Source organism: Streptomyces sp. NPDC055254 (assembly GCF_053606025.1).
The window spans coordinates 1-43,030 of sequence record NZ_JBSGQV010000014.1 but is presented as its reverse complement, the minus strand read 5'-3'; the positions used below and the strand labels follow the sequence as shown (position 1 = coordinate 43,030).

Annotated in this window: 38 protein-coding genes, 1 rRNA gene and 1 pseudogene; 10 read left to right on the top strand and 30 right to left on the bottom strand. The window is 73.5% G+C overall.

All coding sequences use genetic code 11. From position 1 onward, the window contains the following. Nucleotides 1–456: 456 nt before the first annotated feature. Nucleotides 457–1,092: a transglycosylase family protein gene (locus ACWFQ8_RS16410; protein ID WP_453786903.1), complete on the bottom strand. Its 636-nt coding sequence runs from the start codon at nucleotides 1,090–1,092 to the stop codon at nucleotides 457–459. A gap of 295 nt (nucleotides 1,093–1,387) precedes the next feature. Between ACWFQ8_RS16410 and ACWFQ8_RS16405 the strand changes: the two genes are divergently transcribed. Both ACWFQ8_RS16405 and ACWFQ8_RS16400 read left to right on the top strand, forming a co-directional pair. Then, the gene (locus ACWFQ8_RS16405) at nucleotides 1,388–2,203 is read left to right on the top strand and encodes a hypothetical protein (RefSeq protein ID WP_453786902.1); all 816 of its coding nucleotides are present in this window, start codon (nucleotides 1,388–1,390) and stop codon (nucleotides 2,201–2,203) included. A gap of 258 nt (nucleotides 2,204–2,461) precedes the next feature. After that, nucleotides 2,462–2,815 carry a hypothetical protein gene (locus tag ACWFQ8_RS16400; protein ID WP_453786901.1) on the top strand — a complete coding sequence of 118 codons (354 nt, stop codon included), beginning with the start codon at nucleotides 2,462–2,464 and terminating at the stop codon, nucleotides 2,813–2,815. Between the two features lie 27 nt (nucleotides 2,816–2,842). Here ACWFQ8_RS16400 and der read toward each other — a convergent pair whose 3' ends face one another. The 4 genes from der to ACWFQ8_RS16380 form a co-directional block, all read right to left on the bottom strand. Next, nucleotides 2,843–4,303 carry a ribosome biogenesis GTPase Der gene (gene der / locus ACWFQ8_RS16395; protein ID WP_453786900.1) on the bottom strand — a complete coding sequence of 487 codons (1,461 nt, stop codon included), beginning with the start codon at nucleotides 4,301–4,303 and terminating at the stop codon, nucleotides 2,843–2,845. 75 nt (nucleotides 4,304–4,378) lie between these two features. Next, nucleotides 4,379–5,095 (bottom strand): lysophospholipid acyltransferase family protein, encoded by a 717-nt coding sequence (locus tag ACWFQ8_RS16390; protein WP_453786899.1) that lies wholly within the window; start codon nucleotides 5,093–5,095, stop codon nucleotides 4,379–4,381. Next, nucleotides 5,023–5,757, bottom strand: coding sequence for a (d)CMP kinase (gene cmk / locus ACWFQ8_RS16385; protein WP_453786898.1), 735 nt, complete (start codon nucleotides 5,755–5,757; stop codon nucleotides 5,023–5,025). Before cmk ends, ACWFQ8_RS16390 begins: the two co-directional genes overlap by 73 nt. Before the next feature lie 171 nt (nucleotides 5,758–5,928). Continuing rightward, nucleotides 5,929–7,017 carry a prephenate dehydrogenase gene (locus tag ACWFQ8_RS16380; protein WP_453786897.1) on the bottom strand — a complete coding sequence of 363 codons (1,089 nt, stop codon included), beginning with the start codon at nucleotides 7,015–7,017 and terminating at the stop codon, nucleotides 5,929–5,931. 221 nt (nucleotides 7,018–7,238) lie between these two features. Here ACWFQ8_RS16380 and ACWFQ8_RS16375 point away from each other — a divergent pair, with 221 nt between their 5' ends. The 3 genes from ACWFQ8_RS16375 to ACWFQ8_RS16365 all read left to right on the top strand — a co-directional run bounded on the left by ACWFQ8_RS16375 (nucleotide 7,239) and on the right by ACWFQ8_RS16365 (nucleotide 8,841). Continuing rightward, nucleotides 7,239–7,583, top strand: coding sequence for a DUF952 domain-containing protein (locus ACWFQ8_RS16375; RefSeq protein WP_453786896.1), 345 nt, complete (start codon nucleotides 7,239–7,241; stop codon nucleotides 7,581–7,583). Between the two features lie 84 nt (nucleotides 7,584–7,667). After that, on the top strand, nucleotides 7,668–8,132 hold the full coding sequence (locus ACWFQ8_RS16370; protein ID WP_453786895.1) for a QcrA and Rieske domain-containing protein: 465 nt from the start codon (nucleotides 7,668–7,670) through the stop codon (nucleotides 8,130–8,132). A 28-nt stretch (nucleotides 8,133–8,160) separates the two neighbouring features. Next, complete coding sequence (locus tag ACWFQ8_RS16365) at nucleotides 8,161–8,841, top strand: nucleotidyltransferase domain-containing protein (RefSeq protein WP_453786894.1); 681 nt, start codon at nucleotides 8,161–8,163, stop codon at nucleotides 8,839–8,841. A gap of 34 nt (nucleotides 8,842–8,875) precedes the next feature. On the opposite strand, the gene ACWFQ8_RS16360 is transcribed toward ACWFQ8_RS16365, so the two are convergent. The 13 genes from ACWFQ8_RS16360 to ACWFQ8_RS16300 all read right to left on the bottom strand — a co-directional run bounded on the left by ACWFQ8_RS16360 (nucleotide 8,876) and on the right by ACWFQ8_RS16300 (nucleotide 23,756). Continuing rightward, the gene (locus ACWFQ8_RS16360; protein WP_453786893.1) at nucleotides 8,876–9,919 is read right to left on the bottom strand and encodes an ADP-ribosylglycohydrolase family protein; all 1,044 of its coding nucleotides are present in this window, start codon (nucleotides 9,917–9,919) and stop codon (nucleotides 8,876–8,878) included. Continuing rightward, nucleotides 9,916–10,671 carry an NUDIX hydrolase gene (locus ACWFQ8_RS16355; protein ID WP_453786892.1) on the bottom strand — a complete coding sequence of 252 codons (756 nt, stop codon included), beginning with the start codon at nucleotides 10,669–10,671 and terminating at the stop codon, nucleotides 9,916–9,918. Before ACWFQ8_RS16355 ends, ACWFQ8_RS16360 begins: the two co-directional genes overlap by 4 nt. Further along, nucleotides 10,668–11,756: an AAA family ATPase gene (locus tag ACWFQ8_RS16350; RefSeq protein WP_453786891.1), complete on the bottom strand. Its 1,089-nt coding sequence runs from the start codon at nucleotides 11,754–11,756 to the stop codon at nucleotides 10,668–10,670. The genes ACWFQ8_RS16355 and ACWFQ8_RS16350 overlap by 4 nt, the downstream gene beginning before the upstream one ends. Next, complete coding sequence (gene pnuC, locus ACWFQ8_RS16345) at nucleotides 11,753–12,361, bottom strand: nicotinamide riboside transporter PnuC (protein WP_453786890.1); 609 nt, start codon at nucleotides 12,359–12,361, stop codon at nucleotides 11,753–11,755. The genes ACWFQ8_RS16350 and pnuC overlap by 4 nt, the downstream gene beginning before the upstream one ends. A 158-nt stretch (nucleotides 12,362–12,519) precedes the next feature. Beyond that, on the bottom strand, nucleotides 12,520–13,944 hold the full coding sequence (locus ACWFQ8_RS16340) for a pseudouridine synthase (protein WP_453786889.1): 1,425 nt from the start codon (nucleotides 13,942–13,944) through the stop codon (nucleotides 12,520–12,522). Further along, the gene (gene scpB / locus ACWFQ8_RS16335; RefSeq protein WP_453786888.1) at nucleotides 13,944–14,579 is read right to left on the bottom strand and encodes an SMC-Scp complex subunit ScpB; all 636 of its coding nucleotides are present in this window, start codon (nucleotides 14,577–14,579) and stop codon (nucleotides 13,944–13,946) included. The genes ACWFQ8_RS16340 and scpB overlap by 1 nt, the downstream gene beginning before the upstream one ends. Continuing rightward, nucleotides 14,576–15,673, bottom strand: a complete 1,098-nt coding sequence (locus ACWFQ8_RS16330) for a segregation/condensation protein A (RefSeq protein WP_453786887.1) — start codon at nucleotides 15,671–15,673, stop codon at nucleotides 14,576–14,578. The genes scpB and ACWFQ8_RS16330 overlap by 4 nt, the downstream gene beginning before the upstream one ends. A gap of 186 nt (nucleotides 15,674–15,859) precedes the next feature. Then, nucleotides 15,860–16,387, bottom strand: coding sequence for a hypothetical protein (locus tag ACWFQ8_RS16325; RefSeq protein WP_453786886.1), 528 nt, complete (start codon nucleotides 16,385–16,387; stop codon nucleotides 15,860–15,862). After that, nucleotides 16,372–17,409, bottom strand: coding sequence for a ParA family protein (locus ACWFQ8_RS16320; RefSeq protein WP_453786885.1), 1,038 nt, complete (start codon nucleotides 17,407–17,409; stop codon nucleotides 16,372–16,374). The genes ACWFQ8_RS16325 and ACWFQ8_RS16320 overlap by 16 nt, the downstream gene beginning before the upstream one ends. A gap of 449 nt (nucleotides 17,410–17,858) precedes the next feature. After that, complete coding sequence (ald, locus tag ACWFQ8_RS16315) at nucleotides 17,859–18,974, bottom strand: alanine dehydrogenase (RefSeq protein ID WP_453786884.1); 1,116 nt, start codon at nucleotides 18,972–18,974, stop codon at nucleotides 17,859–17,861. 152 nt (nucleotides 18,975–19,126) lie between these two features. After that, a complete protein-coding gene (locus tag ACWFQ8_RS16310; protein ID WP_453786883.1) occupies nucleotides 19,127–21,100 on the bottom strand; it encodes a tetratricopeptide repeat protein in 1,974 nt (657 codons plus the stop codon). 279 nt (nucleotides 21,101–21,379) lie between these two features. Beyond that, entirely contained in the window at nucleotides 21,380–22,021 is a 642-nt protein-coding gene (locus ACWFQ8_RS16305) for an NUDIX domain-containing protein (RefSeq protein ID WP_453786993.1), read from the bottom strand. Between the two features lie 82 nt (nucleotides 22,022–22,103). After that, a complete protein-coding gene (locus tag ACWFQ8_RS16300) occupies nucleotides 22,104–23,756 on the bottom strand; it encodes a CTP synthase (RefSeq protein ID WP_453786882.1) in 1,653 nt (550 codons plus the stop codon). A 455-nt stretch (nucleotides 23,757–24,211) separates the two neighbouring features. On the opposite strand from ACWFQ8_RS16300, the gene ACWFQ8_RS16295 reads away from it, so the two are divergent. The 3 genes from ACWFQ8_RS16295 (at nucleotide 24,212) to ACWFQ8_RS16285 (ending at nucleotide 29,328) form a co-directional block, all read left to right on the top strand. Next, nucleotides 24,212–26,023, top strand: coding sequence for a glycoside hydrolase family 15 protein (locus ACWFQ8_RS16295; RefSeq protein ID WP_453786992.1), 1,812 nt, complete (start codon nucleotides 24,212–24,214; stop codon nucleotides 26,021–26,023). Nucleotides 26,024–26,166: 143 nt separating this feature from the next. Continuing rightward, on the top strand, nucleotides 26,167–27,549 hold the full coding sequence (locus tag ACWFQ8_RS16290) for an FAD-binding oxidoreductase (protein WP_453786881.1): 1,383 nt from the start codon (nucleotides 26,167–26,169) through the stop codon (nucleotides 27,547–27,549). Between the two features lie 153 nt (nucleotides 27,550–27,702). Then, nucleotides 27,703–29,328 (top strand): PucR family transcriptional regulator, encoded by a 1,626-nt coding sequence (locus ACWFQ8_RS16285; RefSeq protein ID WP_453786880.1) that lies wholly within the window; start codon nucleotides 27,703–27,705, stop codon nucleotides 29,326–29,328. A 118-nt stretch (nucleotides 29,329–29,446) separates the two neighbouring features. On the opposite strand, the gene ACWFQ8_RS16280 is transcribed toward ACWFQ8_RS16285, so the two are convergent. The 5 genes from ACWFQ8_RS16280 to ACWFQ8_RS16260 all read right to left on the bottom strand — a co-directional run bounded on the left by ACWFQ8_RS16280 (nucleotide 29,447) and on the right by ACWFQ8_RS16260 (nucleotide 34,790). Next, nucleotides 29,447–30,574: a glycosyltransferase family 4 protein gene (locus ACWFQ8_RS16280; RefSeq protein WP_453786879.1), complete on the bottom strand. Its 1,128-nt coding sequence runs from the start codon at nucleotides 30,572–30,574 to the stop codon at nucleotides 29,447–29,449. 246 nt (nucleotides 30,575–30,820) lie between these two features. Further along, nucleotides 30,821–32,545 (bottom strand): DNA repair protein RecN, encoded by a 1,725-nt coding sequence (gene recN / locus ACWFQ8_RS16275; RefSeq protein ID WP_453786991.1) that lies wholly within the window; start codon nucleotides 32,543–32,545, stop codon nucleotides 30,821–30,823. Nucleotides 32,546–32,663: 118 nt separating this feature from the next. Continuing rightward, on the bottom strand, nucleotides 32,664–33,593 hold the full coding sequence (locus tag ACWFQ8_RS16270) for an NAD kinase (protein ID WP_453786878.1): 930 nt from the start codon (nucleotides 33,591–33,593) through the stop codon (nucleotides 32,664–32,666). Between the two features lie 56 nt (nucleotides 33,594–33,649). After that, nucleotides 33,650–34,465 (bottom strand): TlyA family RNA methyltransferase, encoded by an 816-nt coding sequence (locus tag ACWFQ8_RS16265; RefSeq protein WP_453786877.1) that lies wholly within the window; start codon nucleotides 34,463–34,465, stop codon nucleotides 33,650–33,652. 7 nt (nucleotides 34,466–34,472) lie between these two features. Further along, complete coding sequence (locus tag ACWFQ8_RS16260; protein WP_453786876.1) at nucleotides 34,473–34,790, bottom strand: hypothetical protein; 318 nt, start codon at nucleotides 34,788–34,790, stop codon at nucleotides 34,473–34,475. Nucleotides 34,791–34,854: 64 nt separating this feature from the next. Here ACWFQ8_RS16260 and ACWFQ8_RS16255 point away from each other — a divergent pair, with 64 nt between their 5' ends. Then, nucleotides 34,855–35,202 carry an SCP2 sterol-binding domain-containing protein gene (locus tag ACWFQ8_RS16255; RefSeq protein ID WP_453786990.1) on the top strand — a complete coding sequence of 116 codons (348 nt, stop codon included), beginning with the start codon at nucleotides 34,855–34,857 and terminating at the stop codon, nucleotides 35,200–35,202. Here the strand turns inward: ACWFQ8_RS16255 and ACWFQ8_RS16250 are convergent. From ACWFQ8_RS16250 to ACWFQ8_RS16235, 4 genes are read right to left on the bottom strand one after another with little or no spacing between them, the layout of a single operon-like run. Then, on the bottom strand, nucleotides 35,186–36,013 hold the full coding sequence (locus tag ACWFQ8_RS16250; RefSeq protein ID WP_453786875.1) for an ABC transporter ATP-binding protein: 828 nt from the start codon (nucleotides 36,011–36,013) through the stop codon (nucleotides 35,186–35,188). The two genes, ACWFQ8_RS16255 and ACWFQ8_RS16250, sit on opposite strands and share 17 nt — an antisense overlap. A gap of 47 nt (nucleotides 36,014–36,060) precedes the next feature. Continuing rightward, on the bottom strand, nucleotides 36,061–37,122 hold the full coding sequence (locus ACWFQ8_RS16245; RefSeq protein ID WP_453786874.1) for a FecCD family ABC transporter permease: 1,062 nt from the start codon (nucleotides 37,120–37,122) through the stop codon (nucleotides 36,061–36,063). Continuing rightward, nucleotides 37,119–38,177, bottom strand: a complete 1,059-nt coding sequence (locus ACWFQ8_RS16240; protein ID WP_453786873.1) for a FecCD family ABC transporter permease — start codon at nucleotides 38,175–38,177, stop codon at nucleotides 37,119–37,121. The genes ACWFQ8_RS16245 and ACWFQ8_RS16240 overlap by 4 nt, the downstream gene beginning before the upstream one ends. A gap of 49 nt (nucleotides 38,178–38,226) precedes the next feature. Beyond that, nucleotides 38,227–39,294, bottom strand: a complete 1,068-nt coding sequence (locus ACWFQ8_RS16235) for an HAD-IIA family hydrolase (RefSeq protein ID WP_453786872.1) — start codon at nucleotides 39,292–39,294, stop codon at nucleotides 38,227–38,229. Nucleotides 39,295–39,381: 87 nt separating this feature from the next. Between ACWFQ8_RS16235 and ACWFQ8_RS16230 the strand changes: the two genes are divergently transcribed. Next, on the top strand, nucleotides 39,382–40,656 hold the full coding sequence (locus tag ACWFQ8_RS16230) for a DUF1015 family protein (protein ID WP_453786871.1): 1,275 nt from the start codon (nucleotides 39,382–39,384) through the stop codon (nucleotides 40,654–40,656). An 87-nt stretch (nucleotides 40,657–40,743) separates the two neighbouring features. Here ACWFQ8_RS16230 and ACWFQ8_RS16225 read toward each other — a convergent pair whose 3' ends face one another. From ACWFQ8_RS16225 to rrf, 3 genes and pseudogenes are all read right to left on the bottom strand, one after another. After that, nucleotides 40,744–41,724 (bottom strand): tetratricopeptide repeat protein, encoded by a 981-nt coding sequence (locus tag ACWFQ8_RS16225; RefSeq protein ID WP_453786989.1) that lies wholly within the window; start codon nucleotides 41,722–41,724, stop codon nucleotides 40,744–40,746. A gap of 117 nt (nucleotides 41,725–41,841) precedes the next feature. Then, nucleotides 41,842–42,798: pseudogene (locus ACWFQ8_RS16220) on the bottom strand (hypothetical protein); the annotation flags it as partial. A 141-nt stretch (nucleotides 42,799–42,939) separates the two neighbouring features. Next, nucleotides 42,940–43,030, bottom strand: a 5S ribosomal RNA gene (gene rrf, locus ACWFQ8_RS16215); the annotation flags it as partial.

The window sequence follows — 43,030 nt, the reverse complement described above, 5'->3', positions numbered from 1 at the left end:
ATACCCCACACCGTACAGCGGGTGAGCTGTACGGCGGGGCGGAATGCCGCGGGGGGGGGGGGGGGCCCCCCCCCCCCCCCCCCCCCCCCGGGGGGGGGGGGGGGGGGCCCCCCCCCCCCCCCCGCCTCCGTCGTTCGTCAGCACCGCGCCCGGACGTTCGTCCGTCCCGGGTCACGCTTGTGTCACAGAATATCGACAACCGTGAATTGTTTTGCGGTACGCGACACGCCCACCGCAAAGACGGATTGCAATTCCGCCGAGAACCGCTGAATTGGCGCCGCCGATTGGCAGCGATCGGGCGGCCGGACCATCCGATTCCCCCTCCGGCCCCTCACATTTCCTTCACCGCGACGGACTCCACGGCCCGGCCCGGGAGATCCCGTGCCCGCCGGATCCGAACCGTCAGCTCCGGCGCTTCGACCACTTCGAACTCACACCCGGGCAGCATGAGGTGAATCACGAGAACGCGGGGGCAGTGGCGGGCGCCTCCGCGGAGGACTCCGCGGCCGGCAGGACCAGGAGCGTCCCCACCCGCAGCAGCTCCGGCCGCGGCCCGATCAGGGCGCGGTTCGCCTCGTACAGCGCGCGCCACCCGCCCCGGACCCGGTACGTGCCCGCGATCGAGACCAGCGTGTCCCCGGGCCGCACGGCGTGCATCCGCCCGGAGAGCCCGTACCGCTTCGAGCAGACCGGCCAGGCCTCCCAGCCCCGGGCGCCCAACACCCTCTCGGCCACCCGGATCTGCTGTTCGCGGCTCGCCAGGTCGGCCCGCGCCGCGAAGGCCGTCCCGCCGTACTCCTCCCACGTCGGCTGCCGGAACTGCAGCCCTCCGTAGAAGCCGTTGCCGGTGTCGACGGCCCACCGTCCGCCGCTCTCGCAGTCGGCCACGCAGTCCCACGGCCACTCCCCGCCCGGCCCGCAGTCCCCCGGCCCGTCCCCGACCACGCCCGGCGAGCCCGGGTGCGCGGCGCCGGCCGGTCCGGGCGCGGGCGGCGGCGGGGCGGCCGCCGTCGCCCCGGCGAGCGGGAGCAGGAGGATCAGCGCGGCGGCGGCAGCGGCAGCGCCGACGCGCGGAATCCCGGGGGTGGGCACCGCGCCACGCTATGCAGCCCCGTCCCGGCCGCCGGTCCGCCACGCGGCGGCCTCCCGCGGCCCACCCGGTCGGCCGACCGGACACGTCCTCCCCAAACGGCCATCGGCGGCCACCAACTGCGCACAAGCAGTAAAGAGTTGCCATGAAAGCGAAGCCGCGGTCGGGCGGTTCACTCCTCCGGGGGCACGGTTCGATTCCGTTCCCTCGAATGGCGTGACCCCGGCCGCCGCTCCCGCGTTGAGCCCGGCGAGCCGGGGGCCGCCCGGCCCCGCACCTATGCCGAGGAGCCACCCCGTGCCGCGCATGCTCGACGTCAGTGATGAGGTACGCAACGAGATCGGCGACGAGGAAGCCGACAGGCTGCTCGTCGGCGAGGACGCGCCGCGCAGTTACGACTGCACCTCCTGCCGCACCCCGGGAGACCCCGAGACCGACCGGACCAGCACGGTGCTGTTCGTCGGCGAGGAGACCGCAGTCCTCGCCTTCGCCCACGCCACCTGCATCCCCTCGCAGGTCGTCTCCGTCTCCGAGGAGCAGCTCCAGGGCGCGGTCCGCAGCATCACCGGCGACAGCCCGGCCCCAGCCGCCTCCGCCGCCGGCGCGAACGCCCCGCAGAACGTGCCCGGCGGCCAGGCCGTCCTCGGCATCACCAGCGGACTGGTCCTGATCGGCGGCGAGCTCCACCCCGCGCTGGTGGTCGAGCCGACCGCCCCGATCGCCCGCCCCGGCAGCGACGGCCCCGGCGACGACTTCCTTCCGCTCCTCATCGAGCAGGGCTTCATCCCGGTCACGGACACGGCCGAGCTCCCTTCCCCCCTGGCGGGCTGGTCGGTCCTGCTCGCGGGCGGACAGCTGCACGCCGTCCTCCAGCCGGGCACCGAGGGCGGTGCGCCCGTGGCCTGGTGGCAGGCGCACCAGGCGCTGTCGGTCACCGACGGCTGGCGCGCGGCCGTCAACAAGACCCAGCGCGTCCTCATCTACGCCGCCCCGGTCGGCTCCATCGGCCTCCAGCCTCGCGAGGACCTGCTCCGCGACGCCCTGGACAAGGCCGCCGCGGCGGGCAAGCTGGTGGCCGCGTCGATGCCCCTGGCCGGTACGCCGGGCGCCTGACGCCTGACGCCTGACGCCTGACGCCTGACGCCTGACGCCTGACGCCCCCGGAAGCATCCACCTCCACCGGACTGCCGCCAGCCCCTGCCGAGGGGCCGGGCGGCGTGCGCCGGGGGTGCGCGGCCCGTCCCGCACACCCCCGGCGATCTGCGTTTTCTCCCCGGTGGCCCGCATCCGCAAGGCGCTGGTTTCGTTGGCTGATACGTGCATCCATACGACTCCTCCTGCGCCCCGTCCCATCCGAGTGCCGTCCCCCCGATGCGCCCCTCCCGGGACCGGGACAGCGCTCCGGCCGTCTCACCCACTCCCATCTACGACACGCTGTACTCGGAGTACCTGCGCGCCTTCCGGACCCTGCCGGGCGACCGCACGGGCGAGGAGGACCTCGGCTTCACGGCCTTCTCGTACGGGGGCCCGTACGACGGCGGCAGCGGCAGCGGCTGGAACGCCCCCGCCTGGCAGACGGACGGCTGGCAGCCCTCGTACGTCCCGCAGCCGGTGCCGGTCTCCTCGTACGCGGGCGGCTCCCCGTACGCCGACGGGCGGCAGCACCAGACCGGGATGACGCACATCCCGGCGGCCCTGCCGCCCGCTCCGCGCCGGGGCTACTGACCCCGGCGCACCGGCTTCCCGGCGTCGCTACTTCTTCTTGTGCTGGGAACCGCGCTTCTCGCGCACCCGCACCGAGATGTGGATCGGGGTGCCCTCGAAGCCGAACTCCTCGCGCAGCCGGCGCTCGATGAAGCGCCGGTAGCCGTGCTCCAGGAAGCCGGAGGCGAAGAGTACGAACCGCGGCGGCTTGCTGCCCGCCTGGGTACCGAACAGGATGCGGGGCTGCTTGCCGCCGCGGATCGGGTGCGGGTGGGCGGCGACGACCTCACCGAGGAAGGCGTTGAGCCGGCCGGTGGGGACGCGCGTCTCCCAGCCCGCGAGGGCGGACTCGATCGCCGGGACCAGCTTCTCCATGTGGCGGCCGGTGAGCGCCGAGACGTTCACCCGGGGCGCCCAGGCGACCTGCTGCATCTCGGTCTCGATCTCGCGCTCGAGGTAGTAGCGGCGCTCCTCGTCGAGCTCGTCCCACTTGTTGTACGCGATCACGATCGCGCGGCCCGCCTCGACGGCCATCGTGATGATGCGCTGGTCCTGGACGCTGATCTTCTCGGTCGTGTCGATCAGGATGACCGCGACCTCCGCCTTCTCGACGGCTGCGGCCGTACGCAGCGAGGCGTAGTAGTCCGAACCCGTCTGGAGGTGGACCTTCTTGCGGATGCCTGCGGTGTCGACGAACTTCCATGTGACGCCGCCGAGCTCGATCAGCTCGTCGACCGGGTCGCGGGTGGTGCCGGCCAGCTCGTTGACGACGACCCGCTCCTCCTTCGCGACCTTGTTCAGCAGCGAGGACTTGCCGACGTTCGGGCGCCCGATGAGCGCGATCCGGCGCGGTCCGCCGGGGGCGGCGCCACCGAAGGTCTGCTCGGGGGCGTCCGGGAGGGCTTCCAGGACGGCGTCGAGCATGTCGCCCGTGCCGCGGCCGTGCAGCGAGGAGACCGGGTGCGGCATGCCGAGGCCGAGGGACCACAGGGCGGCGGCGTCGGACTCGCCGCTCTGGCCGTCGACCTTGTTCGCGCAGAGGACGACGGGCTTGCCCGCCCTGCGCAGCAGCTTGACGACGGCCTCGTCGGTGTCGGTGGCGCCGACCTTGGCGTCCACGACGAAGACGACCGCGTCGGCGGTCTCGATCGCGTACTCGGCCTGGGCGGCCACGGACGCGTCGAGGCCGAGGACGTCCTGCTCCCAGCCGCCGGTGTCGACGACCTTGAACCGGCGGCCGGCCCACTCCGCCTCGTAGGAGACGCGGTCGCGGGTGACGCCGGGCTTGTCCTCGACAACGGCCTCGCGGCGGCCGATGATGCGGTTCACCAGGGTCGACTTGCCGACATTGGGTCGGCCGACGACGGCGAGGACGGGAAGGGGGCCTCCCGAGGCCGCGTCGATCGCGCCTTCGACATCCTCGATGTCGAAGCCCTCTTCCGCGGCGAGCTCCATGAACTCCGCGTACTCGGCGTCGCCAAGTGCTCCGTGGTCGTGCTGGTCGTTCATGAAGTCCGTTCCTCGTCGTTCGTGGTGATCGGTGGCACCCGCGCAGCGCGGTTCCACTACTAGGTCAAGTCTCGCTCAGCGCCCGGTGAGGCGCTTGGCATCGGCCAGGTGGGTGGTCAGCCGGTCCTGGATGCGTACGGTGGCCTCGTCCAGCGCGCTGCGGGTACGGCGGCCGGTGCCGTCGCCCGCGTCGAAGGCCGAGCCGAAGACGACGTCGACCCGGCTCTTGAGGGCGGGCAGCCCCTTGAGCAGCCGTCCCGGGGTGTCGGTACTGCCCAGGACGGCGACGGGCACGACGGGCGCGCCGCTGCGGACCGCGAAGTACGCGAGGCCCGCGCGCAGGGAGGCGAAGTCTCCCTCGCCCCGGGTGCCCTCGGGAAAGATGCCCAGGGCCCCTCCATGGTCGAGCACGCCGAGGGCGCGGCCTATCGCGGTCCGGTCGGTGCCGCTCCGGTCCACCTTCACCTGCCCGATCCCTTCGAGGAAGGGGCCGAGCGGGCCGACGTACGCCTCCTTCTTGATCAGGAAGTGCAGCGGGCGCGGAGCGGTGCCCATGACCATGGGGCCGTCGATGTTGTGGGAGTGGTTCACGGCGAGGATGACGGGGCCCGAGGCGGGCACCTTCCAGGCACCCAGGACGCGCGGCTTCCAGAGCCCGTACATGAGCCCGATGCCGATGCGCCTGCCGACCGCCGCACCCTTGAGGGAGGGCGCTTCGCTCACTGGCCTCCCGCCCGCTTCCCGGTGTCCTGGGCGGCGCCGCGGCGCTCCTCGACGAGGGTCACGACGCATTCGATCACCTGGTCGAGGGTGAGCTCGGTGGTGTCGACCTCGACGGCGTCGGCGGCCTTGGCCAGCGGGGAGGTCTTGCGGCCGGAGTCGGCGGCGTCGCGCTTGATCAGCGCGTCCTTGGTGGCCGCGAGGTCCGCGGCCTCCTTGCCGCGGAGCTCGCCGCTGCGCCGGGCGGCGCGCGCCTCGGCCGATGCGGTGAGGAAGATCTTGAGGTCGGCATCGGGCAGGACGGTGGTGCCGATGTCCCGGCCCTCGACGACGATTCCGGCGGCCGTCCCGGCCGCCTCGGCGGCGATGTCCCGCTGCAGCTCGGTGATCAGGGTGCGCACCTCGGGCACGGCGCTGACGGCGCTGACCTTCGAGGTGACCTCCTGGGTACGGATCGGGCCGGCGGCGTCCAGGCCGTCCACGGTGATCGTGGGCGCGGCCGGGTCGGTGCCCGACACCAGGGCGGGCTTGCCCGCGGCGAGGGCGACGGCGTGCGGGTCGTCGGTGTCGACGCCGTTGGTGATCATCCACCAGGTGATGGCCCGGTACTGGGCACCGGTGTCCAGGTAGCGCAGCCCGAGCTTGGCGGCCACGGCCTTGGAGGTGCTGGACTTGCCCGTGCCGGAGGGACCGTCGATGGCGACGATCACGGCGGACGGAGCTGCGGTTTCCACGGTGCGGGCACCTTCCTGGTTGCGCGTACGTGTCCGGGCGCGCCAAAGCGCCCCTCTCCAAGGTTACCGGCCCCCGGAACCCCTCGGCCCCGCCCGCCCGGCCCGCCCCCGTCCGGCCCCCGCGCGGCGGGGGCACGGCCGCCGCGCACGCCCCCGCCGCGCAGGGGCTTCCTACTGCTGCCGCAGCGCCCAGCCGCGCTCGCGCAGCTCGGCCGTCAGCGCGGTCACCGCCCTGGGCTCGACCATGAGCTGTACGAGGCCGGCCTGCTGCCCCGTCGCGTGCTCGATCCGCACGTCCTCGATGTTGACCCCGGCCCGCCCCGCGTCGGCGAAGATCCGCGCCAGCTCGCCCGGCTGGTCGCTGATGAGCACGGCCACCGTCTCGTAGACCGTCGGCGCCGCGCCGTGCTTGCCCGGTACCCGGACCCGGCCGGCATTCCCGCGCCGCAGCACGTCCTCGATGCCCGCGGCGCCGCCGCGCCGCTTCTCCACGTCGGCCGACTGCAGGCCGCGCAGGGCCTCCACGGTCTCCTCCAGGTCGGCCGCGATGCCGGCCAGGACGTCGGCCACCGGGCCCGGGTTCGCGGAGAGGATCTCCACCCACATCCGGGGATCGGAGGCCGCGATCCGCGTGACGTCCCGGATGCCCTGCCCGCACAGCCGGACCGCCGTCTCGTCGGCCTCCTCCAGCCGCGCGGCGACCATGCTCGACACCAGCTGCGGGGTGTGCGAGACGAGTGCCACCGCCCGGTCGTGCGCGTCCGCGTCCATCACGACCGGGACGGCCCGGCACAGCGCCACCAGCTCCAGCGCGAGGTTCAGCACCTCGTGTTCGGTGTCCCGGGTCGGGGTCAGCACCCACGGGCGGCCCTCGAAGAGGTCCGCGGTGGCCGCCAGCGGGCCCGAGCGCTCCTTGCCGGCCATCGGGTGCGTGCCGATGTACGCGGTGACGTCGACGCCGAGGGCCGCCAGCTCCCGGCGCGGTCCGCCCTTGACGCTGGCCACGTCCACGTACGCCCGGGCCGCCCCGCGCCCGATGGCGTCGGCCAGCGTCGCGGCCACGTGGGCCGGCGGTACGGCGACGACCGCGAGGTCGACCCGGCCGTCCGCCGGCTCGTCCGTACCGGCGCCGAGGGCGGCCGCGGTACGGGCCTGGGCCGGGTCGTGGTCGACGAGGTGGACCGTGATCCCCCGGGCGGACAGGGCGAGGGCCGCGGAGGTGCCGATCAGTCCGGTTCCGATGACGACGGCGGTTCTCACGGGAGCGCTCCAGGGGTGCGTACGGCACGGCGACAGGTTTGTCCGGCCAGGGTAGTGGGCGCGCCGTACGGCCCGGGGGCCCGGGCTCTCGTCCGTCGGGGCACGGGTCCCGGCCCGGGGGGCGGAGGTACCCGGCTTCGAGACCGGGACAAACGCCCGAACTCGGGCATTGCGCCGGTCGGCGCACGCCGGCGCCCGGCCGCTGCGGTAGAACGATCGGCATGATCTTCCACCTCGTCCCGCTCGCCGACTGGACCGCGGACCCGGACGGCCCCTACGCCCCGCCCTCCCTCGCGACGGAGGGCTTCGTGCACTGCTCGGCGGACCGGGCGACCGTGCTGGCGATCGCCGACGCGCACTACCGCGACGTACGGGGGACTCTGCTGGCGGTGGAACTCGACGAGGCCGCCCTGCTCCCGGACGTCCGCCGGGAGGGTGACTCCGGGGACCGCTACCCCCATGTCTTCGGTCCGTTGAACCGGGACGCCGTGGTCCGCGTGTGGCAGGTGGTACGCGGGTCATCCGGCGGCCACGCAGCACTGGCCCTCTGGCAGCCGGTCCTCTGAACCGGCGCGGCAGGCTTCACCTGGAGCCCGCCGCGGGCCAGGATGCTGCACGTCCATCCGGCCACACAGCCAGAGGAGAAAGTCATGAACGACTCCATCCGCACCGCCCGGCGCACGGTACTCACGGCGGGCGCGGCCGCTCTCGCGGGCGGTGCGCTCACCGCCTGCGGCGGCGACGACGGCGCGAAGCCCGAGAGCGACACGGGCAGCGCCGCCTCCCCGTCCGCGCCGCCCTCCCCCGCGGCCGCCACCGCGCCGCCGGCGAAGGCCCTGGCCAAGGCGGCGGACGTGCCGGTGGGCGGCGGCAAGGTCCTCAAGGAGGAGAAGCTGGTGATCACCCAGCCGACGGCCGGGGACTACCGCTGCTTCTCGGCCGTCTGCACCCACACGGGCTGCCTCGTGAACAAGGTGGAGAACGGCAGCATCGACTGCCCCTGCCACGGCAGCAAGTTCAAGGACACGGACGGCGCGGTGGAGAAGGGCCCGGCCACGCGACCGCTGCCCGAGAAGAAGATCAAGGTCACGGACGGCACAATCTCGCTCGCCTGAGGACCGCCTCCGCGCCTACGCTCCCCGGATGGACGATCTGACGCTGGTGCGGGACCACACGGTCTACCGGTGCGTGATGGGCTCCCGGGCGTTCGGGCTGGCCACGGAGGCGAGCGACACCGACCTGCGCGGTGTCTACCTCGCCCCGACGCCGCTGTTCTGGCGCTTCGAGAAGCCCCCCACGCACGTGGAGGGGCCCTTGGAGGAGCAGTTCTCCTGGGAACTGGAGCGCTTCTGCGAGCTCGCGCTGCGGGGCAACCCGAACATCCTGGAGTGCCTGCACTCCCCCCTGGTCGAGGAGGCCACCCCGGTGGGCGAGGAACTGCTGGACCTGCGCGGGTCCTTCCTCTCCCGCCGGGCCCACGTCAGCTTCTCCCGGTACGCGGCCTCCCAACGCGGCAAGCTCCTCGCGGACGTCCGCGTCCACGGCGCCCCGCGCTGGAAGCACGCCATGCACCTGCTGCGACTGCTCCTGTCCTGCCGCGACCTGCTGCGGACGGGCCGGTTGACCATCGACGCGGGCCCGCACCGCGACCGCCTCCTGGCGGTCCGGCGCGGGGAGCTCGGCTGGGACGAGATGGACGCCTGGATGACCCGCCTCGTGGCGGAGACCGACGCGGCCCTCACGACCACCCCGCTCCCCGCCGAACCGGACCGCGCCCGCGTGGCGGACTTCCTCCTGCGCACCCGCCGGGCATCAGCGCACTAGCGGCCGTCGAACGCCGCCGCCTGCCCCGCACGGGTCACGCGTCCCAGAGGGTGCCGAAGGACAGCAGTTCGTCGCGGTACTCGACGCGGTCCTGCCAGTCGCGGGGCCAGGCGTCCGCGCCGAGGTGGGCGCCCGCGAAGGCGCCCGCGAGACAGGCGATCGAGTCGGAGTCGCCCGCCGTGCAGGCCGCGCGCCGCAGCGCGAGCAGGGGTTCCTGCGGGAAGAGGAGGAAGCACTGCAGGGCCGTGGCCAGGGCCTCCTCGGCGATCCAGCCGTCGCCCGTGGTCAGGCAGGGGTCGGTCTCGGGGGACGGGTCGCGCAGTGCGGCCGCCAGCCGGTCGAGGGCCGCCAGGCACTCGTCCCAGCCCCGTGCGATGAAGGACTCGGCCGAGGTGTCGGAGGCGGTCCGCGTCCAGAGGTCGCCGAGCCAGCGCTCGTGGTAGCGGGTCCGGTTCTCCAGCGCGTACGAGCGCAACCGCCCGACCAGGCCCGTCACCTCGGTGCCCGCCGCCAGCAGGTGCACCGCACGCGCCGTCAGGTCGGAGGCGGCGAGGGCCGTCGGGTGGCCGTGGGTCAGCGCCGACTGGAGCTGGGCGGCGCCCGCCCGCTCCTCATCGGTCCAGCCGGGGACCAGCCCGACCGGGACCACCCGCATGTTCGCGCCGCATCCCTTGGAGCCCAGTTGGGTGGCGTCGCGCCAGTCCCGCTCCGGGTGGTCCAGCAGCCGGCAGGCCGTCAGGCAGGTGCGGCCGGGGGCGCGGTTGTTCTCCGGGGAGTGGTACCAGTCGACGTACTCCTCCCGCACCGGCCGGGTCAGCCGCAGCGGCCCGATCCGGCCCCGGTCCGCGGCCGTCCGTATGCCGCGCGCCAGGGCCAGCGTCATCTGGGTGTCGTCCGTGACGATCGCCGGGCGCGGGAGCGCCATCTCGCGCCACGGCCCGGTCCTGGCCAGGATCGAGGGCACGTCGTCGAACTCCGTCGGGTAACCGAGGGCGTCGCCCAGGGCCAGCCCGATCATGGCCCCGGTCGCGGCCCGTTTCGGCTGCTTCGGATGCGCGGGCCGGTGCGTCGTCGTCATCGTGCGGAACCTTCCGTGGGGCGGAGCAGGGGCGGGTACAGGGCGGTGGCCGGTCCCGGCCGGTACAGCGCGGCCGGTTTGCCGCGGCCGCCGGTCAGCCGGGCGGCTCCGGGCACGGCCTCGACGAAACCGGGCGTGGCCAGGACCTTGCGGCGGAAGTTGGGGCGGTCCAGGGCGGTGCCCCAGACGGTCTCGTAGACGGAACGGAGCTCCCCGAGGGTGAATTCGGGCGGGCAGAAGGCGGTGGCCAGGCAGGTGTACTCCAACTTCGAGCCGACCCGCTCCCGGGCGTCCGCCAGGACGACCGCGTGGTCGAAGGCCAGGGCCGCCGCGGCTCCGGCCGCCTCGCCCACCGGGACCCAGCGGGCCTGCGCGGCGTCGCCGCCGCCCTCCGCCGCGGGTTCCGGCATGTCGGGGACCAGCGCCGTGAAGGCCACCGAGACGACCCTCATCCGGGGGTCCCGGTCCGGTTCGCTGTAGGTGCGCAGCTGTTCCAGGTGCAGCGCGGCGACCACCCGGGGGGCCAGCCCGGTCTCCTCGGCCAGCTCCCGGCGGGCGGCCGTCTCCGCCGACTCGCGCGGCAGGACGAAGCCGCCCGGCAGCGCCCAGGCACCGGCGTACGGCTCCTGGCCGCGCCGGATCAGCAGCACGTGCAGCTGCCCGTCCCGTACGGTGAACACCGCCAGGTCGACGGTGACCGCGAAGGGCTCGAAGGCGTACGGGTCGTAGCCCGCCGGCAGCGCCCCGCTCACCGGTTCTCCGGCAGGGGCGCGGCGAAGTGCCAGCCTTCGGCGAGGAGTTCGTCGACGGCCGCCACGGCCGCCGCCAACCGCGTCTCGCGGTCCCCCCGCACTTCGAGGAAACGCCTGCCGGTGCGCGTGAGTTCCTCCCTGAACCGCCCGGTCATCCAGGGTCTCAGGTGCGGCCCGTCGCGCAGTCCGTCGTCCTCGAAGGGCACGTCGGCGTGGTCGGTCAGCACGTACAGGTCCCGGTGCGTCAGTGCGGCGATCTTTTCGACCTCCGCGCTGCGTCCGCCCGTGTACCGCTCGTGCCAGATGCCGGTCGCGAAGGAGTCGGTGTCGCAGAAGAGCACCGGTGAACCCAGCCGGGCGGCTCGTTCCTCCGCCGCGTCCTGCCGCCGCGCGATCACCGGGAACTCCGGGGAGGTGAAGGACACGTCCTCCCAGGAGGCCGCGGGGTCCGCCGCCCGGGCGGCCGCCAGCTTCTCCTCGCTGTACTCGCGTCCGTACTCGGCGACCCACCCCGTCCGCGCCCACACCCCGCCGCGGCGCCGGTAGTGCGCCGCCAGGGCCCGGGAGAGCGTGGTCGTCCCGGTGGACTCGGCGCCGAGGACGACGACCCGCCGCGCCAGGGAGGCCCGCACGGCGGGCCCCAGGTAGTCCCAGCAGCCCGCCGGATCCGCCCGCACGGCCGTCCCGGAGACGGGGAACAGCGTCCGCGCGGGGTCCACGCACACCTCCTGCGCGCCGAACCGGCGGGCGAGTTCGCTGCCGTACTCCTCCGAGGTGAAGACGGCGTCCACCCGCCCGGGGACGGCGCCCCGGAAGATCTCCATGTGCGCCGCCCAGACCGCCGGGTCGCGCAGGTCGACCGGGATGTCGTCCACCGCGCCGACGACCTCGGTGTCCGGGTGGGCCTCGCGCATCCAGGCGACGCGGTCGGCGAGCGGCACCGACTCCACGGATGCCGCGCACACCAGGACGGTGAGCCGCTCGCACTGGTCCCGGGCGGTGCGCACCAGGTGGTGGTGGCCGGCGTGCGGCGGATAGAACTTGCCCAGGACCAGCCCGTGGCCGAAGCGCCCGCGGCCGCTCACGCCGCGGCCTCCAGGGTGGTACGGGCGCCCGGTGCCGGCAGCGTCCGCCGCCAGCCGGTCAGCCCGAGCACGCACAGCGCGAGGAAGCCGACGTACAGGACCGCGGTCAGGTACAGCCCCTTGTAGGCGTAGAGCGGGATGTAGACGAGGTCGGCGGCGATCCACAGCCACCAGGACTCGACGAGCTTGCGGCACTGGCCGTAGGTGGCCGCCAGCGAGAGCCCGGTGGTCAGCGCGTCCCAGAAGGGGACGTTCGAGTCGGTGGCCCGGTCCAGCAGCAGGGTGAGGGCGAGCACCGCCACCGCCCCCGCCGCGGCCAGCCAGAGCCATTCGGCGCGTGTGGTGCGGCGCACCGGCAGGCTCTCGGCGGTTCCTGGTCCACCCCCGTGGGTCCAGGACCACCAGCCGTACCCGGCGAGGGCGATGAAGACGATCTGCAGCCCGGCGTCGGCGTAGAGGCCGGCCTGGGCGAACAGCACGATGAAGAAGACGTTGTTGGCGATGCCGACGGGCCAGTTCGCGATGTGCTGCCGGGCGACCAGCCAGACGCACAGGGCGCCGGTGGCGAATCCGAGGACCTCGGTCCAGCTCAGGGTCCAGTTCATGCCGGGCCCCCCTCCCTTTAATAGTCAAGGTGACTATAAACAGGGAACGGGGTCCGGGACAAGCGAAAAGCCCGCGGTGCCGTGAGGCACCGCGGGCTTCGTGCCGCTGCGCGGCCGTGCGGGCCGGCGCCCGGTGGGGGCGGCGCGGCCGGGCGGTCCTACAGACCGACCTCGCGCATCAGCATGCCGACCTCGGTGTTGGTCAGGCGGCGCAGCCAGCCGGACTTCTGGTCACCGAGCTCGATCGGACCGAACGAGGTCCGCACGAGCTTCTCGACCGGGAAGCCGGCCTCCGCCATCATGCGGCGCACGATGTGCTTGCGGCCCTCGTGCAGGGTGACCTCGACCAGGTAGTTCTTGCCGACCTGGTCGACGACGCGGAAGTGGTCGGCGCGGGCGTAGCCGTCCTCCAGCTCGATGCCGTCCTTGAGGCGCTTGCCGATCTCACGCGGCAGCGGGCCGGTGATCGCGGCGACATAGGTCTTCTTCACGCCGTACTTCGGGTGCGTGAGGCGGTGGGCCAGCTCGCCGTGGTTGGTGAGCAGGATGATGCCCTCGGTCTCGGTGTCGAGCCGACCGACGTGGAAGAGGCGCGTCTCACGGTTGGTGACGTAGTCGCCCAGGCACTGGCGGCCGTCCGGGTCCTCCATGGTGGAGACGACGCCGGCAGGCTTGTTCAGCGCGAAGAACAGGTACGACTGGGTGGCGACGGTCAGACCGTCCACCTTGATCTCGTCCTTCGGCAGGACGCGCTTGCCCTGCTCCAGCACGATCTCGCCGTTGACCTCGACGCGGGCCTGCTCGATCAGCTCCTCGCAGGCGCGGCGCGAACCCATGCCGGCGCGGGCGAGCACCTTCTGCAGGCGCTCACCCTCCTCCTCGGCGCCCGGGAAGGTCTTGGGCGTCTTGATCACGGGCTTGTCGGCGTACCGGTCGCGCACCCGCTCCTCGATCCGCGCCTCCAGCTCGCGCGGGCGGGACTGGCCGCTGCGGCTGCCGGGGCCGCGGCGCGGGCCGCCGGCCCCGCCGATGCCCGGCGTACGCGGGGTACGGGGACCGCCCTTGGCGCCGCCGCGCGCCGCGTCGCCGCGGGCACCGCCGCGGTTGCCGTCGGCCGCGCCGCGGGCACCGCCGCCGCCCGCCTTGGCTCCGCCGCGGCCGTTGCGCTCGCCCTCGGGGCCGACGTCGTAGCGGCGCTCCTCGGGGCGGGGGTTGCGGGGACGCTGGGGTGCCTGGTCTCGGTCACGGTCGCGGTCGCGCGAGCCGCCGGCGGACCCGCCTGCGGGGCCGCCGCGGTAGCCACCGCCACCGCCCGTGCCGCTGCTGGACCCGCCGCGGTAGCCGCCGGAGCCACCGCTGGACCCACTGCTGGACCCGCCGCGGTAGCCGCCGGAGCCACCGCTGGACCCACTACTGGACCCGCCGCGGTAGCCGCCGCCACCGCTGCCGCTGCCACCGCCGGAGCCGCCGCCGCGGTAGCCACCGCCGCCGCCGGAGCCGCCGCCACGGGCGCTACCACGCCCGCCGCCGCCACCGCCGCCGCTGTTCCTGTTGCCACCGTTGCCGTTGCCGCTGCTTCGCATCAAAGTTCCGTCGTCTTGTCGTCGTCTTGCTCGGTGTCCGGTGCGTCCGGATCGAACGACGGCACACCTTCTTGCGTCTCGGCTTCGATCGCGTCCGCCTCGGGGAGGAAGGGCGCGAGCTCCGGGAGCTCGTCCAGGCCGCGCAGGCCCATCCGCTCCAGAAAGTAGTTCGTCGTCCTGTACAGGATCGCACCTGTTTCGGGTTCCGTCCCCGCCTCCTCCACCAGACCCCGCTGGAGGAGGGTCCGCATGACCCCGTCGCAGTTGACTCCGCGGACCGCCGAGACCCTGGACCGGCTCACCGGCTGGCGGTACGCGACGACCGCCATCGTCTCCAGGGCCGCCTGGGTGAGCCGGGCCTGCTGACCGTCCAGGACGAAGCCCTCGACGGCCGGCGCGTACCGCGCCCGGGAGTAGAACCGCCACCCGCCGGCGACCAACCGCAGCTCGAAGCCCCGGCCGGCGGCCTCGTACTCGTCGGCCAGTTCCCGCAGGGCGTCCGCCACCTGGCGCGGGGTGCGCTCCAGCACCTTGGCCAGGTGCGTCTCGGTCGCGGGCTCGTCCACGACCATGAGGACGGCCTCCAGGGCCGGTTTCAGGTCGAGCGCGGCCACCGCGCTAGCGTCGCTGCTCAATCCTTCGCCTCCACGATCCGGTCGAACTCGTCGGTCACCGACGGCATGCCGTCGCCGTCCCCGCCGCTCCAGCGCACGGTGAGCGTCCGCAGCGCCTCCTCCTGGTCGAGGACCACCGCCTTCTCCCGGTAGAGCTCCAGCAGGGCCAGGAAGCGCGCGACGACGGTGAGGGTGTCCTCGGCGTCCTCGGTGAGCTCCTGGAAGGTGGCCTCGCCGCGCGCCTTCAGCATCCGCACGACGAGCCCCGCCTGCTCGCGCACGCTGACGAGCGGCGCGTGGATGTGGTCCACGTAGACCTGCGGCTTCGCCCTGGGCTGCATGGCCTTGACGGCCAGGCGCGCGAACCCTTCGGCGCCGATGCCGATGACCACCTCGGGCAGCAGGTCGGCGAGGTGCGGCTCCAGCCCGACGGTACGGGGGTACCGGCTGCCCTCGGCCTCCGCCCGCTCCTCGAAGATCTCGGCGATCCGCTTGTACGCGCGGTACTGGAGCAGGCGCGCGAAGAGCAGGTCCCGTGCCTCCAGCAGGGCCAGGTCGGCCTCGTCCTCGACCTCGGCGGTCGGCAGCAGCCGGGCGGCCTTGAGGTCGAGGAGGGTGGCCGCGACGACGAGGAACTCGGTGGTCTGGTCGAGGTCCCAGTCCGGCCCCATGGCCCGGATGTGAGCCATGAACTCGTCCGTGACCTTCGACAGGGCGACCTCGGTGACGTCGAGCTTGTGCCGCGAGATCAGCTGGAGCAGCAGGTCGAAGGGGCCCTCGAAGTTGGCGAGCCGCAGCGTGAACCGCCCGTCGCCCGGCTCCCCGGCCCCGCCGCTCCGGACCGCCTCCGGGACCTCGGCGGGAGTACCGGCCCGGGCGGTGCCCGGCCCGGCGGCCGGCTCGTCCGCCGGGGCACGGGTACGGCCGGAGGCGCCCTCCAGGGCCTCAGCGGGCCCGCCTGCGGGTTCGGGCTCCGCCCCGGCCCCCTCGCCGCCCCCGGAGTGTCCCCGCCGCTCAGCGGGCGCTCCAGGGCCTTCGGGGGCGGCCGCCGGTGCGCCGGGGCCCCGTCCCAGGGGTCGCCGGGTCGGTCGGCCGGGTTCGGCGGGGAGGGGCATGGGGGTCCAAATGGTGCGCAGGGGCCTGGGCGGCGCGGTGGCGCGCGGCCACGGGCAGCCTAAGCGGTCCCCGGCGGATCGGGCCGGACCGGCGGGCCGCGTCGACCCGTCCCCGCCGTGCCCTGTCCGCGGCGTACGCCGACCGGGACGGCCGGCACCCGGCGGCCGGGGGCCCGGGCGGGGCGGTCAGCGGCCGCGCAGGCGCCGCACGAGGATGCTCGCGTCCCCGCGGGATTCCAGGTCGGCGAGGACGACCGCGACGGCCTCGCGGACGATGCGGCCGCGGTCGACCGCCAGGCCGTGCTCCCCGCGCAGGACCAGTCGCGCGTGTTCCAGGTCCATGAGCTCCTCGGCGGAGACGTAGACCGTGATCTTCTCGTCGTGCCGCTCGCGTCCGCTCGGGCGCCGGTTCGCGCCCCGGCCCTGGCCCTTGCCCCGCCGGGTCGCCCCGGCCGGGGCCGCTACCCCACCGACTTGACCGACCTGACCGACAGAACCTTCCTGCGGTCGGCGCGGGGCTCCCACCTGGGGGTCCGTACCGGCTTCGGCCTCCCGGCCTCGGCCCTCTCCCGCCGTGCTCCGCGCCGCAGCGGCCGAGTGTTCCGCGCCGGACGCCTCCTCGGCCCCACGCCGGGGCGAGGACGACTGGAGGGCCATCCCCCCGGTCGTGCGGAACAGTTCGTCGGCTCCGGGCAGACTCACTCGGCGTGACACCGGGCGAGCACCTCCCTGGCCAGCTGGCGGTAGGCGGCGGCGCCGACGGAGTTGGAGGCGTACGTCGTGATCGGCTCGCCGGCGACCGTGGTCTCCGGGAAGCGCACCGTACGGCCGATGACCGTGTGGTAGACGTGGTCGTCGAAGGCCTCGACGACGCGCGCCAGCACCTCGCGGCTGTGCACCGTGCGGGAGTCGTACATCGTGGCGAGGATGCCGTCGAGCTCCAGCTCGGGGTTGAGCCGCTCCTGCACCTTCTCGATGGTCTCGGTCAGCAGCGCCACGCCGCGCAGTGCGAAGAACTCGCACTCCAGCGGGACGATGACCTTGTGAGCCGCCGTCAGGGCGTTCACGGTCAGCAGACCGAGCGAGGGCTGACAGTCGATCACGATGTAGTCGTAGTCGGCCATCAGGGGCTTGAGGGCCCGCTGCAGGGTGGACTCGCGCGCGACCTCGCTGACCAGCTGCACTTCGGCGGCGGACAGGTCGATGTTGCTCGGCAGCAGGTCCATGTTGGGGACCGCGGTCTTGAGCAGCACCTCGTCGGCCGACATGCCCCGCTCCATGAGCAGGTTGTAGACCGTCAGGTCGAGTTCCATCGGGTTCACGCCGAGACCCACGGACAGCGCGCCCTGCGGGTCGAAGTCGACGAGCAGCACGCGGCGCCCGTACTCGGCGAGCGCGGCACCCAGGTTGATGGTCGACGTGGTCTTGCCCACGCCGCCCTTCTGGTTGCACATCGCGATGATCTTCGCCGGACCGTGATCGGTCAGCGGACCCGGGATCGGGAAGTACGGGAGCGGGCGTCCGGTCGGGCCGATCCGCTCACGGCGCTGACGGGCAGCGTCGGGGGCGAGGGTGGCCGCGTACTCGGGGTCCGGTTCGTACTCCGCGTCGGGGTCGTAGAAGTGCCCCTCGGGCACCTTGTCGTAGTCGGCGAAACCCACGGGCTTTTCGCCGCTCGGGTCGCCGGCCCTGGAGTTCACGTCTAGGCCGTCCATGCTCTTTCGGGGCGTCGTCATGTGCTGGTGGTTTGCGAAGGTGCGTACTGCGACGGAGCCGACGGCTTCGAGCCCGGCTGGGCCCTGGCCCGGCTCAGGCGTCCCTGCGCGACCACCTCCAGGAGCAAATGTCGACTCATTCACAAGTCGTCTTACCTCCTCGGACGTGACCAGGACACTTATCGATAGGTCAGCGTGGCACCATGCCGACGGTTGGCGACTCTATGGCGTGTCACCACTCAGCGGCAACACAATCCGCCGGACCCGGCACGATGTGTCGGCAACCGAACACGACTCTGTCAAGGGCGCACGAGGTGTCGCCGCGAAATTTCGCGGGTGCGCGAAAGGGTTAAAGGGTTACGTTCGAGGCGAGTTGAGCGGGGTCCCGAGGCGCCGGGCAAACACGTCCGGCCGGACCTTGCGGGCAAGGTCCGGCCGGTTACGTGAGATTGACGTCAGTCGTTGACGGTTCAGCCGAGGAGCGTGCTCAGCTCAAGCGTGTCGAGACCGTGGGCCTCGGCGACCGGACCGTAAACGACCTGGCCGTCATGGGTGTTGAGGCCCAGCGCGAGCGCGGGGTCACGACGCAGCGCCTCGGCCCAGCCGAGGTTCGCGAGCTGCACGATGTAGGGCAGCGTGGCGTTCGTCAGCGCGTAGGTGGAGGTGTTCGGGACCGCGCCGGGCATGTTCGCGACGCAGTAGAAGACCGAGTCGTGGACCTGGAAGGTCGGCTCGGCGTGAGTGGTCGGACGGGAGTCCTCGAAGCACCCGCCCTGGTCGATCGCGATGTCGACAAGGACACTTCCGGGCTTCATCCGGGAGACGAGCTCGTTGGTGACCAGCTTCGGCGCCTTCGCACCCGGGATCAGCACCGCGCCGATGACGAGGTCGGCCGCGAGGACGGCCTTCTCCAGCTCGTAGGCGTTGGAGACGATCGTCTGGATCTTCGTGCCGAAGATCTTGTCGGCCTCGCGCAGCTTGTTGATGTCGCGGTCGAGCAGGGTCACGTGGAAGCCCATGCCGATGGCGATCTGCGCGGCGTTCCAACCCGAGACGCCACCGCCGATGACCACGGCCTCGCCGGCCGAGGTGCCGGGGACGCCGCCCGGAAGCACGCCGCGGCCGCCGGCCGAGCGCATCAGGTGGTAGGCGCCGACCTGCGGGGCCAGCCGGCCCGCGACCTCGGACATCGGCGCGAGCAGCGGGAGCGCGCGGTTCGCGAGCTCGACCGTCTCGTACGCGATGGCGGTGGTGCCGGATTCCAGCAGGGCGTCCGTGCACTCGCGGGAGGCCGCCAGGTGCAGGTACGTGAAGAGGGTCTGGTCCTTGCGGAGGCGGTGGTACTCCTGCGCGATCGGCTCCTTGACCTTCAGCAGCAGGTCGGCGGTGGCCCAGACCTCGTCGGCGGTGCCGAGGATCTCGGCGCCGGCGGCCACGTACTCGGCGTCCGTGATCGAGGAGCCCACACCGGCGTTCCGCTCGATGAAGACCTGGTGGCCGTTGCGGACCAGCTCATGCACGCCGGCGGGCGTGATGGCGACCCGGAACTCGTTGTTCTTGACCTCGCGGGGGATGCCGACCTTCATCGTCGATCACGGTCCTTGGCTCAGGGGATTTTTCGGGTCACTTCCATACATACCCGCCCACAAGAACGCGCAACGGGATGCACCACGAGATGACGTGGTGAAGCCAGTCTAATGAAGGATGAGTCGCTGTCTAGCCTTGCAAACGAATAATCTCAGTCGGAAGTACTGCGGATTTCGCAGGCTGCGGGGTCGTCTCCCAGCAATCTGTCGGCAGCGGAGCGGTGCAGCCTGGCAGCCGCGGGGTCGCCCAGCCTGTCCAGCGTGTCGGCCAGCCGGACCTGCAGGGCGGCCTGAAGTCGCTGGTCCCCCGCCTTGCGCGCCAGCTCCACCGCCTCCCGGCAGGTGTGCAGCGATTCCTCCGGCCGCCCGGCGTACTCCTGGACCCGCGCCATCTCGCTCAACGCCTTTGCCTGCCCCGGGACATCGGCCAGCCTGCGGTAGCCGGCGGCCGCCGCGCGCCAGCTGCGCAGCGCGTCCCCGTACCGGCCCGCGTACGTGTGCACGTTGCCCAGCCGTCCGTACAGCCGCGCCTCGTCCGCGCGCTCCCCCCGGGCGAGGGCCTGCGACAGCGCCCGCCCGAACCAGTCCGAGGCCCGGTGCCAGTCCGTCAGCTCCTGGTAGGCACCTCCTACGGATTCCATCGCGCGGCCGGTCGCGTACGGGTCGTTCGCCGCCCGTCCCGCGTCCAACGCGGCCCGGTAGCGCTCCAGGGCCTCCTGGGTCCGGCCGGTCTCGGCGTCCAGGTCGGCCAGGTTCAGCAGCGCGGCGGCCTGCTCCCGGTGCAGGTTCCGGCGCTCCGCCACGTCCAGGACCAGCCGGTGCAGTCCGTAGAGCTCGGGCGCGGCCCCGGCGGTGCCCCGGTGCTCGGCGAGCGCCCGTACCAGGGCCGCGACCAGCCGGCGGGCCAGCGTGTCCAGCTCTCCGTCGGCCACCGCCAGGGAAGCTGCCGCGACGAGCGCGGACAGCCGGGTGTCCAGCCAGGTGGCGGCGGCGCGCCGGTCGGGGAAGCGCAGGGCGCGGGGCAGGCCGTCCAGCTTCTGCGGGCCGCCGACCGCACCGTCCTCGTCCGCCTCGGCCATGGCCCGGCAGGAGTGCAGCAGCCGTACCGTCCGCTCCAGCATCCGCGCCCGGGCCAGCTGGACCTCGGCGGGACGCTCCTTCGCCTCCAACAGGGCCCGGAGCATCGGCGCGAGGCAGCCGGGCAGCTCGAACAGCCCGTCGGGGGCGTGGTGCACGAGGCCCAGCCCGGCGAAGTCGTCCAACGTGGACTGGGCGGCGGCCACGGAGCACCCGGCGAGGGCGGAGGCGGTGTGCGAGTCGACGATGCCGACCGGGGCCAGCGGCAGCAGCCGCAGCGTCCGCTGGGCGGGCTGCGGGAGGGACTCGTAGACGAGCCGGAAGCAGCGGGCGAGGGGCCCGCCGATGCCGGCCGGCATGTCGTGGAGCTGCTTGGCCACGTCGGCGACGGAGGCCTTGGGGTGGGCGGCGAGCCAGCCGCCGACCAGGCCGAGGGCGGCGGGCTGTCCTCCGCACTCCTCGGCGAGGGTTTCGGCGGCGCGGGGGTCCGCGGTGACCCGGGTGTCGCCGATGCGCTGCGCGAGCAGCTCCACGGCGGAGGGGGTGTCCAGTCCGCCCAGGGTGCAGGGCCGGACGTCGGGGATCCCGGTGAGGGGCCCTTCCGCGGTGACCACGACCAGGCACTCGGGGGTGTCCGGCAGCAGGGCGTCGACCTGGTGCGGGTCGGCGGCGTCGTCGACCAGGATGACCAGGCGCCGCCCGGCGAGCTCGGCCCGCAGGGCGGAGCTCAGCTCGTCCTCGCCGGCTCCGGGCGGGGTGGTCCGGCCCAGCCCCTCCAGCAGACCCCGGACGGCCCGTTCGGTGGCCACGCTCCCGCCGCCGGGGGCGGTGAGCCGCGTACGGAGCACCCCGTCGGGGTAGTCCTCGGCGATCTCGCGCACGAATTCCTCGGCGAGAGCGGTGCGGCCTGAGCCCGGGCGGCCCGCGACGAGCAGCACCCGTGCCCGCGGCGCCTTGGCCTTCCGGCCCGAGAGGGTGTCGAGCCCGGTCCGCGCGATGTCCTCGCGCAGCTCCTTGAGCTCACGCCGCCGCCCGACGAAATCCGTCACGGATCCGCTCCTCTCCCTGCCTTCGGGTTGCGAGCGTAGTTCACGCAGAGCGACGAACCGGGTGGAGCGCGGCGGGCAAATCCCCCAATCGGATCAGCGGATGGTCGGCTTTTCGGACGCGTCGCTCGCGCGGCGAGGCCGTTGCCGCGGGGCTGGGTCCCCCACCCGCCCTGCCACCGTTCCCCGGGGCTCCGCCGCGGACCCCCTGCCGGGCTCCGCGCCCGGGCCCCGAACGCCGGCCCGTCCAGCCCCGCCGGCGATCGGGGCGCGCAACGGGGGCTACGCCTCGTACGGGCGGGCCGGCCAGGGGGAGAGGGCCGGTCGGAGGGACTCGACCCCGTCGGAGGCAAGGGCGGCGGAGAGGGCCAGGACGCCCGTCACCAGCCCCGGGTTGCCCAGCCGTCCCGCCAGCACGCCGCGGACCAGGTCGGCGAGGGGAACCCTGGCGATCTCCATGTCCGCCTCCTCCTCCGAGACGGCGTACCGCGCTCCCTCGGCCTCCGCCAGGTCCCGCGCCAGGAAGATCCGTACCGCTTCGTCGGAGCCTCCCGGCGAGCTGAAGAAGTCGGCCAGCACCCGCCAGTCCTCGGCCTTGACGTGCGCCTCCTCGTACAGCTCCCGCTGCGCCGCGTGCAGCGGGTTCTCCCCCGCCACGTCCAGCAGCCCGGCCGGCAGCTCCCACAGCCGGTGCCGCACCGGGTGGCGGAACTGCTTGAGGACCAGCACCCGCTGCTCCTCGTCGAGGGCGAGGACGCACACCGAACCCGGGTGCACCTGGTAGTCGCGGCGCACCACCGCGCTGTCGGGCATCCGGACCTGATCCGACTTCACGGATGTCTTCGCGCCCTCGAACGGGGTCCGCGAAGCGACGACCTCCCACGACTCCGGCGTGTCCTCGATGTCGTTGATGCCGTTGCCCATGGCCATGCCCGTACCTTTCCCAGAAACGCGACAGCCGGGGCACGATGCGTGCCCCGGCTGCCTACGTTATGCGCTCAGGCGCTCACTTCGCGGACTGCTGCCGCTCGACGGCCGCCTTGACCAGGCCCGCGAAGAGCGGGTGCGGGCGCGTCGGGCGCGAGCGCAGCTCCGGGTGGGCCTGGGTGGCCACCAGGTAGGGGTGCACCTCGCGCGGGTACTCGACGTACTCGACGAGCTTGTTGTCCGGGGAGGTGCCGGAGAACACGAGGCCCGCCTGCTTCTCCAGCTCGCCGCGGTAGGCGTTGTTGACCTCGTAGCGGTGCCGGTGGCGCTCGTCCACGTACGCCTGGTCGCCGTAGACCTCGCGCACGATGGACCCTTCGGCGAGCTTCGCCGGGTACATGCCCAGGCGCATGGTGCCGCCCAGATCGCCCGCGCCCTCGACGAAGGCCAGCTGCTCCTCCATGGTCGAGATGACCGGGTTCGGGGTCGAGGCGTCGAACTCGGTGGAGTTCGCGTCCTCGATGCCCGCCAGGTTCCGCGCGGCCTCGATGACCACGCACTGCAGGCCCAGGCAGAGGCCGAGCAGCGGGATCTTGTTCTCGCGGGCGTAGGTGATCGCGCCGACCTTGCCGTTGACGCCGCGGTCGCCGAAGCCGCCGGGCACGCAGACCGCGTCGACGTCGGCCAGCTGCGCCGCCGCGCCCGCCGGGGTCTTGCACTCGTCGGAGGTGACCCACTTGATCTGGACCCGGGCCTTGTTGGCGAAACCGCCGGCGCGCAGCGCCTCGGTCACCGACAGGTAGGCGTCGGGCAGGTCGATGTACTTGCCGACGAGGGCGACCTTGACCTCGTGGTCGGGGTTGTGGACCCGGTCGAGCAGGTCCTCCCACACCCTCCAGTCCACGTCGCGGAACGGCAGGTCGAGCTTGCGCACGACGTAGGCGTCGAGACCCTCGGTGTGCAGCACCTTCGGGATGTCGTAGATCGACTTGGCGTCGATCGCCGCGACCACGGCCGCCTCGTCGACGTCGCACATCAGCGAGATCTTGCGCTTGATGGACGTGGGCACGTCGCGGTCGGCGCGCAGCACGATCGCGTCGGGCTGGATGCCGATGTTGCGCAGGGCCGCGACCGAGTGCTGGGTCGGCTTGGTCTTGAGCTCACCGGAGGGACCGATGTACGGAAGCAGCGAGATGTGCACGACGAAGACGTTGTCGCGGCCGACCTCGTGGCGGACCTGGCGGACGGTCTCCAGGAACGGCAGCGACTCGATGTCGCCGACGGTGCCGCCGACCTCGGTGATGACGACGTCTACGTCCTCGGTCGCCATCCGCCGGATGCGGTGCTTGATCTCGTTGGTGATGTGCGGGATGACCTGCACGGTGTCGCCGAGGTACTCGCCGCGCCGCTCCTTGGCGATGACCGTCGAGTAGACCTGGCCGGTGGTGACGTTGGCCGAGCCGTCGAGGTCGACGTCGAGGAAGCGCTCGTAGTGCCCGATGTCCAGGTCGGTCTCGGCGCCGTCGTTGGTGACGAACACCTCGCCGTGCTGGAACGGGTTCATGGTGCCGGGGTCGACGTTCAGGTACGGGTCGAGCTTCTGCATCGTGACCCGAAGTCCGCGTGCCTTCAGCAGCGCACCCAGGCTGGAGGCCGTCAGGCCCTTGCCGAGGGAGGAAGCGACACCCCCGGTGACGAAGATGTGCTTGGTCGTCATGGATTTGGGCGGCATCGCCAAGAGGGGGCTCCCGTGGTCGCGAGGTGAGGTGCGTCCGGCGCCGGTCACCGTCGATCCGGAAGGGTCTCAGGGGGCGCCGAAGCTGCGGTTTCGGGGCTCCTGGTTCGCACAGGCAGACCACCGGTCCACGGGGTACCAGCCTATCAGCGCCCGAGCCGGTCCGCCTCCGGCCACGCGCCGCGCGGGCCTCCCGCGCGGTGTCCGCGGGGACGTACCGCCAGCTCACCCGTTTGGCCTAGTCTCATTCTTCACAGGCTCACCGGGATCACTAGGGTGCCGTCATATCCTGCTCGGATATTGCACACATCGCCGCCGAGCAGTCCGCCGGACGGCCTCACCGAGCCGATATGCGGAATCATGGGCTCAACGCGGAGATCCCCACCCACGGGAGACCGCGCATCCGCGCAATGCAAGCGCCCTCAGGGGCGGACGAGGCCGTTCGACTGGAGATGCACGTGTCCGGGCGCATCGAGGATTACGCACTGATCGGGGACATGCAGACCGCCGCACTGGTCTGCCGCGACGGGGCGGTGGACTGGCTGTGTCTGCCCCGTTTCGATTCCCACGCCGTCTTCGCGAGCATTCTCGGCACCGAGGATCACGGGTTCTGGCGGATCGGGCCGGCCTTCCCGGCCGGCTCCGAGGCCCCGCGCGCCACCCGCCGCCGCTACCGCGGCGACTCGCTGGTGCTGGAGTCCGAATGGGAGACCCCGCGCGGCACCGTCCGCGTGATCGACTTCATGCCGCCCCGCGAGGACCACGCGCCGCAGCTGATCCGCATCGTGGAGGGCGTCAGCGGGCGCGTCCCGATGCGTTCCGCGCTGCGCATGCGGTTCAGCTACGGGCGGGTCGTGCCCTGGGTGCACAAGGTCGACGGCCGCACGGTCGCCGTCGCCGGGCCCGACTCGGTCTGGCTGGACACCGACGCGCAGACCTACGGCAAGGACCTCACCACGTACTCCGACTTCACCGTCGGCCCGGGTGACCGGATGGCCTTCAGCATCAGCTGGCAGCCCTCCCACAAGGGCGCTCCGGAGGCCCCCGACCCCGAGGCGGCCCTGGACTCCACCACCGAGTTCTGGCGCGACTGGGTCGAGCAGTGCACGTACCACGGGCCCTACCGCGAGGCCGTGGTCCGCTCCCTGATCACCCTCAAGGCCCTCACCTACGGCCCCACGGGCGGGATCGTCGCCGCGCCGACCACCTCGCTCCCGGAGGAGATCGGCGGGGTCCGCAACTGGGACTACCGCTACACCTGGCTGCGGGACGCCGCCATCACCCTTTCCTCGCTGCTGCGCACCGGCTACCGCGAGGAGGCCCGCGCCTGGCGCGAGTGGCTGCTGCGCGCGGTGGCCGGCGACCCGGAGAACCTCCAGATCATGTACGGGATCGCGGGCGAGCGGGAGCTCGGCGAGACCGAGTTGGACTGGCTTCCGGGCTACGAGAACTCGCGCCCGGTCCGGGTCGGCAACGGCGCGGCGGGCCAGCTCCAGCTGGACGTGTACGGCGAGGTCACCGAGGCCTTGCACCTGGGCCACATGACCGGCCTGGCCCGCAGCGACTACGCCTCGCTGCTCCAGCTCAAGCTGATCCGCTACCTGGAGACCCACTGGGACCAGCCGGACGAGGGCATCTGGGAGGTGCGCGGCCCGCGCCGCCACTTCGTCCACTCGAAGGTGATGGCCTGGGTCGCCGTGGACCGCACGATCAAACTGATCGAGAGCGGGGACGCGGACGGTCCGCTGGAGCGCTGGCGGGAGCTGCGCGACGAGATCCACCAGGACGTCTGCGAGAAGGGCTACGACAAGGAGCGCAACACCTTCACCCAGTCGTACGGGTCGACGGAGCTGGACGCCTCCCTGCTGCTGATCCCGCAGATGGGCTTCCTGCCGCCGGACGACAAGCGCGTCATCGGGACCATCGAGGCGATCCAGCGCGAGCTGTCCACGCCCGACGGTTTCATCCTGCGCTACCCGACGGCGGGCGACGAGGCCGGCGTGGACGGCCTGGAGGGCGACGAGGGGGCCTTCCTGGCGTGCTCGTTCTGGATGGCGGACGACCTGGCCATGATCGGGCGGGTGGACGAGGCGCGGCGGCTCTTCGAGCGGCTCCTGGCGCTCCGCAACGACCTCGGCCTGCTGGCCGAGGAGTGGGACCCGCGGCTCCAGCGGCAGGTGGGCAACTTCCCGCAGGCCTTCAGCCACGTTCCACTGATCGACACGGCGCTGCGGCTGACGGCGAGCGGGGCGTACGGAGGCTAGGCCGGGGGCCTGGGCGGGGCCGCTCATGGGCGGGGCGCTCCGGCCGCGGCGCGCCCGGGCCCGGGACGATCCGCCGCGCCCCGCTGATCGCTCCCGCCTACGCTGGAAGGGTCCTAGGCCCTCCCCGGCGGAAGGCGGCAGCCATGGATCCCTTCTCGAAGGCGGGCGCGGCCCTCACGGCGCTCCGCGAGGACCTGGCGGGTGACGTGTTCACCCCGGACGATCCGGGGTACGACGGGGCGAGGTCGGTCTTCAACGCGATGATCGACCGCCGGCCCGCGGTGATCGCCCAGTGCGCGGGCACGGAGGACGTGGTGACCGCGGTGCGGTTCGCCCGGGACTTGGACCTGAAGATCGCGGTGCGCGGCGGCGGGCACAGTGTGGCGGGGATGTCCCTGAACGACGGCGGCCTGGTCGTGGACCTGCGCCGGATGCACGAGGTGACGGTCCACCCGGCGGCCGGGGCGGCGCACGTCGGGGGCGGGGCCACGATGAGCCACCTGGACCGGGCCTGCCAGCCGTACGGGCTGGCCACCACCGGCGGCCGGGCCTCCACCACCGGAGTCGGCGGCTTCGTCCTGGGCGGCGGTTCCGGCTGGCTGGACCGGAAGTTCGGGCTGGCCGTGGACAACCTGCTGGGCGTGGAGCTGGTCACCGCCGAGGGCGAGCTGGTGCACGCCTCGGCGCGGGACCACCCCGAGCTGTTCTGGGGCCTGCACGGGGGCGGCGGGAACTTCGGCGTCGCCACCTCCCTGACGCTGCGGCTGCACGAGCTGCCCGCCATGTCGATCGCGTTCGTGCTGTACCTGCCCGAGCGCGGGCCCGAGGTGGTCCGTACGTACCGGGACGTCATCGAGGCCGGGCCGCCCGAGGCGAGCGGGGCCGCGCTGTACCTGACGGGGCCGCCCGAGGAGTTCGTCCCGCCGCACCTGGTCGGCCGCCTGCTGTGCGGCGTACTGCTGACGTACGCGGGCCCGGAGGAGGAGATGCGCCGGCTGGCCGCGCCGCTGCTGGCGATCCCGCACGAGTCCGAGATCGTCACGGCCATCCCCTACGCCGACCTCCAGTGCATGATCGACGACCCGCCGGGCCAGCGGAACTACTGGTCCGCCGAGTACCTCACCGGGTGCCCCGACGCGTTCGTGGACGTCTTCTGCGCCCGCGCCGACTCGATGCCGGTGCCGACCGGCACCCAGCACCTGGCCTGGCCGCAGGGCGGTGCGATCGCCTCTGCCCCGGGCGACTACCCGGTGCCGTACCGCGACGCCGCCTGGGCGGTGCACCCGTTCGCGATCTGGGAGGACGAGGCCGACGACGAACGCTGCCGCCAGTGGGTCAAGGACGTCCGCGCCGACGTCCAGCCGTGGGCCACCGGCGCGGTCTACCTCAACTTCACCGGGGACGAGGGCACGGACCGGGTGGTCGCGGGCCTCGGCGACGAGAACATGCGGCGCCTCGGCGAGCTCAAACGGCGCTACGACCCGGACAACGTCTTCCGCTACAACCACAACATCCTGCCCCTGTGACGGCGCGGTCCGCGTGACGCACACCACACTCGGCGTACGCTCCGGCAATCCGCCCGCCGCGACGCGGAGTTGCCGCCCGGGACCAGGACACATCGGACGTCCCGGCCACCGGGTGATGTGCGCGCGACGGGCCTGCCGGTAGCGTCCCGCCCTATGGACGACCAGGGCGGAATCACGGTTCAGCGGGCACTGGAACTGCCGGGGCTGCGCAGCGGGCTGCCGGAGGTGGTGGCTTGCGCCGACCGGCTGGGCCGCACCGTCCGCTGGGTGCACGCGGGTGAGGTGCCGAACATCGCCTCGCTGCTCAAGGGCGGCGAACTGCTGCTGACCACGGGACTCGGCCTGGGCACCCGGCCCGCCGAGCAGCGGGCCTTCGTACGCCGCCTCGCGGACCGGGGGATCGCCGCGCTCGTGGTCGAGCTCGGCCCCCGCTTCACGCGGCTGCCCGCGACCCTCGTGGAGACCGCCCGCACGGCGGGCCTGCCGCTGGTGCAGCTCCACCGGGAGGTCCCCTTCGTCGCCGTCACGGAGGAGGTCCACACCGAGATCGTCAACGGCCACTACGCCCTGCTCCAGCGCGCCGAGGAGGTCCACCGGCGCTGTACGCAGGCCCTGTTGGGCGGGGGCGGCATCCCGCAGGTGCTGCGCATCCTGGCCGACTTCACGGCGAACCCGGTCTTCCTGGAGACCCCCGACGGGCAGCTGCTGTACGCGGCCAACAGCTCGGCGGGCGACGCGGGCGCGGACCCGCTCCAGGTCTGGGAGGGCCTGCGGGGCCAGCGCGAGGCCGAACCGTCGGCGAACACGGTGGTGGTCGACGTACCGGGCGGGGGCCACGGCACCGGCTCGGTCCGGGCCCGCGTGGTGCTGGTCGGGGTCTCGGCCCCGCTGCTCACCGTGCACCGGATGGCTGCGGAACGCACGGCGGGGGTGCTCGCGGTGGTGCTGATGCAGGCCCGGCAGGAGGACGAGTTGGCCGCGCGCGGCCGGGGCGACTTCCTGACGGACCTCGCCGAGGGGCGCATCTGCGCCGAGGACGCCCCGGCGCAGGCCCGCGTCCTGGGCTTCAAGCCCGGCGCGGGACCGCTGCTGCCGGTGGTCATGCGACTCGCCGCGGACCTCGGGCCGTCCGGGAACTGGGCCGTCCTGGCCCGGGCGGTGCTGGAGGAACTGGCGTCCGTCGGGGTGCCCGTGCTGCTGGGCGTCCGCCCCGTAGAAGGGCGGGTGCCGCTCCTGGTGTCCCTGCGCGCGGAGTCGGAGCGTACGGCGGTGGCGGACCGGGTCGCGGCCGCGCTGCGGGCCGGCGTGGAGCGGGCGGGGCTGGACCGGGCCGCCGCACCGCCGGCCGTGGTCGTCGGCGTCGCGGGCGGCTGGGCCGCCGCCTCGGCCGGGCTCCGGCACGCGGCGGAGACCGCCACCGCGGCCCACGGCCTGCCGGCCCGGCCCTGGTACGACGCGCGGCGCCTGGACATCGACCTGCTGCTGTGGCGCCTGCGCGAACACCCGGACCTGGCGGCCTTCGTGGACCGCGCGATCGGTCCGCTGCGCGCGCACGACGTGACCTCGCGGCCGCCGCTGCTGCCCACCCTGGAGACCTACCTGGCCCACGCGGGCCGCAAGGCGGAGACGGCGCGGGAGCTCCACCTCAACCGGCAGACGCTGTACAACCGGCTGGCGCGCATCTCGGAACTCCTGGGCACGGACCTCGACGACCCCGAGACGGTCCTCTCCCTCAGCCTGGCGCTCCGCGCCCGCCGCCACACGTACACCCCGACCTGACGCGCCCGCCCTTCCACCGTTCCCCGGGCCCCCACCCCGGCCCCCTCACGGCGGCCCATCCAGCCCGCCGGCCCGCCCCGGCCATCCGGCGCCCCCGGGGATCGGGACGCGGGCACCGCTAGCGGCGGCGGGGCGCGGCGCGCTCCATCAGCTCGTCGTAGACGGACAGCACCTGGGCCACCGTGTCGTCCTCCGACGGCCACGTCGCCGCACGGGCCCGGCCCGCCTCGGCGAGAGCCAGCCGCCGGGCGGGGTCCCCCAGCAGCCCGGTGACGGCCGCGGCCAGCGCCCCCGCGTCGCCGTACGGGACCAGCACCGCGCCCTCACCCACCAGCTCCGGCACCCCGCCCACCGCCGTGGCCACCAGCGGGACCCCCATCCGCAGGGCCTCCTGCGCCAGCAGGGCCCGTTCCTCCCACCGGCTCGGCAGCACCGCCAGGTCCGCCGCCGCCAGCAGCTGCGCCGCGTCCCGGCGGCGCCCCAGCAGCCGTACGGGCAGCGCCTCGACCTCGATCCGCCGGGCCAGCTCGGCGCGCAGCGGCCCCTCCCCCGCGACCACCAGCAGCGGCACGGGGTCCAGCGTCCGCCACTCCCGCGCCGCGTCGAGCAGGACGGAGTACCCCCGGTGCGGCACCAGGCTGCCCACCGCGATGAGCAACGGCCTTTCCACCGCGCCCAGTTCCGCCCGCGTCTTGTCCGGGTCCGCCGGCTCGTCCGGGCCCGCCACCGGTACGGCCACCGGTGCCAGCCGCGCGTCCCGGGCGCCCCGGAGCCGCGCGAGGTCGACCTGGTCCGAGGAGGCGCCCAGCACGACCGCCGCCGCCCGGGCCACCCTGCGTTCCAGCAGCCGGCTCAGCCGCCCGAGCGCCCCGGCCGCCGTCGGTCCGTCACCGTGCCAGCTCACCACCAGCGGCACCCGGCGCCCGCTCAGGGCCAGTGCGGCCCGCATCCCGGCCCGTACGCCGTGCGCGTGCACCACGTCGGCGCCCGCGCACTCGGCGCGCAGCGCGCTCGCCGCGTCGGGGGTGAACCGCGCGCCGGCGCCGGTGAAGTCGTACGCCCCTTCCGCTTGCACGGGCGCGCAGACCGTCACCCGGATCCCGCGGGCGGCGAGCCCGGTGGCCAGCGACCGCACGTGCGCGATGCTGTCCGCGCCCGCACCGCCACCGAGTACGTGGACGGTGCGTAGCGGCGGGCCCCCGTAGGGCTGGGCCGGGACGGACGGGGAGACCGGGGAGCTGCTCACGGGCCGAAGCTCCAGGGTGAGGGGGTCAGGACGTCGCCCAGGATGCCAGTCCGCACGTGCGTTCCGGCACCATACGGGTGCGGATCTCGTACGAGATACCGCCGGACGCCCCTCAGCCTCACCCACATGGGCTAAAGGGGTGTCCCGGGGCGACGGCGACGGCCGCCCCGGGGCGCCTCACGCATGGGCTAAAGGGGTGTCCCGGGGCGACGGCGACGGCCGCCCCGGGGCGCCTCACGCGGCGCCTCACGCGTCGGCGCGCGCCGCCGCGAGCAGCTCCTCGGCGTGCGCCCGGGCCGAGACCGAGTCCTCGTGGCCCGCCAGCATGCGAGACAGTTCGCGGATCCGGGCCTCGCCCTCCAGGACGGTGACACCGGAACGCGTCACGGACCCGTCGTTGGTCTTCTCGACCAGCAGCTGCCGGTCCGCGAAGGCCGCCACCTGCGGCAGGTGCGTGACGACCACGACCTGCGCCGTTCTGGCCAGCTTCGCGAGCCGCCGGCCCACCTCGACCGCCGCCTTGCCGCCGACGCCCGCGTCGACCTCGTCGAAGAGGTACGTGGGTACGGGGTCGGAGCCCGCGAAGACGACCTCGACGGCCAGCATCACGCGCGACAGCTCACCGCCCGAGGCGCCCTTGGCGATCGGCCGCGGCTGGGCTCCGGGGTGCGGGGCCAGCAGCAGCTCGACCTCGTCGGTGCCCGAGGGGCCGTAGGCGACGGGACGGCCGTCCACGTCCACCCCGTCGGGGTCCTCGGTCTGCCGGATGTCGATCGTCACCCGGGCGTGCGGCATGGCCAGCGACGCCAGCTCCTGCGTGACCGCCGACGCGAAGCGGGTCGCGGCCTCCGTCCGGGCGTCCGTCAGGGCTTGCGCCAGCAGGGACAGCTCGGACCGCAGCCCGTCCCGCTCGGCGGTCAGCTCGGTGATCCGCTCGTCGTCGCCGTCCAGCTCCAGCAGCCGCGCGGAACCCTGCTCGGCCCACTCCAGCACGGCGTCCACGGTGCCCTCGGAGCCGTACTTGCGCGTCAGCTGCGTCAGGGCCGCCCGCCGCTCCTCCACCGCGGCGAGCCGCAGCGGATCGGCGTCCAGGTCGTCGGCGTAGCCCGCCAGCTCCCCGGCCACGTCGGCCAGCAGGATTCCCAGCTCGCCGATCCGCTCGGCGAGCGCGCCGAGCGCCGGGTCGTGGGACCGTACGGACTCCAGGGCGCGGTGGGCGCCGGCGACGAGCGTGTTGGCGTCGATGCCCTCGGGGTCCTCGGGGTTGCCGGCGAGCGCGGCGTGCGCGACCTGCGCGGCCGAGGCCAGCGATTCGGCGTGGCCGAGCCGTTCCGCCTCCGCCGCGAGCTCGGTGTCCTCGCCGGCCACGGGCTCCACGGCGGCGATCTCGTCCAGGCCGAAGCGCAGCAGGTCGGCCTCCTGGGCCCGTTCCCGGGCCCGGGTGGTGATGGTGTCCAGCTCGACGGTGACCGCCCGCAGCCGCCGGTAGGCGGACGCGTACTTCTCCAGCGGGACCGCGACGGCGTCCCCGGCGTAGCGGTCGAGGGCCTGCCGCTGCCGGGCGGGGCGCAGCAGCCCCTGCTGGTCGGTCTGCCCGTGCACGGCGACCAGGTCGTCCGCGAGTTCGCCCAGCAGGCCGACGGGCACGGAGCGGCCTCCGACGTGGGCGCGGGAGCGCCCCTCGGCGGACACGGTCCGGCTGATCAGCAGGGCGCCGTCGTCCAGTTCGGCCCCGGCCTCCTCGGCCCGTAGGGCGGCGGGCGCGTCCGGGCGCAGGACGATGCGGCCCTCGACGACCGCGGCCTTGGCCCCGACCCGTACCAGGGCCGCGTCGGCGCGGCCGCCGAGCAGCAGGCCGAGGCTGGTGACGACCATGGTCTTGCCCGCGCCGGTCTCGCCGGTCACCGCGGTGAAACCGGGCGACAGCTCGACCACCGCGTCGTCGATGACACCGAGCGACCGTATCCGCATCTCCTCAAGCACGGGACGACCATACCGAGGTTTCCGAGGTGCCATGTGACGTCACCCGCCCAGAGTTCTCCGAACGCACGTGCTATTAAGGGGGCCGGGCGGGCATCCCGGGACACCGCTAGTGCGGCGCCCCGCGCCATCCCGACACCGGCAGCGCGAACTTGGCGACCAGCCGGTCCGTGAAGGACGCGTGGTGCAGGCGGGCGAGCCGGACGGGGACCGCTCCCCGCCGCACCTCCACCCGGGCACCGGCCGGCAGCTCCAGCATCCGCCGGCCGTCGCACCACAGCACCCCGTGCGGCGTGCCGGTCTGCACCTCCACCGCCAGCACCGAGGTCGGCGAGGTCACCAGCGGCTTCGCGAACAGCGCGTGCGCGCTGATGGGCACCATCAGCAGGGCCTCCACCTCGGGCCAGACCACCGGCCCGCCCGCGGAGAAGGCGTACGCCGTCGAGCCCGTCGGGGTCGCGCAGACGATCCCGTCGCATCCGAACCCGGACACCGGGCGGCCGTCGATCTCCAGGACCACCTCCAGCATCCGCTCCGGGGACACCTTCTGGACCGCGGCCTCGTTCAGCGCCCAGTCCTGGTGGACCACGTCGCCGTTCGTGCGCACGATCACGTCGAGGGTCATCCGCTCCTCGACCTCGTACTCGCGCGTCACCACCCGGTCGACGACCTTGTCCAGGTCGTCCCGCTCGGCCTCGGCGAGGAAGCCCACCCGCCCCAGGTTGACGCCGAGCATCGGCACCCCCGAACCGCGGGCGAACTCCGCGCCGCGCAGCAGGGTCCCGTCCCCGCCCAGCACGATCAGCAGCTCGCAGCCCTCCAGCACCGCCGGGGTGCACTCGGCCACCAGCTCCACCTCGGGCGGCAGCGGCAGGTCCACCGCCTCGTCCTGCAGGACCCGTACGCCCAGCCCGCAGCGCAGCAGGCCCTGTACGACCAGCTCGGCACTGCGGATGGCCGCCGGCCGCCCGGTGTGCGCGAGCAGGAAGACGGTGCGCCCCGCTCCCGCCGCCGAAGGCGCGGACGCGGGTGCGGGCACCGGTACCGGTGCGGTGGGATACGCGGACGGAATTGAAGACGAAGCTGATGAATCGGTCACTGGGGCCCCTCCGCCACTGCACGGTCGACATCCGCCGGGTCGAGTGCCGGTGCCCCCGCCCGCAGCCACAGAAAGTACTCGACGTTGCCCGAGGGCCCCGGCAGCGGACTCGCCGTCACACCGAGCACGCCCAGACCGAGCTTCGCCGCCTGCGCCGCCACCTCGCGCACCGCCTCCGCCCGCAACTCCGGGCTGCGCACCACGCCACCGCTGCCCAGCCGGTCCTTGCCCACCTCGAACTGCGGCTTGACCATCAGCACCAGGTCCGCGTCCGGCGCCGTGCAGCGCACCAGCGCCGGCAGCACCAGGCCGATCGAGATGAAGGACAGGTCGCCGACGACCAGGTCGGCCGGCACGCCGTCGATCTGCTCGACCGTCAGCTCGCGCACGTTCGTACGGTCCTTGACGGTGACCCGGTCGTCGCTCTGCAACGACCAGGCGAGCTGCCCGTAGCCGACGTCGACGGCCACGACACGGGCCACGCCCGCGCGCAGCAGCACGTCGGTGAAACCGCCGGTGGAGGCGCCGGCGTCCAGTGCCAGCCGGCCCTCGACGCGCAGCCCCTGCGGCCGGAAGGCGGCCAGCGCGCCCGCGAGCTTGTGCCCGCCGCGCGAGACGTAGTCGGGGTCGCTGTCGTCCTTGAGGACGACGAGGGCGGCGCTGGTCTCGACCTGGGTGGCGGCCTTGGTCGCGGTGCTGCCACCCACGGTCACCCGGCCCGCGGCGATCAACTGCGCGGCGTGCTCGCGCGAGCGGGCCATGCTGCGGCGTACCAGTTCGGCGTCCAGGCGGCGGCGTGCCACTCCTGCCACGTTCGGTTCAGCTCCTGTTTTCGTACGGACCGGGGACGGGCGGTGCGTCGAGCGCGGTCAGCGCCTCCCGCAACCCCCTGTGCACATCCTCGTACACCGCGACGTGTCCGTCCGCCGTGAGGTGGTCGGCGTCGGCCAGCCGCGCCAGGTGCGCGTCCACCCCGGCGTGGCCGGAGGGGGTACGTACGACACCGAGCGGCGCGGGGGCGGCGGGCGCCGCCGGGGCGGCGGGGGCGCCCGGGTCGCCGCCCGGGTCGCCGGCGCCGGCCGGGTCCTCGGACCCGGCGCGGGGTCCGGCCCCGGTCGCGGCAGCTTCGTCGGTCATGCCCCGACGCTACCCCGTAGCACCCGTCGACCACGCACGGCTCTGCGGTACGGTCGTGATCACGATGGCTACGATCGAGGAGTGCCGCGCAGCACTCGACCGACTCTCCGGCAACCTGGCCCGGGCCGGCGGCGACGTGCACGGTGCCGCCGCGCTCGACCGCTCCCTGAGCTGCCACATCACGGACCTGGACCGGACCTTCACCGGCCGCCTCGACGGCGGCCGGATCCGGGTGGACGCGGTGGCCCCGGGGCCGCCCGCCCACAAAGCGGACATCCGGCTCGCGATGACCGGCGACGACCTGGTCGCCCTGGTCGCGGGCGAGCTCCGGTTCGCCAAGGCCTGGGCTTCCGGCCGGGTCGGGCTGGAGGCCGGCTTCCGCGACCTGCTGCGGCTCAAGAGGCTGCTCTAGCCCGCTCCGGCGTCGAGGTCTTCGTACGGGCCTTGCGCGCCGCCGGGATCACCAGCGGCGTCCCCGTCTCCGGGTCGTCGATGACCTGGCAGCGGAGCCCGAACACCTGCTCCACCAGCTCCGCGGTCACCACCTCGGCCGGCGGCCCCTCGGCGACGACCTTCCCGCCCCGCATCGCGATCAAGTGCGTGGCGTAGCGGGCCGCGTGGTTGAGGTCGTGGAGCACCGCGACGAGCGTCCGCCCCTGGTTCTCGTGCAGTTCCGCGCACAGGTCCAGGACGTCGATCTGGTGCTGGATGTCCAGGTAGGTCGTCGGCTCGTCGAGCAGCAGCAGCGGGGTCTGCTGCGCCAGGGCCATCGCGATCCACACGCGCTGCCGCTGCCCGCCCGACAGTTCGTCCACGGCCCGGTCGGCGAGTTCGGCGACCCCGGTCGAGGCCATCGACTCGTTCACGATCCGCTCGTCCTGCGGCGACCACTGCCGCAGCAGTCCCTGGTGCGGGTACCGCCCGCGCGCGACCAGGTCGGCCACCGTGATGCCGTCCGGGGCGATCGAGGACTGCGGCAGCAGGCCCAGGGTCCTGGCGACCTGCTTCGCCGGCAGCGACCCGATGGCCTGCCCGTCCAGCAGCACCCGCCCGGCGGAGGGCTTCAGCATCCGCGACAGGGCACGCAGCAGCGTGGACTTGCCGCAGGCGTTGGGGCCGACGATCACCGTGAAGGAGTGGTCGGGTATCTCCACCGTCAGGTCCTCGGCGATGACCCGCTGGTCGTAGCCGAGGGTCACGTTCTGCGCGGTCAGCCGCTGCACTTGGGCACTCCTCAGTTCTGGTACGGGCGCAGCCTGATGCGTCGCCGTCATATACGTCCCGCCTTGCGCTCGGTGACCAGCAGCCACAGCAGGTAGACACCGCCGACGAGTCCGGTCACCACGCCCACCGGCAGCTGGTCGGCGCCGAAGGCGTGCTGCGAGGCCCAGTCGGACACCAGCAGCAGCACGGCGCCCATCAGCGCCCCGGTCAGCAGGTTCCCGCCGGGCGAGCGGGTCAGCCGGCGGGCCAGCTGGGGTGCGGCCAGCGCGACGAAGCTGATCGGTCCGGCAGCCGCGCTCGCCGCGGTGGTGAGCAGGATCGCCGCCAGCATCAGCAGCAGCCGGGTGCGCTCCACCGGGACGCCGAGCGCGTAGGCCGCGTCGTCGCCCATCTCCATCATCCGCAGGGCCCGGCCGTGTCCCAGGACCAGCGGGAAGAGCACCGCGCAGGCCACCAGCAGCGGCCACACCTGCGCCCAGTCCCGGCCGGCCAGCGACCCGGTCAGCCAGACCATCGCGCGGGTGGCCTCGGTCATCTGGGCCTTCGTGATCAGGTACTGGATCACGGCGATGAGGACGGCCGAGGCGCCGATGCCGACCAGCACCAACCGGTAGCCCTGGATGCCCCGCTTGTACGCCAGCAGGTACACGGCGACACCGGCCAACAGCCCGCCGAGCAGCGCGCCGACGGCCACCTCGGTCGCGCCGCCCTTGAACAGGATGATGACGACGAGCGCGCCGACCGCCGAGCCGTAGCCGAAGCCGAGCAAGTCCGGGGAGCCCAGCGGGTTGCGGGAGACGGACTGGAAGACGGCTCCCGCCATCCCGAGGGCCGCTCCGACGAGCAGGGCGACCAGGACCCTCGGCAGCCGCAGGTCGTTGACGATGAAGTCGTTGGCCGGGGTGCCGTTGCCCAGCAGGGTCTGCACGACGTCCCACGGCCCGATCGGGAAGTCTCCGGTGCCGATCAGCAGGACGGCCGCCACCAGGGCCGCCACGGCGAGCAGCACGCCGACGACCAGGGCGCGCCGCTCGACGCGCAGCGAGATCCCGCCGGCCAGGTGCGGCGGGCGGGGCCCGGACCGGGCGCCGCGAAGGTTGACGGTCACAGCTGGGCCATCCTCTTGCGCCGGACGAGGTAGATGAAGACGGGGCCGCCGATGAGCGCCGTGACGATGCCGACCTGGAGTTCGGCGGGCCGGGTCACGACGCGGCCGACGACGTCGGCGCCGAGGAGCAGCACGGGCGACAGGACGGCCGAGTACGCGAGCACCCAGCGCATGTCCGGCCCGGTGAACGCGCGCACCAGGTGCGGGATCATCAGCCCGATGAAGACGATGGGCCCGCACGCGGCGGTGGCGGCGCCGCACAGCAGGGTGATGGCGACGACGGCGCCGATCCGGGTCCGCGTCAGATGGGCGCCCAGCGCCCGCGCGGTGTCGTCGCCCAGGGACATCGCGTTGAGCGGCCGCCCCAGCGACAGCGCGAGGACCGCGCCCACCAGCAGGAAGGGGGCGACCTGCCGGACCGTGTCCATGTTCGCCGAGGCCAGCGAGCCGACCGTCCAGAAGCGCAGCTTGTCCAGCGCCTTGCTGTCCATCAGCTGTACGGCGTTGATGTAGCCGACGAGCGCCGCGCTGGCCGCCGTACCCGCGAGGGCGAGGCGCACCGGAGTGGCACTGCGGCTGCCGCCGAGCACGTAGACGAGGACCGAGACCGCTGCGGCGCCCAGGAAGGCCCACCAGACGAACTCGTTCAGGGAACTGGCCCCGAAGAAGCTGATCGCGGAGACCACGGCCGCCGCGGCGCCCGCGTTCACGCCGAGGATGCCCGGCTCGGCCAGCGGGTTGCGGGTCAGCGCCTGCATCACCGCGCCGGACAGGCCGAGCCCGAGGCCGACCATCAGTCCGAGCAGGGTGCGCGGGACCCGCAGGTCCCGCACCACCACGTCGGAGGGAGTGCCCGCGTAGGAGAACAGGCCGTGCCAGACCTCGCTGACAGGCATCTGCTTGGCGCCCACGGCGATGCTCACGACCGCGACCAGTGCCAGCAGGACGAGGGCGGCGAGCAGACCGGCGGCGCGCACGGCATGGCGCGGGCGGGCTGCGGCGGCCCGCTCGGGCGCCGCGCTCGGTTCGGATTGAGGAGGACTGTCGACCAACACGCTGGTTAGGTTAGCCTAGCCTGCGCCGTGGGCGGGTCACCCGGACGGCTCAAAACCCCAGCGTGGCCAGCGCCTTCTCCGCGTCCTGGGTGCACGCGCCGTCCCCGGCCGCCGACCAGGCCGCCGCGCACAGCGCCCGCAGCCCGTCGAGGGGGTCGGCGTCCGCCACCACCGGCTCGCCCGACGGCACGGTGACGGTCCGGGACACGTCCAGCGTCTGCCCCAGCGCGACCGCGGACCAGCCGCCGCACCGCCAGGCGCCGTTGTCCTCCCGCACCTGCGGATGCCCCGTCAGCAGCCCGCGCAGGTCCCGGTCCACATAGGTCGGCCGGTGCCGCGGCTCGGCCCGCAGCAGCTGCGCCGCGTCCGTCACGCCGGTCAGTACCAGCAGCGAGTCCACGTCCCCGTTGAAGGCGCCCTCGATGTCCGTGTCCAACCGGTCCCCGACCACCAGCGGCCGCTTCGCACCCGTCCGCAGCACCGTCTCCCGGTGCATCGGGGGCAGCGGCTTGCCCGCCACCTGCGGGTCCGCTCCCGTCGCGATCCGTACGACCTCCACCGCGGCCCCGTTGCCCGGCGCGATACCGCGCGCCCCCGGGATCGTCAGGTCCGTGTTCGAAGCGAACCACGGCACCCCCCGGTTGATCGCGTACGAGGCCTCCGCGAACCGCCCCCACGCCAGGTCCGGGCCCCCGTACCCCTGGACCACCGCCGCGAGCCCCTCCTCCTCCGCCGACTCCACGGGCACCAGTCCGCGCTCGCGCAACGCGACCCGCAGCCCCTCGCCGCCGATCACCAGCACCTTCGCCCCGGGCTCCACCTGGTCCGCGATCAGCCGGGCCACCGCCTGCGCCGAGGTGATCACCTCGCCCGCCTCGGTGGGGATGCCCAGCTCGCTCAGGTGCTCCGCGACGGCGTCGGGCGTCCGCAGCGCGTTGTTCGTCACGTACGCCAGGTGCATCCCGTCCGCCCGGGCCGACGCGAGGGACTCCACCGCGTGCGCGATGGCCTCCCCGCCGGCGTACACCACTCCGTCCAGGTCGAGCAGAGCCGTGTCGTACGCCTGGTGCAGATTCCGCTCACTCGCCGCGGGACTGGTCCTGCTCTGCCGGGTCATCCTGGCCGCTCCTCATACGATCGATCCTGTCCGATTCCGTACTCCCCCGATCATCCCGCATGGCGAGACGGGTCTTACCATGCACCAATGACCACACCTGCTGGCACCGCGGACCACGGGCTGCGCCTCATCCCGTTCCAAGGCCTGCGCTACGTCCCGGAGCGCGTCGGCAGCCTGGCCGCCGTCACCTCGCCGCCGTACGACGTGGTCGTGCGCCCCGACGGAGTCGACCACCTCGAATCCGCCGATCCGCACAACATCGTGCGCCTGATCCTCCCGCAGGCCGGCACACCGACGGAGCGCAACGAACAGGCCGCGCGCACTCTGCGCCACTGGCTCGCCGAGGGCGTGCTCAGCGCCGACGCCGAGCCCGCCCTGTACGTCTACGAGCAGCGCCGGGCCGGCCTGCTCCAGCGCGGTGTGATCGGCGCCCTCGCCTTGTCGACGGCGGACGCGGGGATCGTCCTGCCGCACGAGGACGTCATGCCGGACGTGGTCACCGACCGGGCCGGCCTGATGCGGGCCGCCTCCGCCAATCTGGAACCGCTGCTCCTCACCTACCGCGGCGACGACCCCGGCACGGGAGCGACCGCGGTCGTCGAGCGGACGGCCCGCCGGACCCCCCTGCTGTCGACCACCACCGAGGACGGCTTCCAGCACCGGCTCTGGGCCATCACGGACCCCGCCGAGCTCGCCGCCGTGACCGCGGACCTCAGCCACCGCCAGGCCCTCATCGCCGACGGCCACCACCGCTGGGCCACGTACCTGCGCCTCCAGGAGGAGCACGGCTCCCCCAGCGCATGGGACTTCGGCCTGGTCCTCCTCGTGGACACCGCCCGCTACCCGCTCCAGGTCCGCGCCATCCACCGGATGCTGCGCCGGCTCCCGGTCGCGGACGCCCTCGCCGGGCTCGACGGTCACTTCCGGATCCGTCCGGTCGACGGCCCGCTCCCGCTGGCCGTCGAGGTCCTCGCGGACGCGGCGGAACGCGGCAACGCCTTCCTGCTGGCCGGCGACGGCTCCTTCCACCTGGTCACCGACCCCGACCCGGCCCTCCTGGACCGCACGGTCCGCCGCGACCGCCCCGAGGCCTGGCGGCGGCTCGACGCCACCGTGCTGCACGCGACGCTGCTGGACGCCCTGTGGCGGATCCCGGACGCCCCCGAGCAGATCAGCTACATCCACGACGCGGCGGCCACCGTCGCCATGGCGGAGCGCCACGGCGGCACGGCGGTCCTCCTGCATCCCGTACGGGAGGAAGTCGTCCGGGACCTGGCCCGCCAGGGCGTGACGATGCCCCGGAAGTCCACCTCCTTCGGACCGAAGCCTGCCACCGGCCTGGTCCTGCGCGGCCTGGACTGACCGCCGTCCCCCGGACATGAGGAAGGGCGGTACCCCGGTCGGGGTACCGCCCTTCCTCATGTCACGCGACCGGCTGCTTCACCGATTTCAGGCCTTGTCGCGGCCCGCGTCCCGCTCGTCCTCGTCAACGAGGTCCTCGTCAACGACGACCTCGTCGGCGACGTCGAAGTCGTCCTCGGCGTCGACGTCGTCCTCGACGTCGACGTCGTCCTCGACGTCGACGTCGTCCTCGACGTCGACGTCGTCCTCGGCGTCGTCGTCCCGGTCGTCTTCGACATCGGCATCGTCCTCGACATCGGACGCGGAGCGCTCCAGCGGCTCGTACTCGTCGTCGTCCTCGTCGTAGTACTCGGCGACGTCGCCGGCGCGCTCGGCCGCGGCGACCTCGGCCGCGTCCTGCTCGTCGTCCTCGTCGTCCTCGTCGTCGACGATGTCGCCGGCGGCGTCGACGAACTCGACACCGTCGAGCTCGGCGAGGCGGTCGGAGGCGTCGGTGGCCCCGTCCTTGTCCGCTTCGAGGGTCTTGCCGAACCACTCGCGCGCCTCGTCCTCACGACCGGCCGCCAGCAGGGCGTCGGCGTAGGCGTACCGCAGGCGCGCGGTCCAGGGCTGGACGGAGCTGGAGGCCAGCTCCGGGCTCTGCAGGGTGACGATGGCGGCGTCGAGCTGACCCTGGTCCCGCCGGGCACCGGCCGCGACCAGACGCATCTCGACCTGGCCGGCCTTGTCCAGCTTCTGCACCTCGGGCTCGCCGGCCATGGCCAGCGCCCGCTCCGGACGGCCGAGGCCGCGCTCGCAGTCGGCCATCACGGGCCACAGCTCGACCGAGCCGGTCATGCGCTTGGCGGCACGGAACTCCGCGAGGGCCTCGCTGTACTTCTGCGTGGCGTACGCGGCGAAGCCGGCGGCCTCGCGCACGGCGGCGACGCGGGAAGCCAGACGCAGGGCGATGCGCGAGTACGCGTACGCCTGCTCGGGCTCGTCATCGATCAGACGGGCGACCATGACCAGGTTGCGGGAGACCTCCTCGGCCAGCCCCTTGGGCAGGCTCAGCAGCTCCTGACGCACGTCGGCGTCGATCTCCAGGCCGGTGACGTCGTCGTCGATCGGGAGCCGCTTGACCGGGTCCCGGTCGGCGCGGAAGTCGCGGTCGCCGCCGCGGTCGTCGCGACGCGGGAAGCTCGGACGGTCGCCACCACGGTCGTCGCGACGCGGGAAGCTCGGACGGTCGCCACCACGGTCGTCGCGGGCGCCACGGAACCCACCGCGGTCGTCGTCACGGCGCGGGTAGGACGGACGTCCACCCCGGTCGTCATCGCGACGCGGGTACGAGGGGCGGTCGCCGCCGCGCTCGTCACGACGGAATCCGCCGCCGCCACCACCGCTGGAAGGACGGCCACCACGGTCGTCATCACGACGCGGGTACGAGGGACGGTCGCCACCACGGTCGTCACGGCCGCCACGGAACCCACCACGGTCGTCATCGCGACGCGGGGAGCTCGGACGGTCGCCACCACGGTCGTCACGACGCGGGAAGCTCGGACGGTCGCCACCACGGTCGTCACGACGCGGGTAGGACGGACGTCCACCCCGGTCGTCGTCACGACGCGGGTACGAGGGGCGGTCGCCGCCGCGCTCGTCACGACGGAAACCGCCGCCACCACCGCTGGAGGGACGGCCACCGCGGTCGTCATCACGACGCGGGTACGAGGGACGGTCACCGCCACGGTCGTCGCGACCGCCACGGAACCCACCACGGTCGTCATCGCGACGCGGGAAGGACGGGCGGTCGCCACCACGGTCGTCACGACGGAAACCGCCGCCACCACCGCTGGAAGGACGGCCACCACGGTCGTCATCACGACGCGGGTACGAGGGACGGTCACCGCCCCGGTCGTCACGACGCGGGAAGCTCGGACGGTCGCCACCGCCACCGCCACCGGCGGCGGGCCGGCCGCCGCGGTCGTCACGACGGAAGCCGCCGCCACCGCCGGCACCGGCCGGGCGACCACCACGGTCGTCACGACGGAACGGGGGACGGTCGCCGCCACGGTCGTCACGGCCCCCGCGGTAGCCGCCCCTGTCACCGCCGTCGTTGCGCCGAGGCTCGCGCTCCGGACGATCGTCGGGAGAGTTGGACATGGGTGTGACTCCTGTCTTCGGGGTACCGCTAGTCATTCTCGCGCAACCAACCCATGGCCGCGCTTCGGCGTAAAGAGGTGAAAAACAAAAAAGGACCCTTGGTCCAGCGTTGAACGCTGGACCAAGGGTCCTTGAAAGATTGTTCGGCGGCGTCCTACTCTCCCACAGGGTCCCCCCTGCAGTACCATCGGCGCTGAAAGGCTTAGCTTCCGGGTTCGGAATGTAACCGGGC

What these genes read in the sequence shown, in the direction of transcription:
- ACWFQ8_RS16305 (WP_453786993.1), bottom strand. Translation starts at nt 22,021, where the DNA reads ATGGGCAACGGCATCAACGACATCGAGGACACGCCGGAGTCGTGGGAG.
- ACWFQ8_RS16295 (WP_453786992.1), top strand. Translation starts at nt 24,212, where the DNA reads ATGCACGTGTCCGGGCGCATCGAGGATTACGCACTGATCGGGGACATG.
- ACWFQ8_RS16370 (WP_453786895.1), top strand. Translation starts at nt 7,668, where the DNA reads ATGAACGACTCCATCCGCACCGCCCGGCGCACGGTACTCACGGCGGGC.
- ACWFQ8_RS16255 (WP_453786990.1), top strand. Translation starts at nt 34,855, where the DNA reads ATGGCTACGATCGAGGAGTGCCGCGCAGCACTCGACCGACTCTCCGGC.
- ACWFQ8_RS16365 (WP_453786894.1), top strand. Translation starts at nt 8,161, where the DNA reads ATGGACGATCTGACGCTGGTGCGGGACCACACGGTCTACCGGTGCGTG.
- ACWFQ8_RS16320 (WP_453786885.1), bottom strand. Translation starts at nt 17,409, where the DNA reads ATGACGACGCCCCGAAAGAGCATGGACGGCCTAGACGTGAACTCCAGG.
- der (WP_453786900.1), bottom strand. Translation starts at nt 4,303, where the DNA reads ATGAACGACCAGCACGACCACGGAGCACTTGGCGACGCCGAGTACGCG.
- ACWFQ8_RS16285 (WP_453786880.1), top strand. Translation starts at nt 27,703, where the DNA reads ATGGACGACCAGGGCGGAATCACGGTTCAGCGGGCACTGGAACTGCCG.
- ACWFQ8_RS16330 (WP_453786887.1), bottom strand. Translation starts at nt 15,673, where the DNA reads ATGCCCCTCCCCGCCGAACCCGGCCGACCGACCCGGCGACCCCTGGGA.
- ald (WP_453786884.1), bottom strand. Translation starts at nt 18,974, where the DNA reads ATGAAGGTCGGCATCCCCCGCGAGGTCAAGAACAACGAGTTCCGGGTC.
- ACWFQ8_RS16235 (WP_453786872.1), bottom strand. Translation starts at nt 39,294, where the DNA reads ATGACCCGGCAGAGCAGGACCAGTCCCGCGGCGAGTGAGCGGAATCTG.
- ACWFQ8_RS16230 (WP_453786871.1), top strand. Translation starts at nt 39,382, where the DNA reads ATGACCACACCTGCTGGCACCGCGGACCACGGGCTGCGCCTCATCCCG.
- ACWFQ8_RS16300 (WP_453786882.1), bottom strand. Translation starts at nt 23,756, where the DNA reads ATGCCGCCCAAATCCATGACGACCAAGCACATCTTCGTCACCGGGGGT.
- ACWFQ8_RS16260 (WP_453786876.1), bottom strand. Translation starts at nt 34,790, where the DNA reads ATGACCGACGAAGCTGCCGCGACCGGGGCCGGACCCCGCGCCGGGTCC.
- ACWFQ8_RS16290 (WP_453786881.1), top strand. Translation starts at nt 26,167, where the DNA reads ATGGATCCCTTCTCGAAGGCGGGCGCGGCCCTCACGGCGCTCCGCGAG.
- pnuC (WP_453786890.1), bottom strand. Translation starts at nt 12,361, where the DNA reads ATGAACTGGACCCTGAGCTGGACCGAGGTCCTCGGATTCGCCACCGGC.
- recN (WP_453786991.1), bottom strand. Translation starts at nt 32,545, where the DNA reads ATGCGGATACGGTCGCTCGGTGTCATCGACGACGCGGTGGTCGAGCTG.
- ACWFQ8_RS16400 (WP_453786901.1), top strand. Translation starts at nt 2,462, where the DNA reads ATGCGCCCCTCCCGGGACCGGGACAGCGCTCCGGCCGTCTCACCCACT.
- ACWFQ8_RS16390 (WP_453786899.1), bottom strand. Translation starts at nt 5,095, where the DNA reads ATGCGTCGTGACCCTCGTCGAGGAGCGCCGCGGCGCCGCCCAGGACAC.
- ACWFQ8_RS16340 (WP_453786889.1), bottom strand. Translation starts at nt 13,944, where the DNA reads ATGCGAAGCAGCGGCAACGGCAACGGTGGCAACAGGAACAGCGGCGGC.
- ACWFQ8_RS16375 (WP_453786896.1), top strand. Translation starts at nt 7,239, where the DNA reads ATGATCTTCCACCTCGTCCCGCTCGCCGACTGGACCGCGGACCCGGAC.
- ACWFQ8_RS16360 (WP_453786893.1), bottom strand. Translation starts at nt 9,919, where the DNA reads ATGACGACGACGCACCGGCCCGCGCATCCGAAGCAGCCGAAACGGGCC.